Here is a 57,671-nt window from a genome sequence, read left to right as displayed (position 1 = left end):
TTCTGCGCGGCCAGGTATTCGGGGCGGTAGACCCGCGGCTCCCGGTACGGGAAGAAGGCCGCCGGCTGGTGCTCGATGGTGGCGCGGATCAGGCGCGAGAGCCCCTCCATCACCTTCTCGCTGGCGCGCCGCGGGTCGTCGCCAGCGAAATCCAGCGCGGTGAAGCACGCCACCGCCGGGGGCCAGGACAGCGTCTCGAAGAGCGTCTGCTTGTCGCGGAAGTAGTAGTAGACGAAGGGCTTGCTCACGCCCAACTCGCTGGCGATCTGCTCCAGCGTGGTGCTGGCGTAGCCCTGCGCGGCGAACAGCCGCGCCGCCGCGGCCAGGATGCGCTCGCGCTGCGCGCCGGTGTTGGCGGTGCGGGCGCGCTGGCGGCCGCCGTCGTGCGGCGGGTGCGCGCGATGCGCGGGTTTGTGCGGTGTCGCCGAAGTTCTACCCATTGGTAGGATTGTTGATGCAACATCGCCTGGCCGCAAGCGCCGGCGCCCCGTGACCGGCTATCGATAACCCTGAGAGAGAGACACCATGGAGACAAACGTCGCGCCCCGCCCCCTGCCCGCCCGCCCGCAACAGCCGCTGCACGAGTACCTGCGTGACCACGCGCGCGCGCGTCCCGACCACCCGGCCTGCATCTGGTACGGCCAGGCGATCACCTGGGCCGAGCTGGACCGCGCCAGCGACGCCTTCGGCGCCCGCCTGCAGGCGCTGGGCGTGAAGAAGGGCGACCCGGTGGTCATGTTCCTCAACAACTGCCCGCAGTACATCGTGGCGCACTACGGCATCCAGAAGATCGGCGCCATCGTCTGCCCCAGCGGCCCGCTCAACAAGGAGCACGAGCTGGGCTACCAGGTGGGCGACCTGAAGGCCCGCGTCATCGTCGCCGCCGCCAACCTGGTGCCGGTGGTCGAGAAGGTGCGCGCCCAGGGCACGCTGGAGCACGTGTTCGTCGTGCACTACGCCGACCTGCTGCCGCCCGAGCCCACGCTGGACCTGCCGGCCGAGCTGGTGGCCGCCCGCCAGGAGGCGCGCGCAATGCCGCCTGGCTGCGAGGACTTCCTGGCCGTGACGCGCTCGGGCGCCCAGCCCGCGCCGGTGCCGCTCTCGCTGGACGACGTGGCGCTGATGACCTACACCTCCGGCACCACCGGCCTGCCCAAGGGCGCCATGCTCAGCTACGGCAACGCGCTGTTCAAGACCACCGTCAGCGCCGACTGCAATGGTCTGCAGCCCGACGACGTGCTGCTGTCCATCGCGCCGCTGTACCACATCGCCGGCATGCTGATGGGCGTGAACGTGCCCGTGCTCACCGGCGCCACCGGCGTGCTGCTGCACCGCTTCGACCCGCGCGCCGTGCTGCGGGCCATCGACCGCTACAAGGTCACCTGGTGGTACAGCATCGCGCCGATGAACGTGGCCTGCATGCAGCAGCCCGACGTCGCCCGGTTCGACCTCTCCAGCCTCCGGGTGAACCCCGTCACCAGCTTCGGCATCACCTTCACCGAGGCGCTGGCCTTGCAGTGGCGCGGCGTCGCGCCCAACTGCAGCTCGCAGGAGGCGGCCTACGGCCTGTCGGAGTCCCACACCTGCGACACCTACATGCCCATGGACCGGGTGCGCTGGGGCACGCAGGGCGTGCCCGCGCCGGGCGTCACCATCCGCATCATCGACCCCGACACCGGCAAGGACATGCCGCCCGGCGAGCCGGGCGAAATCGTGCTGACCAGCCCCGGCACCTTCAAGGGCTACTGGAACAAGCCCGAGGCCACCGCCGCCACGCTCAAGGACGGCTGGGTCCACACCGGCGACATGGGCCAGATCGACGCCGACGGCTACCTGACCTTCATGGGCCGCTTCAAGGAGATGATCAAGGTCTCCGGCTACAGCGTGTTCCCGGAGGAGGTCGAGACCATCCTCATCAAGCACCCCGCCGTGGCGCAGGCCGCCGTCATCGCCGAGCCCGACCCCGACAAGGGCGAGGTGGTCAAGGCCTTCATCGTCCTGAAGCCCGGCGCCCAGGTGACGGCCGAGGAGATCACCGCCTGGTCGCGCCAGAACATGGCCACCTACAAGACGCCCAAGCACGTGCGCTTCATCGACACGCTGCCGGTCACCGGCGCGGGCAAGGTGCTGCGGCGCCTGCTCAAGGACATCGCCTGATTCCTGGTAAAAAATCCCTTCTGCCGGCGCCAGTCAAGCGTCGGAAGCTCTCAAAAATGTAGTGCCAGCCATGACATCACCGCTGTTCCACAAGGTCCTGATCGCCAACCGCGGCGAAATCGCCCTGCGTATCGCGCGCGCGCTGCAGGACCTGTCCATCGCCAGCGTCGCCGTGCATGCCGACGACGACGCCCAGGCGCCCCACGTGCACGCGGCCGACGCCGCCGTCGCCCTGGGCGCCACCGGTCCGGCGGCCTACCTGGACGGCGCGCGCCTCATCGCCATCGCGCGCGCGCACGGCTGCGACGCCGTGCACCCCGGCTATGGCTTCCTGAGCGAGCGCGCCGACTTCGCGCGCGCCTGCGGGGACGCGGGCATCCGCTTCATCGGCCCCACGCCCGAGCAGCTCGACCTGTTCGGCGACAAGGCCCAGGCCCGCGCGCTGGCGCAGCGGCAAGGCGTGCCGCTGATGCCCGGCAGCCTGGCCGCCGTGACGCTGGAGGAAGCGCAGGCCTTCCTGGCCGCGCAGAACGGCGCCGGCGTCATGCTCAAGGCCATCGGCGGCGGCGGCGGGCGCGGCATGCGCGCCGTGCGCACGGCCGACGAGCTGGCCGCCGCCTACGAGCGCTGCCGCAGCGAGGCGCGCGCCGCCTTCGGCGTCGATGGCGTGTACGTCGAGCGCCTGATGGACGGCGCCCGCCACATCGAGCTGCAGATCCTCGGCGACGGCCGCGACGCGCTGTCGCTGGGCGAGCGCGAATGCACGCTGCAGCGGCGCTTCCAGAAGCTGGTGGAGATCGCCCCCAGCCCCTCGCTGACCGACGCCCTGCGCGCGCGCCTGACCGAGGCCGCGCTGGGCATGGCGCGCGCCGTGCGCTACGAGGGCCTGGGCACGTTCGAATTCCTGGTCGATCTGGCCAGCGGCGACCTGCCCTTCGTCTTCATCGAAGCCAACCCGCGCCTGCAGGTCGAGCACACCATCACCGAGGAAGTCACCGGCGTCGATCTGGTGCAGGCGCAGATCGCGCTGGCCGCCGGCCGCACGCTGCAGCAGATCGGGCTCGACCCCGCCGCGCCGCCGCGCCCGCGCGGCTTCGCCATCCAGTGGCGCGTCAACGCCGAGACGCTGGACGCCCAGGGCCAGGCCACGCCCGGCAGCGGCACCCTGTCGCGCTTCGACCTGCCCGCCGGTCCCGGCATCCGCGTGGACACGCACGGTGCCGCCGGCGCCACGCCCTCGCCGCACTACGACACGCTGCTGGCCAAGCTCATCGTGCACGCGCGCGGCGGCTTCCAGGAGGCGCTGCGCCGCTCGCGCCGCGCGCTGGCCGAGTTCGGCATCCGCGGCGTGGCCACCAACCTGACGCTGCTGCGCGCCCTTGGCCGTAGGCCCGAGATGGCCAGCCAGCAAGTGCACACGCGCTGGCTCGAAGCGGTGCTGCCCGATCTGCTCACCGCTTCTGAATTGATAGCTGGCGGCGCAAATTCCACGCTGGCTGGGGGCCTGTTTGATTCAGAAACGGCAGCCCAGCCGCAGGCCGCCGCGCCCGAAGGCGCCGTGCTCGCCCCCATGCCCTCGCGCCTGGTGCAGCTCAGCGTCGCCGAGGGCGACGAGGTGCCCGCCGGCGCCGAGCTGGCCGTGCTCGAAGCCATGAAGATGGAGCACGTGCTCACCGCCCCGCACGCCGGCCGCGTGCGCGCGCTGCTGGCCGTGCCCGGCGGCTACCTGGCGCAGGGCCAGGCGCTGCTGGTGCTCGACCCGATCGCCGGCGAGGCCCACGCGCGCGCCGACGATGCCGCCGCGCACGACCCCGGCCACGTCCGCGCCGACCTGCAGCGCGTCATCGACCGCCACGCCTTCACCCTCGACGCCGCGCGCCCCGACGCCGTCGCCAGGCGCCACCAGCGCGGGCGCACCGCGCGCGAGAACATCGCCGACCTGTGCGACGAAGGCAGCTTCATCGAATACGGCCAGCTCGCCATCGCCGCGCAGACGCGCCGCCGCAGCCTGGAGGACCTGATCGCCAACACCCCGGCCGATGGCATGGTCACCGGCATCGGCGGCGTCAACGGGCTGATCTTCGGCGAGGAGAAGGCGCGCACCGCCGTCATGTCCTACGACGCCACCGTGCTGGCCGGCACCCAGGGCATGCGCAACCACGCCAAGACCGACCGCCTGCTCGACATCGCCCTGGCGCAGCAACTGCCCGTGGTGCTGTTCGCCGAAGGCGGCGGCGGGCGCCCGGGCGACACCGACTCGACCACCGTCGCCGGCCTGCACATCCACACCTTCGCGCGCTACGCCGCGCTGTCCGGCCAAGTGCCGGTGGTGGGCGTGGTGCACGGGCGCTGCTTCGCCGGCAACGCCGCGCTGGTGGGCTGCAGCGACGTCATCATCGCCACCCGCGCCAGCAACCTCGGCATGGGCGGCCCGGCCATGATCGAGGGCGGCGGCCTGGGCGTGTTCAAGCCCGAGGAGATCGGCCCCAGCGGGGTGCAGCACGGCAATGGCGTGATCGACGTGCTGGTGGACGACGAGGCCCAGGCCGTGGCCGCCGCGCGGCAGTACCTGGGCTACTTCCAGGGCCGCGTGCGCGACTGGATCACGCCCGACCAGCGCGCCCTGCGCGCCGTCGTGCCCGAGAACCGCCTGCGCGTGTACGACACCCGCGCCGCGATGAGCGGCCTGGTCGATGAAGGCAGCCTGCTCATGCTGCGCACCGGCTTCGGCGCCGGCATCCACACCGCGCTGGCGCGCATCGAGGGCCGCCCCGTCGGCCTGATCGCCAACAACCCGCTGCACCTGGGCGGCGCCATCGACGCGCCCGCCGCCGACAAGGGCGCGCGCTTCATGCAGTTGTGCAACGCGCACGGCCTGCCCATCGTCAGCCTGGTGGACACGCCCGGCTTCATGGTTGGCCCCGAGGTGGAGACCACCGCCCAGGTGCGCCACGTCAGCCGCCTGTTCGTCACCGCCGCCAGCCTGCGCGTGCCCTACTTCAGCGTGGTGCTGCGCAAGGGCTACGGCCTGGGGGCGATGGGCATGACGGCCGGGGGCTTTCACGCCCCCGTGTTCACCGTCGCCTGGCCCACCGGCGAGTTCGGCGGCATGGGGCTGGAGGGCTACGTGCGCCTGGGCTTCCGCAAGGAGCTGGAGGCCCTGCCCGCCGGCCCCGAGCGCGACGCGCTGTTCGCCGAACTGGTGGCGCGGCAGTACGCGCACGGCGAGGCCCTCAACATGGCCACCACGCTGGAGATCGACGCCGTCATCGACCCGGCCGAGACGCGCGCCTGGCTGTCGCGCGGCCTGGCCTCGGCGCGCGTGGCGCCGCTGGGGCACCGGTTCGTGGACACGTGGTAGGCGGCGCGGCCGGCGCCCGATTGCCCGAAAAACAGGCACTGCAACACAAGCCCTTGCAAATCAAGCACTTGCGCGTGCCATACAGCGCTTGAGCGGAGTTATCCCCATGCTTGTCCAGCACGGGCAGGGATAACCCGGGGGTACGGGCATCGTGCTGCAGGGCACTTGTGGGGGCTCGTGGCTCGGGGGGAAATTTGATCTGACCCCATATTCGCTCGTAAAAAAGGGGGCATCGCCCCCTTGAGTTTGCTGGGCCTGTGGTTGCTCAGCCCCGGCGGCGGCGCCAGAAACCCAGCAGCCCCAGCATGCCCGCCAAGCCCATCAGCGGCAGCGTGGACAAGCTGGGCACGGGTTTGATGCCGCTGGGCACGGGTGCATTGCTGCTCACCTGGCCCGCGGGCGTGCACACCTCCAGGCCGGGGTTGGCCCCGGTGGCGGCGATGGGTGTGACGCAGAAGAACAGGTACTGGTTCACATCGCCAGCCGTCGGGGTGTAGGCGGGGCTGGTGCCGTTGGTCGGGCCGCCGGCAACCACCGTGCCATCGCCCGAGTTGGTCAAGGTGCTGGTCGGACTGGTCACGAACGTGTACGTGGTCCCCGTGTCGGTGGTGTCTTCCGCGTTGTTGTCGGCGTCGGCATACACGTAAGAGCCCGTGACCGGACTGCCGGCCACGGGCGGGCCACTGATGGTGGGTACGGCGGTGGGCACCACATTCGGGGGCGTGCCCAGGAAGTAATTGATGCTACCGTTGGCTTGGGGGCGTGTGCCTTGAATATCGATGCGGCACACGTTGGACGCGTTGATGACAATGCCGTTGACGGTATTGGGGTCCTGGGCTACTGGCGCCGAAACGTGCCAATACTGTGTTGGCGCTGTACCCTGTAGGGCGTAATTGGGTGTATTGATGGTGGAAATCTTCAGAAAATCGAAATCACCCGCATCCACTTGACTGCCGGCGCAGTCATAAAAACGATAATCAGCGGCTTCACCGTTGTCCACATCTTGGAAAAAAAACGTCGTGCCTGTTTTGAATGGCACCGGAGAGGAAAAAGAAGCGCGGCCACGGCTGAGGAAGCCTTGATCAGGGCGAGGTGGGTTTCCTATATTTAAAGGGAGATGCAGGCCAAATGTATTGATGTTATTGATAAGGACGCCCGCTGAAATCAAATCGGCATTTTGCTCGGGCACAGTCCAAGTCAGGACATTGCCGTTCAGCGTTCCAACTGCTTGTCCGCCCCCTCCTGGCAAGGCGCCAGATCCTATACTCCCACCATCATTATAATAGGTTACCTCCCCCCCCCCAAATTACTGAAACTCCACCCCGAGAAGTAATTGGAGTTGGCCGCCACCGTGATTTCAGCCGCTTGGGCATGGCCGATGGGAAAAGTCGAAAAAGCCAAGGCAGTCAGAGCAGAAAAGACAGCGTCACGTTTCATGATTTCTCCATGGATTGATTGAAAAATTGCAAGGGCTTTCTAATAATAGAAAGTTGCTTTATTATTATAACGTTCATTCGCAATTTTTACACAATTGCTGGTATGAAAGTGGGCAAATGTGTGGAATTTTCCACAAAGAAATTGGGGTCGGATGAAAGTTCCCCTTGGTAGGGGGCACGCCCGACGCCCTCTTTGCCCGAAAACCAGGCACGGCAAGCTGATCAGCAACCGGGCACTGCGAGAGTTCTCCGAAGTCCACCCACAGGCTGAGGAGCCTGCTTCCAGCCTGGCGCCACATCATCGGGGGAAAATTGGGGGGAGAATGGGGGAGACTGGGGTCAGATCAAAATTTTCCCCCCTCCCGTGCCAACCTCGCGCGCCACCTCCTCCAGCGCCGAACTCTCCGGCGGCAGCAACCTCGCTACCGCTCGGCCCTTGAACCTAGAAACGGCAGTTGACCGCTTGCCACCCTCGGGAAAGCCGCGTGAGCATTGACCTCGACGGCTTCGATGACCTTCACCTGTTGGGTGAGCGCGCTACGCGCCCGCCAGCACCGCGCTCGCCGCGCCATGCGGCGTTGCTCCTCCTTGCGCACAACACTGCGCCGCGTCGTCTCCCTTGCAGGGCGCGGGCCGTCCAGAGGCCGGCCCCGTTCACGCCGTCCACAGGCGCGCAGGCGCCTGTGGAGCCGCGGCGTTCACCCTTGCCTGCCACGCCAATCACGGCACTGGCGGGCGCGTTCAACTGCCGTTTCTAGGGTGAATGCTTGTCCATATCGAGCCACTCTCATCCTTCATGCCGCCCCCGGGCTCTTGGGTCGATGGAGAGGCGACAACTATTCTGATGGAGGGCTGGGAGGCCTACTGATGAGGGGCGGTATTCGCGGACCGCGCGCGGTCCACCATATCCTTCACGGCTTTGCGCATGTTGATGGGCGTCAGCTCGATGTCCGGATGCTCGTTTGCATACACCCTGAAAATCTGGTCGGCGAAGGCCTGACCGACCGTCTCGACATCCTTGAAATCAAAGATCACCTTGGTGAAGAGGTTGACTCGTGCGAGCACGCGCTTCGCTGCCGACCTTGAGATCAATTCATCGGCGCCAAACTTAGCGAGATTCAGTGGTACGACCGTCTTGTTGAATGCGTAGTCGTCGCCCCCCGAGAACTGGTCGAAAACCTTCCGCGTCGTGCGCGCCGCGTGGTTGTTCAGGGTCATGAAGACATGGGTCCCAGGCCCCGGCTTTGTTCTTTCAAGCAGCCAATCGTTGGTTCGAGAGCGGTCGTGGTCAAAGAACAGACCTCCAGAAATGATGGAGAACTGGTCCATCATCCGTGAGGTGAAGAAGATGCCTTGCCCGGTGTGGTTGGCTGGGTCGGTGGTCAGCTTCCCTTTTGCCAGTTCGAAGATGGCCAGGCGCTCATCGACTAGATCCAACTCCTGCTGAATCTTGCGGAAGATCCCGACCCCGTTGTCGTGAAGGGCAATCTCGGTGGTCAGTGCGGTCTTGCTGACGCGGACGCCAATCTCCGTGGCCGTCGAATGGTCGATGGCGTTGTTGAACATCTCGGTAAAAGCGTAGTGCCAGATGCTGATGACGTTGTCTGGCAGGGGCTCAATGAACGGCTTGACGTCCTTGGTCCACACCACGTCCTCGGCCAGGCCCGGAGCCAGGGCGTAGGAAAAATCGCGTTTGGCGACTTCGCACAGTGCGTACACCGGGGACCGGGTAGAACCGGAAACGTTGATCGTTCCCAGGTCCCGCAGGCGGCCGATGTGCTTGTTGACCGCTTGGCGCGTGATGTCGAATTTCTTCATGGTGGAAGGAACCACATCGCCATCCTCGGCGAGGATGCCTTTCAGGATGAAATTCCTGACCTTCTCGCCCTGCTCACGTACTTTGCTGCTCATATGGATTGACAACCTTATCGTGGTTTATTGTCAACCTTATAAGCGGCGTTTGTCAACCTTGCCAAGGGTTGGCAGCAACGTTTTCGGGCCATCCCAGGAAGGGCTTGGCGAGAAATGGGGTCAGATGAAAATTCCCTCCGGTTCGTGGACACGCGCCAGCGCGGTCACTTCGCCCAGTCCGCGTAAAACGGCGGCAGGTCGGTCGAGCAGCGGGCCGTGAATTCCGGCGTGCGCCGTTCCAGGAAGGACTGCACGCCCTCCTTGCCGTCCTTCAGGCTGGCGTAGTAGATCGCCAGCGAATCCACCTTGTGCGCCTCCAGCGGGTGCGGCGCGGCGGCGTTGCGGTACATCATCTGCCGCGCCAGGGCGACGGCGACGGGCGAGCGGTTTTGAGTGAACTTGCGCGCCAGCCGGTAGGCCTCGGGCAACAACTGCTCGGGCGGCAGCACCGCCTTCACCAGCCCGCCGGCCAGCGCCTCCTCGGCGCTCAGGATGTCGGCGGCATACACCCACTCCAGCGCCTGCGACATGCCGACGATGCGCGGCAGGAACCACGTCGAGCAGGCTTCCGGCGTGATGCCGATCTTGCCGAAGACGAAGCCGATGCGCGCCTTCTCCGAGGCCAGGCGGATGTCCATCGCCAGCGTCATGGTGGCGCCGATGCCGACCGCCGCGCCGTTGATGGCGCAGATCACCGGCTTCTTGCAGTTGAAGATCGCCAGTGCCACGCGGCCGCCGGTGTCGCGCACGCCGCGCTGGATGGCCGGCGTGGCCAGGCGCTCGTTCATGTCCTCCAGCGTCGGGGCCAGGCTTTCGTCCAGCCCGAAGACGTTGCCCTCGCGTGTCAGGTCCATGCCGGCGCAGAACGCCTTGCCCGCGCCGGTGACGACGATGGCGCGCACCGCGTCGTCGTCGCTGGCGCGGTGGAAGGCGGCCTCCAGCTCGTCCGCCATCTCGACGGTGAAGGCGTTCATCTGCTCGGGCCGGTTGAGCGTGAGCGTGAGGATGCCGTCGTCGACGGCCCAGGCCAGCGTGTTGTAGGACATGGGGGAAGGGCTTCGTGAGGGGGAGCCGGAGTTTATGACGCGGGCGGGGGGAATTCGGGGGAATCATGCTGGCCTGAGCACATCAGCTCAGCCTGCGCGGCGCCCTGAAACGCGATCCTTCGCCGCGGGCGGTGGAACAAGCCCGGACGATGCTGAAGCTCGTCGAGCTCGAGGTCCGCGAATCGGGCACAGGCCATCATCCTGGCGCGGGCGCGGGCTTCGGCGCCGAAAGGCCGCACGCCGCGCACGCCGCTCAGGCCGTTTCAGCCGACCGCCGCGCGGACGGAATCGAAGCGCTTGCCGAACTCCTGGCGCAGCTGCTTGCGCCTCAGCGCGGCGGCATGGCGGCGGTGCTCCTCGGACGATGACGGTTGCAGCGGCGCGATGGTCGTGGGCTTGCGCTCGTCGTCCACGGCCACCATGGTGAAGAAGCAGCTGTTGGCATGCCGCGTCTTCTGGGTCCGGATGTTCTCCGCGAGCACCTTGATGCCCACCTCCATCGACGACGTGCCGGTGTAGTTGATCGAGGCCAGGAAGGTGACCAGCTCGCCCACGTAGATGGGCTCGCGGAACATCACCTGGTCCACCGACAGCGTGACCACGTAGCGGCCGGCATACCGGCTGGCGCAGGCATACGCCACCTGGTCCAGGAATTTCAGGATGGTTCCACCGTGGACATTGCCGGCGAAGTTGGCCATGTCGGGTGTCATCAGGACAGTCATCGTGAGCTGGTGGGTGGGCAAGTCCATGTCTCTTCTCTCCGTGGGTGGGGCACGGAATCATCGTTGATTCCTGGCTTGCGGGACCAGCATCCAGGCAAACCATGGCCACCGAGTTGCTTCATTAATAATAGCAACTATCGCAAACCTGACGCGGGCTGAAGGCCAGTTTTGCTTGAAAACCGGCGCCTCGACCCAGCGGTGGCGCCCGCCGCTCCTGCCCTCTTCCCGCACCGCGAGGGTGTGGTGACTTGGCCTGAATGCGGTGACACATGCGTCCGGCGGGCTGGAACAATGGCGCATCGTCCGGCCTTCCCGCTGCATTCGACCATGACCGCCGCCCCCTCCAACCCGCCGTCCTCGCCCTTCGCCGCCCTGCAGGCCGAGCTGGCGCCGCCGCCGACCGCGCCGCGCCGGGCCACCGCCGCCGCCTGCCGCCTGCCGGAGCCCGAGGCGCTGGCGCCGCTGCTGCCGCTGGCGCGCCTGCCCGAGGCCGAGGCGCGCGCCGCGCACGACCTGGCGCTGCGGCTGGCCGGCGCGCTGCGCCACGGCAGGCGCCAGGGCGGGCGCGCGGGCGTGGTGCAGGGGCTGCTGCAGGAGTTCGCCCTGTCGTCGCAGGAAGGCGTGGCGCTGATGTGCCTGGCCGAGGCGCTGCTGCGCATCCCCGACGCCGCCACGCGCGACGCGCTGATCCGCGACAAGGTCAGCCGGGGCGACTGGCAGCCGCACGTGGGGCGCAGCCCGTCGCTGTTCGTCAACGCCGCCGCCTGGGGCCTGCTGCTGACGGGCCGGCTGGTGGCCACGCACAGCGAGGCGGGCCTGGGCACGCTGCTGGCGCGCATCGTCGGCAAGAGCGGCGAGCCGCTGATCCGCAAGGGCGTGGACATGGCCATGCGCATGATGGGCGAGCAGTTCGTCACCGGCGAAACCATTGAGCAAGCGCTGAAGAACGCCCGCGAGCGCGAGGCGCAGGGCTTCCGCTATTCCTACGACATGCTGGGCGAGGCCGCGCTGACGGCCGATGACGCGGCGCGCTACCTGAAGAGCTACGAGGACGCCATCCACGCCATCGGCCAGGCGGCGGCCGGGCGCGGCGTCCACGAGGGGCCGGGCATCTCGGTCAAGCTGTCCGCGCTGCACCCGCGCTACGCCCGCGCGCAGCGCCAGCGCGTGCTCGATGAGCTGGTGCCGCGCCTGCTGGGCCTGCTGGCGCTGGCGCGGCGCCACGACATCGGCCTGAACATCGACGCCGAGGAGGCCGACCGGCTGGAGCTGTCGCTGGACGTGCTGGAACAGGTGTGCGCCGCGCCCGGGCTGGCCGGCTGGAACGGCATCGGCTTCGTCATCCAGGCCTACCAGAAGCGCTGCCCGGCGGTGATCGACTTTCTCGTCGATCTGGCGCGGCGCACGCGCAGGCGGCTGATGGTGCGGCTGGTCAAGGGCGCGTACTGGGACAGCGAGATCAAGCGCGCCCAGGTGGACGGCCAGGCCGACTACCCGGTCTACACGCGCAAGGTGCACACCGACGTGAGCTATCTCGCCTGCGCGCGCAAGTTGCTGGATGCGCCCGACGCGGTGTACCCGCAGTTCGCCACCCACAACGCGCAGTCGCTGGCCGCCATCGTGCGGATGGCCGGGCCGGGCTACCACGCGGGGCAGTACGAGTTCCAGTGCCTGCACGGCATGGGCGAGCCGCTGTACGAGGCCGTGGTCGGCGGTGGGCCGCGGCGTCCGTGCCGCATCTACGCGCCCGTCGGCACGCACGAGACCCTGCTGGCCTACCTGGTGCGCCGGCTGCTGGAGAACGGCGCCAACACCTCCTTCGTGCACCGCATCGCCGACCCCTCGGTGCCGCTGGAGGACCTGGTGCGCGACCCGGTGGCCGTGGTGGACGAGGCCGCGCGCGCCGAGGGCCGGGCCGGCCTGCCGCACCCGCGCATCCCGCTGCCGCGCGCGCTGTACGGCGCGGCGCGCGCCAACTCGCGCGGACTCGACCTGGGCGACGATCTCGTGCTGGATACGCTATCGAAATCATTGCAAACAGCACACTACACAAGCGGGCTGGAGGCCGATTTCATTCAAAACTCCCCGCCGCGGCCCGTGCGCAACCCCGCCGACCATGGCGACGTGGTCGGCCACGTGCGCGCCGCCGGCGTGGCCGACGCGCACGCCGCTCTCGGCGCCGCCACCGCCGCGGCCAGCGCTTGGGCCGCCACCCCGCCGGCCGAGCGCGCCGCCTGCCTGGAGCGCGCCGCCGACGCGCTGGAGCGCGACCTGGCCCCGCTCATGGGCCTGCTGGTGCGCGAGGCCGGCAAGACCTGGCCCAGCGCCGTGGCCGAGGTGCGCGAGGCGGTGGACTTCCTGCGCTTCTACGCCGCGCAGGCGCGCGATCAGTTCGACAACGCCACGCACCTGCCACTGGGGCCGGTCGTGTGCATCAGCCCGTGGAACTTCCCGCTCGCCATCTTCACCGGCCAAGTCGCCGCCGCGCTGGCCGCCGGCAACCCCGTGCTGGCCAAGCCGGCCGAGCAGACGCCGCTGATCGCCCTGGAGGCCGTGCGCCGCCTGCACGCCGCCGGCGTGCCGCGCGCGGCGCTGCAATGGCTGCCCGGCGACGGCGCCACCGTGGGTGCGGCCCTGGTCGCCGACCCGCGCACGCGCGGCGTGATGTTCACCGGCTCCACCGAGGTCGCGCGCCTGCTGCAGGCCCAGCTTGCCGAGCGCCTGAACCCCGACGGCCAGCCCGTGCCCCTGGTCGCCGAGACCGGTGGGCAGAACGCCATGGTGGTCGATTCCTCCGCCCTGCCCGAGCAGGTGGTGCAGGACGTGATGGTCTCGGCCTTCGACAGCGCCGGCCAGCGCTGCTCCGCCCTGCGCGTGCTGTGCCTGCAGGACGACGTGGCCGACCGCATCCTGGCCATGCTGAAAGGTGCCATGGCCGAGGCGCGCCTGGGCCACCCCGCCGCGCCGTCCACCGACGTCGGCCCCGTGATCGACGCCGAGGCGCAAGCCGCGCTCCAGCGCCACATCGACACCCTGCGCGCGCGCGGCCACGCCGTGCACCAGGCCGCGCGCCCGCAGGACGCCGGCGCCCTGGCGCGCGGCACCTTCGTGCCGCCCACGCTGATCGAGATCGCGCGCATCGACCAGCTCCAATGCGAGGTCTTCGGTCCCGTGCTGCACGTGCTGCGCTACCGGCAGGGCGAGCTGGATGCGCTCATCGCGCAGATCAACCGCGGCGGCTACGGCCTGACGGCCGGCGTGCACACCCGCATCGACGAGACCATCGCCCGCCTGGCGGGCCGGCGTGCGGGCCGGGAACGTGTACGTGAACCGCAACATGGTCGGCGCCGTGGTGGGGGTGCAGCCCTTCGGCGGCGAGGGCCTGTCCGGCACCGGGCCGAAGGCCGGCGGGCCGCTGGCCCTGCTGCGCCTGCTTTCGCGCTGCCCGCCGGACGCCGCGCTGCGCGCCGTCCAGGCGCTGGGGGCGCCGGAAGGACCGCCGCCCACCGCGCCGGGCGCCGGGTTGTCCGCGCTGCGCGACTGGGCGCAGGCCCAGGGCGATGCCGCGCTGGCCGCCGCCTGCGCGCGGCTGGGCGCCGCCAGCCCCGCCGGGCAGGCGCGCGTGCTGGCCGGCCCCACCGGCGAGCGCAACGTCTACGCCGTGCTGCCGCGCGAGCGCGTGCTGTGCCTGGCCGGACAGCCCGGCGACCGGCTGCTGCAACTGGCCGCCGTGCTGGCCGTCGGCGCCCGCGCCGTCTGGCCGGCGGCCGCGGCGGACGACCTGGCGCGCCTGCCCGCCCCGGTGCAGGCGTGCGTCGCGCTGGCGGCCGACTGGCGCAGCCCCGCCGTCGCCCTGGACGCCGTGCTGGTGCACGGCGGCGCCAAAGCGGCGGCCGAGGCCGCGCGCGCCATGGTCGCGCGCCCCGGGCCGATCGTCGGCGTGACGGCGCTGGCGCCGGGCGACGCGCAGGTGCCCCTGGCGCGGCTGGTGACCGAGCGCGCCGTCAGCACCAACACCGCCGCGGCCGGCGGCAATGCCAGCCTGATGACGCTGGATTGAGGGGTGGACAGCGGATTGCTATTTTTTAAGCAGGCGCTTGCCGAACGCCAGGACCAGGGCGGGGGCGAGAAGGGCATGACACGCTCTGGCCGCGCACCGCGTGCTAAGCTGATTCGCTGATGCCCGGCGCCGCGCCGGCCCCTGAAAGAAGACACACCCATGCCCGGACTCCTGCCCCACATCGACCCCGACGGCCTGCTCGAATTTTCGGTCGTCTACACCGACCGCGCGCTCAACCACATGTCGCAGCGCTTCCAGGGCGTGATGCGCGACATCGCCGCCATGCTCAAGGAGGTCTACCACGCCGACGCCGCCGTGCTGGTGCCCGGCAGCGGCACCTTCGGCATGGAGGCGGTGGCGCGCCAGTTCGCCAACGACCGGCCGGTGCTGATCCTGCGCAACGGCTTCTTCAGCTACCGCTGGAGCCAGATCCTGGAGGCCGGCCGCATCACCGCGCCGGAGCAGGTCACCGTGCTGAAGGCGCGCCGGGTGGGCGAGGGCAGCCAGGCGCCCTGGGCGCCCGCGCCCATCGGCGAGGTGGAAGCCGCCATCGCCCGCCAGCGCCCCGCCGTCGTCTTCGCCCCGCATGTGGAGACGGCCAGCGGCATCCTGCTGCCCGACGACTACCTGCGCCGCGTGGCCGAGGCCACGCACGCGGCGGGCGGCCTGTTCGTGCTGGACTGCATCGCCTCCGGCGCGATGTGGGTCGACATGCGGGCCGTCGGCGTGGACGTGCTGGTCAGCGCGCCGCAGAAAGGCTGGAGCAGCTCGCCCTGCTGCGCCATGGTGGGCCTGTCGGATCGCGCGCTGAAGGTGATGGAAGGCACCACCAGCACCAGCTTCGCGATGGACCTGAAGAAGTGGCACCAGATCATGCAGGCCTACGACACCGGCAGCCACGCTTACCACGCCACCATGCCGACCATGGCGCTGGTGAAGCTGCAGGGCACCATGCGCGAGACGCAGCAGCGCGGCTTCGCCCAGGTGCGCGAACAGCAGATCGCGCTGGGCCGCGAGGTGCGCACGCTGATGGCCGGGCGCGGCTTTCCCAGCGTCGCCGCGCCGGGCTTCGAGGCGCCGGGCGTGGTGGTCAGCTACACCACCGACCCCGACATCCAGAACGGCAAGAAATTCATCGCCCAGGGCCTGCAGACCGCCAGCGGCGTGCCGCTGATGTGCGACGAGCCGGCCGACTTCCGCACCTTCCGGGTGGGCCTGTTCGGCCTGGACAAGTGGGCCGACGTGGACCGCAGCGTCGGCCACCTGGCCGCGGCGCTGGACCGCCTGGGCTTCCCGGCGCGCGAGTCCGCCACCGCATGAACCCGCCCCCAGGCTCCACGCGCTGCGCGCTTGTGGCCCCTCCCCCCTCGTGGGGGAGGGGTTGGGGAGAGGGGGGCTGGCGGATCGGCGCGGCGCTGAACGCAGGCGTTGCCCCCTCTCCCCAACCCTCTCCCACGAGGGGAGAGGGGGCCATGCCTGCGCCGTTTCATGCGCTGCGGGTGGCGCGATGCGCGGAGGTGGTCTGAGATGGCCGGCCCGCCGCGTCCGCTGCTGGTGGTCACCACCATCGGCTCGCGCGAGGAGGCGCTGGCGCTGGCGCGCGCCATCGTCGATCTGCGGCTGGCCGCCTGCGCGCAGATCGAGCCCATCGACAGCATCTACCGCTGGCGCGAGCAGGTGTACGAGGACGCCGAGTTCCGCCTGCTGTTCAAGACCATCGCCGCGCACTACCCGGCGCTGGAGGCGGCGATCCGCGCGCGCCACCTCTACGACCTGCCCGCTATCCACGCCATCGCCACCGAGGCGGCCGACCCGGTGTACGCGGCCTGGGTGGCCGAGAATTCCGGCGGTGCTGATCGGCCCATGCCAGCTTGATTTGCTATTTATAATATAGCTGTCAGCGCAATATTGGTGCTGGCTATAGGCCAAAAAAGCTCAAAAACGTTCCAGTTCCGCATGCGGTAGCCGGCCGCCGCGCACCAGCATCCGGCCGTACTCGGCGCAGCGCTGCAGCGTCGGGATCACCTTGCCGGGGTTGAGCAGGCCCCGCGGATCGAACGCGTGCTTGACGGCCATCATCTGCGCGTTCTCGGCGGCCGAGAACTGCACGCACATGCTGTTGAGCTTCTCCACGCCCACGCCGTGCTCGCCGGTCACCGTGCCGCCCATGGCCACGCTGGTCTCCAGGATGTCGGCACCGAACAGCTCGGCCCGGTGCAGCTGGTCCGGGTCGTTGGCGTCGAACAGGATCAGCGGGTGCAGGTTGCCGTCGCCGGCGTGAAAGACGTTGCAGCAGCGCAGGCCGTATTGGCGCTCCATCTCCTGGATCGCCAGCAGGATGTCGGCCAGCCGCTTGCGCGGGATGGTCGAGTCCATGCACATGTAGTCGGGGCTGATGCGCCCGCTGGCCGGGAAGGCGTTCTTGCGCCCGCTCCAGAAGCGCAGGCGCTCTTCCTCGGACCCGCTCACCGCGATCTGCGTCGCGCCCGCCGCGCGCAGCACCTCGGACATGCGCGCGATCTCCTCGCCCACCTCCTCCGGCGTGCCGTCGCTCTCGCACAGCAAGATGGCGGCGGCGTCGAGGTCGTAGCCGGCGTGCACGAAGTCCTCCACCGCCGCCGTCATCGGCTTGTCCATCATCTCCAGCCCGGCCGGGATGATGCCCGCGCCGATCACCGCCGCCACCGCCGCGCCCGCCTGCCGCACGTCGGCGAAGCTGGCCATGATGCAGCGCGCCAGGCGCGGGCGCGGCAGCAGGCGCACGGTGACCTCGGTGGTCACGGCCAGCATGCCCTCGCTGCCGGTGACGAGTGCCAGCAGGTCGTAGCCCGGCGCGTCCAGCGCGTCGGCACCGAACTCGATCGGCTCGCCCTCGATGGTGAAGCCCTTGACCTTCAGCACGTTGTGCAGCGTCAGGCCGTATTTCAGGCAGTGCACGCCGCCCGAGTTCTCGGCCACGTTGCCGCCGATGGTGCAGGCGATCTGGCTCGACGGGTCGGGCGCGTAGTACAGGCCGTGCGGCGCCGCCGCCTCGCTGATGGCCAGGTTGCGCACCCCGCACTGCACGACGGCGGTGCGCGCCAGCGGGTCGATGCCCAGGATGCGGTTGAACCTGGCCAGCGACAGCGTCACCCCGCGCGCGTGCGGCATCGCGCCGCCCGACAGCCCCGTGCCCGCGCCGCGCGCCACCACCGGCACGCCCAGGGCGCGGCAGGCGCGCAGCACCGCCTGGACCTGCTCGTAGCTCTCGGGCAGCGCCACGGCCAGCGGGCGCTGGCGGTACGCGGTCAGGCCGTCGCATTCGTAGGGCGTGGTCTCCTCGCTGGACCACAGCACCGATTCAGTGGGCAAAATGGCCTGCAGCCCGCGCACGATCTGCGATTGCAGCTCTTGAGTTGATAGCGATTCGGCAGGGGTGCCGGGTGATTCAGCGGTGGCGGCGGTCATGGCGGACTCGGCTGGTCGAGGGAGCACTCTAAAGAAAAAGCCCGCGCGAGGCGGGCTTCGTCGGACACGGTCGGCGGCGCTTCAGGCGGCGCTCAGCCAGTATCCCGCGTTGAAGGGGCTGCTCATGCGCAGCGCCAGCGGCGAGATGTCGACCAGCTTGTCGGTCGGCATCTTCTCGCCGGATTCGATGCCGGCGGCGTCCGCCTGTGCATCGCCCTGGGCCTCGTTCGCCCGTTCTGCTTGGCCGGTGGGTGCAGAACGGGCTACCGAAAAGAATAGAAGCACCTGAACGGTATCTTCCGGTCGTTCCAGTAGTCGGCCGCGTCGCGGAAGATGTCCAGCAGCTGCTCGCGCGCTTCCTTGTCGAACTTGGCCGTGGCCGGGATCTGTTCCAGCACCACGATGAAGCCCGGCTGCGGGCCCGACTTGTGCAGCGGGTCGGTCATGCAGTCGTACAGCGCGTCGAAGTTCTTGCCGAAGTGCGCCGGGAAGGTGAACTGCTGCGCGATCAGGTCCAGCACGTCCTGCTTGGTCTGCGCCGCCGCCAGATTGGCGTAGAGGAAGTGCTGGCCGAGCTGCGCCGCCGTCTCCTGCAGGTCATGCACGCGGAAGGCGCGGATGGACTGCACGATGTTGCTGCGCACGCCCTTGAGGGGCGTGTCCTGGGGTTGACGAAGTGGCTGATCCATCTCCGCTGCTCTCTCTGAAGTCAATAACCTGTCCGGCGCAGGCGACTGCACCGGCTGAAACTGTTCGCGCGCTTTCATCGTTCGACAATCCTCTTGAAGCTCGAATAATGGTCGCTGGTGTAATAGCAGGCCTCGGGCTGCGTGCGCTCATACCCTCCGCACACGATGCGCCGGGCGCCACGGTGGCTCACCCTTCGGGTCTCGACGGTGTATTCTCGGTAGTAGCCCCGCCGCTTGGCCGGCAACAGCCGTTCGCGATTGCCGAACACCGCGCCATCCTTGTCGTAGGGAAACGGACCGCCCAGGTGGATCAGACGGTATGTCTGCTGCCCCTGCCTGGGCAGGTCGACCACCGAGACGGTGGGCTCCGAGCTCCAGGACCCTTCGCGCGCCTGAGCCGTGCCCGTGCCGGCCATCAGGCCTGCACACAGCGACACCGCCAGAAGCGACCGGGCAACATGCGATGCCGCTGTTCGCAACATGAAAAACACCCTTCGAAAACCTCCGGGTTAACCCGAAAATCCCAAGGCGCTAGTGTGACGCAGCAGCCACGAAAAAGCAAGCGCCTGCTTAAATCACAGGCACTGCGCAGGACTATCCCGGCGCGCGATTAGTGTGCGCTCACTAAAGTGGCGGGGCTCTACTAATCGGCGTTCGCGTCGGCCACGGTAAGCGCCGTCAGGTTGACGATGCGGCGCACGGTGGCGCTGGCCGTGACAATGTGCACGGGTTTGGCCGCGCCGAGCAGCACCGGGCCGATGGCAATGTTGCCGCCAGCGACGGTCCTGAGCAGGTTGTAGGCGATGTTGGCGGCGTCGATGTTGGGAAACACCAGCAGGTTGGCATCGCCGTGCAGAGGGCTGCTCGGCATCACGGTGGCGCGTTGCTGGCCGTCCAGCGCCACGTCGCCGTGCATCTCGCCGTCCACTTCCAGCCAGGGGGTCTGCTCGCGCAGCAGCTCCAGCGTGCGGCGCATCTTGACCGCCGTGGGCTGGTTGCTGGTGCCGAAGTTGGAGTGCGACAACAGCGCCGCCTTGGGCTGGATGCCGAAGCGCACCATCTCCTCGGCCGCCAGGGCGGTGATCTCGCACAGCTCCTCGGGCGTGGGGTCGTAGTTGACGTGGGTGTCCACCAGGAACACCTGCCGGTCTGGCAGCAGCAGCCCGTTCATGCAGGCGTACACCGGCACGTCCTGCGCGGTGCTGATGGCGCCGCCGGGGCGCTTGCCGATGACCTGGTCGATGTAGGTGAGGTGCTGCAGCGTGGTGCCCCAGGTGCCGCAGATCAGCCCGTCCACCTCGTCCTTGTGCAGCATCATGCAGGCGATCAGCGTCAGGCGCCGGCGCATCTCGATCTTGGCCACCTGGGCGGTGATGCCCTTGCGCTCGGTCATGCGGTGGTAGGTCTGCCAGAAGTCGCGGTAGCGGGGGTCGAACTCGGTGCTGGCGACTTCGTAGTCGCGCCCTTCCTGCAGGCGCAGGCCGAATTTCTCGATGCGCTGGGCGATGATGGCCGGCCGGCCGATCAGCGTCGGGCGCGCCAGGCCCTCGTCCACCACGATCTGGCAGGCGCGCAGAATGCGCTCCTCCTCGCCCTCGGCATAGGCCACGCGCTTCTTGGTGGCCCGCCGGGCGGCGTCGAAGATGGGCTTCATCGTCGTGCCCGAGGCGTAGACGAAGTTCTGCAGCTTTTCGCGGTAGGCGTCCATGTCGGTGATGGGGCGCAGCGCCACGCCGCTGTCCGCGGCGGCCTGGGCCACCGCGGGCGCGATCTTGGTCATCAGCCGCGGGTCGAACGGCTTGGGGATCAGGTATTCAGGGCCGAAGCTGAGCTTCTCGCCCACGTAGGCGGCGGCCACCTTCTCGCTCTGCTCGGCCTGCGCCAGCTCGGCGATGGCGTGGACAGCGGCCAGTTCCATCTCGTCGGTGATGGTGGTGGCGCCCGAGTCGAGCGCGCCGCGGAAGATGTACGGGAAGCACAGGACGTTGTTGACCTGGTTCGGGTAGTCGGTGCGGCCGGTGGCCATGATGATGTCGTCGCGCACGGCGTGCGCGTCCTCGGGCGCGATCTCGGGGTTGGGGTTGGCCAGCGCGAAGATCACGGGGCGCGGCGCCATCCGGGCCACCATCTCGGGCTTGAGCACGCCGCCGGCCGACAGGCCCAGGAACACGTCGGCGCCGTCGATCACCTCGGCCAGCGTGCGCGCGTCGGTCTTCTGCATGTACTGGCGCTTGTCGTCGTCCATCAGCTCCTCGCGGCCCTCGTAGACCACGCCGGCCAGGTCGGTGACGAACACGTTCTGGCGCCGCACGCCCACCTTCAGCAGCAGGTTCAGGCAGGCCAGCGCGGCCGCGCCGGCGCCGGAGGTGACTACCTTGACCTGGGCGATGTCCTTGCCCGCCACCTTCAGTCCGTTGACCATGGCCGCCGCCACCGTGATGGCCGTGCCGTGCTGGTCGTCGTGGAAGACCGGGATCTTCATGCGCTTGCGCAACTCGCGCTCGACGTAGAAGCAGTCCGGCGCCTTGATGTCCTCGAGGTTGATGGCGCCGAAGGTGGGCTCCAGCGCGGCGATCACATCCACCAGCTTCTGGGGGTCCTTCTCGTCGATCTCGATGTCGAACACGTCCACGCCGGCGAACTTCTTGAACAGCACGCCCTTGCCTTCCATCACCGGCTTGGAGGCCAGCGGGCCGATGTCGCCCAGGCCCAGCACCGCGGTGCCGTTGGTGATGACGGCCACCAGGTTGCCGCGCGCGGTGTACTTGAAGGCGTTGACCGGGTCCTTGACGATCTCCTCGCACGGCGCGGCCACGCCGGGCGAATAGGCCAGCGACAGGTCGCGCTGGTTGATCATCTGCTTGGTCGCCGAGATGGCAACCTTGCCGGGCACCGGAAACTCGTGGTAGTCGAGCGCGGCGCGGCGCAGTTCGGCGCGCTTGTCGTCGGTGGAGGCGGGCGGGGGGGTGGTCATGGGCGGTGCTCCTCGCGCGGGCGCCGGCCGCGCTTGTGGTTTTGGAAGGTGGCGCCAGAAGGTGCGGGCCATTGTAGAGAAGCGCGCGCGGTGGTCCGCGCCGGCAGGGGGCCCCGCGTATCATCCGCCGACGTTTTCCCCTACCGGAAGGGCAGGCCATGGCACTGATGGATTTCATCAAGAAGCAATTTATCGATGTCATCCAGTGGACGGAGGCCGGCGAGGGTACCCTGGCCTGGCGCTTCCCCATGGCCGACATGGAGATCCAGAACGGCGCCGTGCTGGTGGTGCGCGAGACGCAGATGGCGATGTTCGTCAACGAAGGCCAGGTGGCCGACGTGTTCGGCCCCGGCACCCACCAGCTCACCACGCAGACGCTGCCGCTGCTGACCAACCTCAAGAACTGGGACAAGCTGTTCCAGTCGCCCTTCAAGAGCGACGTGTACTTCTTCAGCACGCGCCAGCAGATCGACCAGAAGTGGGGCACGCCGCAGCCCATCGCCGTGCGCGACGCCGAGTTCGGCGCCGTGCGCCTGCGCGCCTTCGGCAACTACGCCTGGCGCGTGGCCGATCCGAAGACCTTCCACACCGAGATCAGCGGCACGCGCGATGTCTACACCGTGGCCGAGCTCGACGGCCAGTTGCGCGGCCTGATCGTGCAGAACATCGCCACCGGCATCGCGCGGAGCCAGGTGTCCTTCCTCGACCTGGCGGCCAACCAGCAGGCGTTCGCGCAGGCGCTGGCCAGCGCGCTGGCGCCGGCCATGGCGGCCTACGGCCTCCAGCTCGAAGCCATGACGGTGCAGAGCATCTCGCTGCCCGAAGAGCTGCAGAAAGTGCTGGACCAGAAGATCGGCACGGGCATGGTCGGCAACGACATGGGCCGCTTCATGCAGTACCAGACCGCGCAGGCCATCCCCAAGATGGCCGAGGGCGTGGGCGCCGGCGGCGACGCGGGCGGCTTGGCCGGCGCCGGGCTGGGCATGGGCGCCGGCGTGGCCATGGGGCAGATCCTGGCGCAGAACATGCAGTCGGCGCTGCAGGGCGGCGCCCCCGCGCCCGCCGCGCCGGTTGGCGTCAGGCCCGAGGACGTGATGGCCACGCTGGAGAAGCTGGGCGAACTCAAGGCCAAGGGCATCCTGACCGACGAGGAATTCAACGCCAAGAAGGCCGAGCTGCTGAAGAAGCTGGTCTGAACGGCATCAAGCACAGCCCAGTTTACTACAAAAATAATAGCTGCTTGCTCAATATTCATGCGGGCTAGAGGCCGATTTGGCTTGAAATCGTCTGTCCGCCGCCGGGAGCTGCCGGCGTGAGCGAGCCCGGCAGCGGCGGCCCCCGCCAGCGCAGCTACCGCGCGCCCTGCCCCGGCTGCGGCGCGCCCGTCGAGTTCCGCGGCGCGCAGTCCACCCATGCCGTCTGCCCCTACTGCCAGAGCACCGTGGTGCGCAGCGGCGAGGTGCTGCGGCGCCTGGGCCGGATGGCCGAGATCTTCGACGACCACAGCCCGCTGCGGCTCATGGCCAGCGGCCGCATCGCGCTGGACGGCCAGGACCTGCCTTTCACCCTGATCGGCCGCCTGCAGTACCAGGGCGACGAAGGCACCTGGACCGAGTGGAACGCCCTCCTGGACGACGGCCGCACCGCCACGCTGGGCGAGGACAACGGCGCCTACGTCTTCACCCGGCCGTTCGACGCCCCCCGCGACCTGCCGCCGGCCGAGAGCTTCCGCGTCGGCGCGGCCACCGCCATCGGCGGCCAGCCGTTCAGCGTGGCGGCCAACGTGCAGGCGCGCCTCGTCTCCGCCCAGGGCGAGCTGCCCAGGCTGCCGCCCCTGGGCCAGCCCTTCCGCGTGGTCGAGCTGCGCGCCGAGGACGGCGAGGTGCTGTCCATCGACCATGGCCACACGCCGCCCCGGCTGGAGCGCGGCCGCGCCGTGCTGCTGGACGACCTGCGCCTGCAAGGCCTGAAGGACGAATCGGCCAAGGACGAGCAAGGCCGCCAGTTCAACTGCCCGCGGTGCGGCGCGCCGGTGCATGTCAAGCTGGACACCACCCAGGCCATCGCCTGCGCCGCGTGCCACAGCCTGATCGACCTGGCCGGCGGCCTGGGCGGCGAGCTGCGCCACGCCGGGCAGGACGAGCCCGTGCGCCCGCTCATCCCGCTGGGCGGCACCGGGCAGCTCGAAGGCGTGCACTGGCAGGTGGTCGGCTTCCAGCGCCGCGTGGGCCAGGAGCCGGGCGATGACGAACAGTTCGGCTGGGACGAATACCTGCTCTACAACCGAAAGCGCGGCTTCGCGTTTTTGGTCGATGCGTCCGACGGCTGGAGCCTGGTGCGCCCCGCCACGGGCGCCCCCCGGCTGGCGCAGGGCGGGCGCGGCGCCACCTACCTGGGCGCCACCTACCAGCTGCAGTCCGCCTACGACGCCGAGACCACCTACGTGGCCGGCGAGTTCTACTGGCCCGTCGAGCGCGGCCAGAAAACCCGCAACCGCGACTTCGCCAACGCCGGCAAGGGCCTGCTGTCGATGGAGCAGACGCCGCGCGAGGTCACCTGGTCGGCGGGCAGCCGGATCAACGCCGACACCGTGGCCAAGGCCTTCAGGCTCGACGGCCGGCAAGACCTCTTCAAGCGCGCCGACGCCGCCCCGGTGGCCGCGCTGCGCGGCATCGGTTGCGGTACGCTGATCCTCATCTGCGTCGCCCTCATCGTCATCCTGGTGGTGATGGACCGTTGCTCGGGCAGCCCGGGCGGCGGCTACCGCAGCTCGGGCGGCTCGTACGGCGGCTGGTCCTCGGGCGGGGGCCACAAATGACACACTGGCAAAAGGAGCACAGGCAATGATGGGAATCGAATGGCTCAGGCCCGCGGCGTTCGTCGGGTCCATCCTCTACGCGCTGATCGGCGTGGTCATCTTCTGGCTGTGCTTCGCCATCATCGACAAGATCACGCCGCACGACCTCTGGCTCGAAATCGTCGAGAAGCAGAACAAGGCCCTGGCCCTGGTGGTCGCCGCCATGTGCCTGGGCATCAGCATCATCGTGGCGGCGGCGATCCACTGAGCCGGCCCCGCCCCGCGCCAACGCACACCGGCGGCCCCGGCGCTCCGGGGCGGCCCGCTTCCTTTTCACACATGAACGCCGACATCCAAAAAACCCTCTGGGCCACCGCCGACAAACTGCGCGCCAACATGGACGCGGCCGAATACAAGCACCTCGTGCTCGGCCTCATCTTCCTCAAGTACATCAGCGACACCTTCGCCGCCCGCCGCGCCGAAGTGTCCGCCCGCCTGCAAGACCCCGAAGACGAGTTCTGTTACGGTGAAGCCAGCCCCGAAGACCTGGCCGCCGAGCTGGACGACCGCGACTACTACACGTCAGCCAACGCCTTCTGGGTGCCCGAAGGCGCCCGCTGGGAAACCCTGCGCAACCTCGCCAAGCGCCCCGACATCGGCAAACACATCGACGACGCACTGGCCCTCATCGAAAGCGAGAACCCCAAGCTCAAGGGCATCCTCGACAAGCGCTACGCCCGCGCCCAACTGCCCGACGGCAAGCTGGGCGAGCTGGTGGACCTGGTCTCCACCATCGGCTTTGGCGAAAACCCCAGCACCGCCCGCGACGTGCTGGGCCAGGTGTATGAATACTTCCTGGGCATGTTCGCCAGCGCCGAAGGCAAGCGCGGCGGCCAGTTCTACACCCCCGCCAGCATCGTCAAGACCCTGGTCGCCGTGCTCAACCCGCACCATGGGCAGGTCTATGACCCGTGCTGCGGCTCGGGCGGCATGTTCGTGCAGAGCGAGCAATTCATCGAGGCCCACGGCGGCAAGCGCGGCGACGTCTCCATCTACGGACAGGAGAGCAACCCCACAACCTGGCGCCTGGCCGCCATGAACCTGGCCATTCGCGGCATCGACTTCAACCTGGGCCGCGAACCCGCCGACACCTTTTTGCGCGACCAGCACCCCAGCCTGCGCGCCGACTTCGTGCTGGCCAACCCGCCCTTCAACGTGAGCGACTGGTGGCACGGCAGCCTGGAGGGCGACCCGCGCTGGGTCTATGGCACGCCGCCCCAGGGCAACGCCAACACCGCGTGGCTGCAGCACATGCTGCACCACCTCAAACCCACCGGGCGCGCGGGCATCGTGCTGGCCAACGGCAGCATGAGCAGCAGCCAGAACAACGAGGGCGCCATCCGCGCCGCCATGGTCGAGGCCGACGTGGTGGAAGTGATGATCGCCCTGCCAGGCCAGCTCTTCTTCAACACCCAGATCCCCGCCTGCCTGTGGTTCCTGGCCAAACAGAAAAAGCGCAAGGGCGAGGTGCTGTTCATTGACGCGCGCAAGCTGGGCACCATGATCAGCCGCGTGCAGGCCGAGCTGGACGACGACGCCATCGCGCGCATTGCGGAAACGGTGGCCGCATGGCGCGGCGAGGTGGAGGTGGGCGCCACCGTCACCGCATACGCGGACCAGCCGGGCTTTTGCCGCAGCGTGCCGCTGGCCGAGATCGCTCAGCATGGCCATGTGCTGACGCCGGGGCGGTATGTGGGGGCGGAAGAGGTGGAGGACGACGACGAGGCGTTCGACGAGAAGATGCGCAAGCTGACGGAGAAGCTGGGGGAGCAGATGGCGCGGGGGGCGGAGTTGGATATGGTGATTCGGCGGAAGCTGGGGGGGCTGGGGTATGAGTTCTGAGTGGAGAACGTACCGCCTTCAAGAAGTCGGTCGCTTAGTTACGGGAAAGACACCCAAGAGTGGCGTGCCCGCTTTCGGCGGCGACGACGTGCCGTTTGTGTCTCCTCCTGATTTCTCGGGGAACAAGTGGATCACCAAGACCGTTCGCAGCATCTCAGAGGCCGGAGCCCAGTCTGTCAAAGGCAGCCTCATACCACCACGCAGCGTTTTGGTGACATGCATCGGCTCAGACATGGGTAAGGCTGCGATTGCTGCCTCTCGATGCGTTACCAATCAGCAGATCAATGCGATCTTGGTTGACGAGTCGAAGTTCTGCCCTGAGTTCGTTTACTACAACCTGAACACGCGAAAGGATGAAATTCGCAGCCTTGCCGGGGGCTCCGGGCCTGTCTGAATTTTTGTGTTCGAGGCGGTTGGTTGATCTGCTCTCGATTGATTTCTCTTCTGTCTTCAGGCCCCTGCCAGGCCGCCGGAGGCGCCCCGGTTGAGCCATGTATTCATGGTTCAACCTCCTTGCTGCTGGCGCCATGGGTCGGCTGCGTGAAGCGATCTTCGTGGAGTATCGCGAACTGGTTCATCGCCTCCTTCCAATCCTTGGCTGCCCGTCCCCAGTCGGCCGTTATGTTGCGCAGCGCCAGCCAGATCAGCTTGGAGGCCGCATCGTCACTGGGGGAAGTGTCCCCGTGTCTTGATGATCTTGCGCAGTCGCGCGTTGATGCTCTCGATGGCGTTGGTCGTGTAGATCACCCGGCGGATGGACGGTGGAAATGCAAAGAACGGAATCACCCGGTCCCACGCCCGACGCCAGGCCGCCACCACGGTGGGGAACTTGACGCCCCACGGGCCTTGAGCGAAGGCGTCGAGTTCGGCCTCGGCCGCCTCTGCGCTGGCGGCCGTGTAGATCGGCCTGATGGCCGCCGCCAGCAGCTTGCGATCCTTCCAACTGGCGTAGTCCAGGGAGTTGCGAATCAGGTGCACGATGCACGTCTGCAGCGTGGTGGCCGGACACCGCCGCCAGCGCTTCGGGCATGCCCTTCAAGCCGTCGGTGACGGCAATGAGGATGTCATTGACGCCGCGGGTCTTCAAGTCGTTGAACACCTTCATCCAGAACTTGGCGCCTTCGGTGCCCTCGATCCACAAGCCCAGGATGTCGCGCGTGCCATCGGGCAGCACGCCCAGGGCCAGGTAGATGGCCTTGTTGCGCACCACCGCGTCTTCCTTGATCTTCACGCGCAAGGCGTCGAAGAAGACCACCGGGTACCTCGGCTCCAGCGGGCGCGCCTGCCAGGCGGTGACCTCGGCCATGACGGCGTCGGTGACCGAACTGATGAACTCGGGCGACACCTCCACGCCGTAGCTCTCCAGCAGGAAGCCCTGGATCTCGCGCATGGTCAGGCCGCGCGCGTACATGGCCACGATCTTGTCGTCGAAGCCGGTGAAGCGGCGTTCGTGCTTGGGGATGAGCACCGGCTCGAAGGAGCCGGCGCGGTCGCGCGGGACTTCGATGCGCAGCGGCCCATCGTCGGTCAGCACGGTCTTGGCGCTGCGGCCGTTGCGCTGGTTGGCAGTGCCGGCCTCGGGCTTGCTCGCGCCATTCGGGTAGCCCAAATGGTGCGACATCTCGGCACCCAGGGCGCGCTCGATCAACGCCTTCTTGAATGCCACCGTCGCCGCGTTCACGGCATCGCCGGTCATGGGCCCCGAGACGAACTGGTCAATCAGCTCCTTCGGGATCGACGGCAGCGCCGCCATCTTGGCGGCGATCGCCGCGTTCTTCATCTTCGTCTTGCTCGTCGGCATACATGTTCCTGGTCGTCATGCTATGCCTCGAACACAAAATTCAGGACAGGCTCGGGGCTCCGCGCAACCAATTCTGAACAAGTCAGCGTTTGGTCAGATTTTCTTTGAAGCGCCCCGCCTTGAAGTGCAGCGCGAGGTTTCCGCGGCATTACGTCCGCTTGACGACCGCATCACCCTCCTACGCGAAGCCAACGCCACGCTCGAAGCCATCGCCCAGGCGCTCTTCAAGTCGTGGTTCGTCGATTTCGACCCCGTGAGTGCCAAGATGCAAGGCCGCGCCCCCGAAGGCATGGACGAGGCCACGGCGGCGCTGTTTCCGGATGGGTTCGAGGCGTCGGAGTTAGGGGAGGTACCAAGAGGGTGGGCCTATTGCAGGGCGGTTTCAAGACCGAAGCGCAACACGTGGTTATTGAGCGAGAACTGGAGCCTGCTGAGCCATGGCCAGCAGGTGGAAGACGGCCAGCGGGGTGTTGAAGCCATGGGTTGCGCGAGGTCTGCTGTTCAAGCTGTCGGCGATGGCGTCCAGTTCGTCCTGGCTGTGCACGCTCAGGTCAGTGCCCTGGGCAGGTACTGGCGCAGCAGCCCGTTGGTGTTCTCGCAGGTGCCGCGCTGCCAGGGGCGTGGGGGTCGCAAAGTAGACCTGCGCCTGGCGGCGGCCAGTGCCGGTGGTAGCTCATCTCCTTGCCCTGGTCGTAGGTGAAGCTCTTGCGCATCGGATCGGCAATCGCGTTGAGCTTGGCCGTGAAACCGGCCAGCGCCGAGCTGGCCGTGGCATCGTCCATCTTGGCCAGCAGCACCAGGCGGCTGGAGCGCTCCACCAGCACGCCCACGGAGGACTTGTTGCCCGCCCCTTGATGAAGTCGCCTTCCCAGTGGCCGGGCATCCGCGATCCTCGATCTCGGGTGGGCGCAGTGGATGCTGACCATCTCGGGGATCTGGCCACGCCGGTCGGTGCCACGGCTGCGCGGCAACCGTGTGCCACGGCCCTGGCGCAGGCAGGCGATGAGCTGGCGGCGCAGTTCGCCCCGAGGCTGGGCGTAGATGGCGGTGTAGATGGTTTCGTGGGACACGTGGCGCGCGGCCTCGTTGGGAAAGGTGCGCTTGAGGGTAGCGGCAATCTGCTGGGGCGACCACTTCCAGTCCAACAGGGTCATCACCAGGCTCCAGGACAGGCTGTCAGAAGACAGTTTGGCAAGAGGGCGGGCAGCACGCCGGCGCCTGGCAGGACGCTGTGCGCGGTGCGAGCCGTAGGCCGCGTCAGCGCCCGTGTTGCGCGCCAGCTCGCGGCTGATCGTCGATGGCGATCGCCCCAGCGCCATCGCGCGCTTTGCCCTTGCTGGCGCATGCTCGCGATCGTCATGCGGTCTTCGGGTTGGAGTTGTTCGTATCGGGAGGCGGATGGCATGTGAACACCTTACCGCAGGGGGTGTTGCACTTCGGATTTGAGGCCGCCCAGTCTAAAAGAGGTATGCGCGATTTCTGATTCCAAGCGTGTTCCTCTATCAAGTGCTGAACGCGCCAAGCGTCGTGGCATATATCCATACTACGGTGCGGCGGCCCTGATGGATTACGTTGATGGCTATCTTTTCGATGGCATCTTTCTTTTGGCAGGAGAGGACGGATCGGTTGCGGATGAGCAGGGCTTTCCAATCATGCAATATGTTTGGGGAAAGTTCTGGGTAAATAACCATGCACACATTATTCAAGGGAAGGCGGGAGTATCTACAGAGCATTTGATGCTTGCATTGCAGCGCACGAATATTCAGCCTTACATCACGGGCGCAGTCCAAGCGAAGCTGAGTCAATCCAATATGTGGCGGATCAAATTTCTGAACCCAGGAAATGATGTGTCCGAAGCCTTCGCAGCACACATTTCGCCACTTTATGAAACCGTGCGTGCCAATGAAGAACAAGTCCAAACTCTCACTATCCTCCGCGATACTCTGCTCCCCCGTCTGATCTCCGGCCAGCTTCGCGTACCCGAGGCGTTGACCGAAGCGGGCGTCAACACCCTGCAAGAGGAGGGGTGTCGCATCCCAGACTCTCATGGCCAATGAATCCAGTGCCATATGTCCAGTCAATGCGGCAATCGGTTTCATCCAATTGCACTGTTATCTCCGGCAGGAATCGACCCATTGTAGCCATCTGGCATTTGGGCCTCATAGCAGCCTTTCTAGTTGCGGGAATCGGCAGATACTATGGAGCCAAATACGAAAGAACATCGTGCATCATCCGGCCTGGGCTTACAGTGGCTGCCTATGCGGGCCGAATTGCGCCTTCCGTGCAAAAAATTTAGGCATCGAAAAGTATGAACCGTACAGTCGAATTTGAGATCGCTCTTTCATTCGCCGGAGAAGACAGAGTTTACGTCGATCAAGTCGCAAATTTGCTGCGAGACTCAGGCGTCAAGGTCTTCTACGATCTATTTGAAGAATCAAACCTCTGGGGGAAGAACCTCTACGAATACTTATCTGACGTCTATCAAAATAAGGCGCTGTACACGATCATGTTCATTTCAGAGCACTACGCGCGCAAGCTGTGGACAAATCACGAACGTCAGGCCATGCAAGCGCGCGCGTTTCAGGAACATCAGGAGTACATACTTCCAACAAGGTTCGACGACACGCCGATTCCCGGTGTTCTATCAACCGTGGGATACATCTCCCTAACTGGACGATCTCCTCAAGAGTTCGTCAAGGTAGTTCAGACGAAGCTGGTGAACAGCGGACGCACTATTCCTTCGGAGTCGATACGACGCGCCATGTTTTCAGTGGAAAATGCACCTCGTATTGACCCGGTTCATGCGAGAGTTTCCGTCATCTCTTCAAGTGGCTCACCCGTAGCAGGAGCATCGGTTACTGCCATCGCCGACAACGGCACCACGAAGAATGCGGTCACCCCCGCAGACGGCGTGGCCGCTGTGTCCATACCGACGCGCCGTCTCTATCAACTGCTTGTTGCTCATCCTAAATATCCAGGTGCGGTCATTAAATCGTGGGATCCTGGCACTGATATAACCGTTACAGTTTTCGATTCAGAGAACACAGGTTCGATCATCTGCCATAGCACCGGGCATATTCCTGGGCTGGAGGGGCGTCTAAATCCGATACTAGATACTCATAATCGCATGTACCTCTACGCCGACAATATCGCAATTAACGGCGGCGTCCAACAGCCGTCGACTTTTGAAGTCGATGTACCGTTTGAACTGGAAGACGCAAATGGTGTTTTTATGCAGATCCGGGTCCTGCACATTCAAGGCAGAACCTCACTACTCCAGTATGCCTTTGCACGTCACGTTGACGGCGAGCACAGAAGTTGAGCGACTCCTCTCGACAACTGTCCGCTCTTGGCCGATGCCAGTCGCGGATCAGGAGACCGAGCTGTGCGGATGTATGAGTTGACTTTCCAGCGGCTCATGCAAAAACTCTTTCAACACTCAGGCTTTTGTTGCTATTTAAAGAATAGCTGCTTGCGCTTGATGGGTAGGCGCTAGAGCCAGATTTCATTGGTAACTTGGCGCGATACACCGGCCATCCGTCCCCTATGCTTGAAAAGGCGCTTTGCATGTATGCCGCACCGTACATGTATAAAAAATGGCGTTTCCTATACACATGCTGGCTACCATGTATAGAAAACCGGCTTTTCTATACGCATCCCAGCCCGCCGTAGGCCCGCCATGCCCCTGCTCACCCGCTCGAACAGATGGACGCCGCCCGCTTTGACACGCCCGCCATCCTCAAGAAGTTGGCCAGCAGCAGCCGCAGGCTGGCGGAACTCAAGGGCATTGCGGCGTCCATTCCCAACCAGGGCATCCTGATCAGCACCCTGGGCCTGCAGGAGGCCAAGGACAGCTCGGAGATCGAGAACATCGTCACCACGCACGATGAGCGGTTCAAGGACGATGTGCTGCCGGAGGTGTTTGCCAACCCCGCCGCCAAGGAGGTGCTGCGCTACCGCCAGGCGCTGCGGGTGGGGTTTGGGCAGGTGCGTGCCTGCGGGCTGCTGACAGCCATGAAAGCAGTTTTTCATCCACGGTCATCATTAAAGAATGCTTTAATCGCCCTGCACTCGGTTTAAAGCATCTTTCATCCCATGCGCAGCACCGGCACCACCATCACCTCCACCACGCTGGGCGAGCCGGTGCGGGCGTTCGTGCCGCACCCGCTGCCGCCCGCTGATCCGCCGCTGGCGCCCGAATCCTTCGCCGCTGCTAACCATGCCGCCGAGATGGCGCTGGCGCGGCTGGCTGGCGTGGCGGGGCTGGTGCCGTCAGTGGATTGGCTCTTGTACAGCGCCATTCGCAAAGAGGCGTTGCTCACCTCGCAGATCGAGGGCACGCAGGCCACGCTGGTGGATCTGTTCGACGAGGAGGCCGGTTTCACGGTCAGCAACACCGACGACGTGGAGGAGGTGACCAACTACCTGCGCGCCTTCCGGCTGGTGCAGGACAGCCTGCGCGAGCCGGCGGGCCTGCCCATCAGCGTGCGCCTGCTGTGCGACGCGCACCGCCTGCTGCTCGATGGCGTGCGGGGCCAGGGCAAGCAGCCGGGCGAGCTGCGCCGTTCGCAGAACTGGATTGGCGGCACGCGGCCCGGCAACGCGGTGTTCGTGCCGCCGCCGCCCGAGCGGGTGCCTGATTTGCTGGCCGGCCTGGAGCGCTTCATCCATGACGGCGAGGCCCAGCCCCTGCCGCCGTTGGTGAAGACGGCGCTGATCCACGTGCAGTTCGAGACGATCCACCCGTTTCTGGACGGCAATGGCCGCATGGGCCGCCTGCTGATCGCCGCACTGCTGGAGCACTGGGGCTTGCTGCCCGAGCCGCTGATGTATGTGAGCGGCTATTTGAAGCAGCACCAGAAGGAGTATTACCGCCGCCTGTCCAACGTCCGCACCGAGGGCGATTGGGAGGGCTGGGTGGCGTTCTTCCTGGAGGGCGTGGCGCTGGCCGCGCAAGAGGCCGAGCGCAACATCGTGGCCGTGGCCGCCCTGCTGGCGCAAGACCGCCGCCGCCTGCTGGCGTCGCCCAGGGGAGGCATGGCCAGCTATCGCCTGCTGGAGTTGCTGCCGATGATGCCGCGCTTCACCATCGAGCAGGTACGCCAGAAGCTTGACTCCAGTTTTCCGACCGCTAGTGCGGCGGTGAAGGTGCTGGCGGACTTGGGCATCGTCTCTGAGCTGACCGGCCAGAAGACCCACCGCAGTTACAGCTATGTGGCGTATATCGCGTTGCTGGCAGGATGAGCCCATGACTGAAGACCAACTCGAACAAGAAACCCTGGCCTGGCTGGCCGATGTGGGCTATGCGGTGCACCCGGGCCTTGCCATCGCCCCCGATGGCGCCAACCCCCAGCGCACCGACTACCGCCAGGTGGTGCTGGCCCCGTGCCTGCGCGAGGCCATCGGGCGCCTGAACCCCGGCGTTCCCACCGCCGCCCGCGAAGACGCCTTGCAGCAGGTGCTGAGCCTGGGCATCCCGGCCCAGCTCTCGGCCAACCGCGCCTTCCACAAGCTGCTGGTGGGCGGCGTGCCGGTGCAGTACCAGCGCGATGGCGAGACGGTGGGCGACTTCGTGCGCCTGATCGACTGGCAGGATGCGGCGCGCAATGAGTTCTGGGTCGTCAACCAATCCACCGTCAAGGGGCCGCACCACACGCGGCGGCCCGACGTGGTGCTGTTCGTCAACGGCCTGCCGCTGGTGCTGCTGGAGCTGAAGAACCCCGCCGACGAGCACGCCGACATCTGGCGCGCCTACGACCAGATCCAGACGTACAAGGCGCAGATTCCCGACCTGTTCCAGTACAACGAGCTGCTGGTGGTCTCGGACGGCTCCGAGGCGCGCATGGGGTCGCTCTCGGCCAACACCGAACGGTACCTGCAGTGGCGCACCATCGATGGCGCCACCCTCGACCCGCTGGGCCAGTTCAACGAGCTGGAAACCCTGGTGCGCGGCGCGCTGGCGCCGCGCTACCTGCTGGACTACCTGCGCTGCTTCGTGCTGTTCGAGGACGATGGCCAACTGGTCAAGAAGGTGGCGGGCTACCACCAGTTCCACGCGGTGCGCGCGGCCATCGGGCACGTGGTGGCGGCCTCGCGCCCCGGCAGCCCGGCCGGCATCCAGGGCAAGGGCGGCGTGGTGTGGCACACGCAGGGCAGCGGCAAGAGCATCACCATGACCTGCTTCGCGGCGCGCGTGATGCAGGAGCCCGCGATGGAGAACCCCACCATCGTGGTCATCACCGACCGCAACGACCTCGATGGGCAGTTGTTCGGCGTGTTCAGCCTGGCGCAGGACTTGTTGCGCGAGCAGCCCGTGCAGGCCGCCACGCGGCAGGCGCTGCGGCAGTTGCTGGCCAACCGGCCCTCGGGCGGCATCATCTTTGCCACCATCCAGAAGTTCATGCCGGGCGAGGACGAGGACATGTTCCCCGTGCTGTCCGAGCGCCGCAACATCGTGGTGATCGCCGACGAGGCGCACCGCACGCAGTACGGCTTCGAGGCCAGGCTCAAGACGCGCAAGGTGGGTTGTTTGAAGCCAAATCAGCCTCCAGCCCTTGCTGATAAAGCGCAGGAAGCTAGCAAAAGCATAGTGATCGGCGACGCAGGCAGCAGCGCGGTGCTTGCCGAGTTCGAACCGCCCGAATACAAGACCACCTACCAGGTCGGCTACGCCCAGCATCTGCGCGATGCCTTGCCTCACGCCACCTTCGTGGCCTTCACCGGCACGCCGGTCAGCAGCACCGACCGCGACACCCGCGCCGTGTTCGGCGACTACATCCATGTCTATGACATGCGGCAGGCCAAGGAAGACGGCGCCACGGTGGCCATCTACTACGAGAGTCGCCTCGCCAAGCTCAAACTGAAAGAGGCCGACCTTTCCCTGCTGGACGAGGAGGTGGACGAACTGGCCGAGGACGAGGAAGAGGGCGCCCAGGCTCGGCTCAAGTCCCGCTGGGCCGCGCTGGAAAAGATCGTGGGTGCCGAACCCCGCGTGGCCAGCGTGGCGGCCGACCTGGTGGCGCACTTCGAGCAGCGCAACCAGGCCAACATGTCGGATGGTTTCGGCGGCAAGGCCATGGTGGTGACCATGAGCCGCGACATCTGCGTGCACCTCTACGACGAGATCACCCGGCTGCGCCCCGGCTGGCACAGCGACGACCCGGAGCAGGGCGCCATCAAGGTCATCATGACCGGCGCTGCCTCCGACAAGGCCCTGCTGCGCCCGCACATCCACGGCGCCCAGGTGAAGAAGCGCCTGGAAAAGCGCTTCAAGGATCCCGCCGACCCGCTCAAGCTGGTCATCGTGCGCGACATGTGGCTCACCGGCTTCGACGCCCCCTGCGCCCACACCATGTATGTCGACAAGCCCATGAAGGGCCACAACCTGATGCAGGCCATCGCCCGCGTGAACCGCGTGTTCCGCGACAAGCAGGGCGGCCTGGTGGTGGACTACATCGGCATCGGCAACGAGCTGAAGGCCGCGATGAAGGAATACACGGCCAGCCAGGGCCGTGGAAGGCCCACGGTGGACGCGCACGAAGCGCTGGCCGTGCTGCTGGAAAAGCGCGACGTGCTGCACGCCATGCTGCATGGCTTCGACTGGTCGGGCTTCAAGGCGGGCGGCCACAAGACGCTGGCGGGCGCCGCCAACCACGTGCTGGGCCTGTCCAGCGGCGCCAGGGACAAGGACGGCCATGTGCTGCGCGATGGCAAGAAGCGCTTTGCCGACGCCGCCCTGGCGATGGGCCAGGCCTTCACCCTGTGCTGCACGCTGGACGAGGCCCAGGCGGTGCGCGACGAGGTGGCCTTTCTGCAAGCCATGAAGGTCATCCTGACCAAGCGCGACACCAGCCAGCGGAAGAAGACCGACGAGGCGCGCGATGCCGCCATCCGCCAGATCATCAACCAGGCCGTGGTCAGCGAATCGGTGGTGGACATCTTCGACGCCGTGGGCCTGGACAAGCCCAACATCGGCCTGCTGGACGACGAGTTCCTGGCCCAGGTGCGAAGCCTGCCCGAACGCAACCTGGCGGTGGAACTGCTGGACCGCCTGCTCGAAGGCGAGATCAAGGCCCGGTTCGCCACCAACATCGTGCAGCAGCGCAAGTTCTCCGACATGCTCACCGGCGTCATCACCCGCTACCAGAACCGCAGCATCGAGACGGCGCAGGTGATGGAAGAACTGGTCGAGATGGCCCGCAAGTTCCGCGACGCGGCCCGCCGGGGCGAGCAACTGGGCCTGACGGAGGACGAGGTGCGCTTCTACGACGCGCTGGCGGCCAACGAATCGGCCGTGCGCGAACTCACCGACGAGACGCTGAAGAAGATCGCCCACGAACTGACCGAGAACCTGCGCCAGAACATCACCGTCGATTGGAGCCGCCGCGAGAGCGTGCGCGCCAGCCTGCGGCTGATGGTCAAGCGCATCCTGCGCAAGTACAAGTACCCGCCGGACATGGCGGACAGCGCGGTGGAACTGGTGCTGCAGCAGGCCGAGGCGCTGGGTGCGGAGTGGGCATCGCCAGCGCAATGAAGGGGAGACGCCTGACCCGCAGTGGACACAAGATTATCAAATAAGAATGATTCGCGTTTCCATTACAATCCCTCGCATCTCACTTCTTCAGGATGCGGACGATGGACAACAACGACGAGAGGGAGGGCCCGGCCCGCGCGCACAGGCGCTCGGCGGTGGCGCTGGCGGCCGTGCTGGCGTGCCAGGCGTGGAGCCTGCCCGCAGGCGCCCAGACGACGGAGGAAGTCGCCACCATGCCCACCGTGGAGGTGACCAGCACGCAGCACGACCCCGACGACGTGCGCCCCGAAGGGGTGACCACCGCCACCAAGACCTACATGGCGCCCAAGGACATCCCGCAGACCATCGACACGCTGGAAGTCAACAAGTACAAGAGCTACGGCATCAATGACCTGTCGGTCATGCTCGACGGCGTGCCGGGCGTGAACACCAACTACGACATGCGCGGCGAGGGCGTCCTGATCCGGGGCTTCGGCTCCGACTCGAACGACATCTACCGCGACGGCGTGCGCGAATCCGGCCAGGTGCGCCGCAGCACGGCCAACGTGGAGCGCATCGAGATCCTGAAGGGACCCGCCTCGGTGCTGTACGGCCGCGGCGCCGGCGGCGGCGTGATCAACCTGGTCAGCAAGCAGGCGCGCTTCGACGCCAAGAGCAGCGTCACCTTGCGCGGCGGCTCGTGGGACAACTACGGCGGCACGCTGGACATCAACCAGGTCATCAACCCCAACGTGGTCGTGCGCCTGACGGCCGACCGCGAGCAGGCGCACAGCTTCCGCCGCGGCATCCGCAACAAGAACGAGATGATCTCGCCCAGCATCCTGGTGGACACGCGCACGGGCCTGCGCTGGACCGCGCAGTACACCTGGGACAACGTGTGGCGCGTGCCCGACCGCGGCCCGGCCTACGACCAGTTGCCCGCCGGCATCTCCATCCGCGAGAGCTTCTCGCACCCCGACAACACCGTCGAGGACCGCCTGCGCGTGCTGCGCTCGGACCTGTCGTACGACTTCAATGCCGCCTGGAGCCTGCGCTGGGTGGCCAGCCAGCGCGAGGCCAGCCAGGACTTCGACCATTTCTTCGGCGGCACCTACAGCGCCGCCACCGGCCTGATCAAGCCCGGCTACGCCTGGCAGCAGACCAGCAACAAGACCCTGAGCAACACGCTGGACCTGACCGGCAAGTTCAAGACCGGCGATGTCCAGCACGACCTGCTCGTGGGGCTGGAGATCAGCCAGGAAAAGCGCCACCCCCGCATCGGCACGCCGGCCACCACCTTCACCTACGACCCGCGGCTGCCTATCGCCTGGCCGCCCCTGCCGGTGCAAGGCACGCCCAACCAGCACAACCTGCACAAGGGCAGCGCGCAGGCGCTGTACGTGCAGGACCTGATCAGCCTCACGCCGCAGTGGAAGGTGCTGGCCGGGCTGCGCTACGACAGCTACGACTTCCGCAGCACCAACCTGCTCACCAGCGCCACCCGCGACACCAGCGGCAACGCCGTGAGCCCGCGCATCGGCGTCGTCTGGCAGCCCGTGCGCGAGCACAGCTTCTACGCCTCGTGGAACAAGAGCTTCTCGCCCTACGGTGGGCGCGGCTTCCTCGGCGTGGACACCGGCGCCGGCGCCGTGCTGGACGAGGAGCCGCAGTATTCACGCCAGTTCGAGGTCGGCGTCAAGAGCGACTGGTTCGACGGCGCGCTGTCCACCCAGCTCTCGGTCTACCAGTTGGAGCACTTCAACATCCGCTACCGGCCCGACCCCGACAACGACCCGTCACCTGGGCCGTGCGCGGCAAGGAGCGCTCGCGCGGCATCGAGTTCAGCGCGTCGGGGCGCCTGGCGCCGTCGTGGTATGTGCGCGGCGGCGTGGGCCTGATGAGCGCCAAGGCGGTCGAGGACAGGGGAACGCCCGCCAACCAGGGCAACTACCTGCCGAACTCAGCCAAGCGCAACGGCAGCCTGTTCGTGCGTTACGCGCCGTCCGGCCCGTGGTACGCCGAGATCGGCGTGACCCACACCAGCGCGCGCTGGACCAACGCCGCCAACACCGCGCGCCTGCCGGGCTACACGCGCTGGGACGCGCTGGTCGGCTGGCGCGCCGCGCCGTGGACGGTCACCCTGGCGGTGTCGAACCTGCTGGACAAGGAATACTGGCGCTCCAGCGCCATGCCGGGCGCGCCGCGCAGCTTTCTGCTGAGCGCCAACTACCAGTTCTGAGTTCCGGCGCGGCGCCCTGGGCGCGGGCGCCGCCGCCCGGAAGGGGCGCACCGCTCCCGCACAATAGCGCCGTGACCGCGGCCTCCCCTCCCGCCCCTCCCCGCGCCGGCCCCCGCCCCATCGACATCGCGCTGCTCGCCAGCGTCTTCGTCGTGGCCGCGTGCGGGCTGCTGTACGAGCTGGCGGCCGGCGCGCTGGCGTCGTACGTGCTGGGCGACTCGGTGCTGCAGTTCTCCACCGTCATCGGCACCTACCTGTTCGCCATGGGCGTGGGCTCGTGGCTGTCGCGCTACATCGACCGCCAGTTGCCCGCGCATTTTCTGCGCATAGAACTGCTCGTGGCCCTTGTGGGTGGGGCGCTGCCAGCTACGCTTTTCGTGGCTAACGCCTACGTGCCCGGCGCCTTCCGCGTGCTGCTGTACGGCCTGGTGCTGCTGGTGGGCACGCTGGTGGGGCTGGAGATCCCGCTGGTCATGCGCATCCTCAAGCGCAACGTGGCGCTGAAGGACCTGGTGAGCCAGGTGCTCACCTTCGACTACCTGGGCGCGCTGGCGGTGTCGCTGGCCTTTCCGCTGCTGTTGGTGCCGCACCTGGGGCTGATCCGCACCGGGCTGGTGTTCGGGCTGATGAACGCCGCCGTGGCGGTGTGGGCGCTGTGGCTGTTCCGCGGCGAGCTGCGGCGCTTCGGCGCGCATGCGCTGGCCTGCGCGCTGGTGCTGGCGGCGCTGGTCGCGGGGCTGTTCGGGGCCGAGCAGCTCACGCGCTTCGCCGAGGACAAGTTCTACCAGGACCGCATCGTGCTCGGCAGCGCCTCGCCCTACCAGCGCATCGTGGTCACCCACGGCCGCGCCGGGCACCGGCTGTACCTCAACGGCAACCTGCAGTTCGCCGAGCGCGACGAATACCGCTACCACGAGGCCCTGGTGCACCCCGCGATGGCCGCGCACGGCCACCCGCGCCGCGTGGCCGTGCTGGGCGGCGGCGACGGCATGGCGGTGCGCGAGGTGCTCAGGCACCCCAGCGTCGAATCCATCACCCTGGTCGAGCTGGACCCGGAGATGACGCGCCTGTTCGGCACGCACCCCACGCTGCGCGCGCTCAACGCCGACGCGCTGGCCTCGCCCCGGCTCACCATCGTGAACACCGACGCCTTCCAGTGGCTGCAGCAGGGCGACGAGCGGGGCGACGACCCCTTCGACGTGATCGTGGTCGATTTCCCCGACCCCACCAACTTCGCCATCGGCAAGCTCTACACCCACAGCTTCTACGCCCTGCTCGGCCGGCGCCTGGCCGCCAGCGGCTACGCCGTGGTGCAGACCACCTCGCCGCTGGTGGCGCGCCAGAGCTTCTGGAGCGTCGTCACCAGCATCGAGGCCGCCGGCCTGCGCACCGCGCCCTACCACGCCCACGTGCCCAGCTTCGGCGAATGGGGCTTCGTCATCGCCAGCCGCCGCCCCTGGCGCCTGCCGGACGCGCTGCCGCCGGGGCTGCGCTACCTGACGCCGGCCACGCTGCCGCTGCTGTTCGACTTCCCGGCCGACATGGCGCGCGTGCCGGCCCAGGTCAACCGGCTGTCCAACCAGGTGCTGGTGCACACCTACGAGACCGAATGGGGGCAGGTGCAGCCATGAGCACGCCGAGCGCCGGCCCGCGGCGCCGCGCCTGGCTGGCCGCCGGTGCCGGCGCGCTGCTGGCGGCGGGCTGCTCGCGCGAGGCCATGCAGGCCATCGAGGGCGGCTACACGGGCATCGCCCACGAGCGCGGCCACCTGCTGCGCCAGCCCTGGCCCGATCGGGCACCCGACGCCACGCGCCGCGTGCACACCGTGATCGCCGGCGGCGGCATCGCCGGGCTGGCGGCGGCGCGGGCGCTGCGGCTGGCCGGGCACGAGGACTTCGCCGTGCTGGAGCTGGAGGACACCGCCGGCGGCAATAGCCGGGGGACGCAGGTCGGCGGCATCGACTGCCCGATGGGCGCGCACTACCTGCCCGTGCCCGGCGACGACGCGCGCGCGGTGCAGGACCTGCTGGAGGAGCTGGGCCTGCGCCGGCGCGTGGCCGGCCGCTGGCAGATCGATGAGCGCCACCTGTGCCACAGCCCGCAGGAGCGCCTGTTTTTCGACGGCCACTGGCAGGACGGCCTGCTGCCCGTGCAGGGCGTGGGCGCGGGCACGCTGGCGCAGTACCGGCGCTTCGCCCGGGCCGTGGCGCGCGCGCAAGCGCGGGCGCTACGCCGTTCCAATACAAAAATCGTCGTTTGCCGGCGTGCAGCTTGCGCAGGACGCTATTACTTTCAAAGCGTGGCTGCGGGCCGAGGGCCTGGATGACGCGCACCTGCTCTGGTACCTGGACTACTGCTGCCGCGACGACTACGGCGCCGGCATCGCCACCGTGTCGGCCTGGGCCGGCCTGCACTACTTCGCCAGCCGGCACGGCTTTCACGCCCCCGGCGACGCGCCCGGCATGGGCGGCGAGGCGTCCGCCGTATTCACCTGGCCGCAGGGCAACGGCTGGATCGGCGCGCGGCTGGCGGCGCCGCTGGGCGATCGGCTGCGCACCGGGCGCGTCGTCGGGCGCATCGCGCACGGGCGCCACGGCGTCGCCGTCGATGCGATCGACGTCGCCAACGGCCGGCTGGAGCGCTGGCAGGCCCCGCAGGCCATCGTCGCCTTGCCCGCGCTGGCCGCCGCGCGCGTGGTGCAGCCCGCGCCCGAGGCGCTGCGCCAGCGCGCCGCCACGATCCGCACCGCGCCTGGCTGGTGGCCAACCTGCGCCTGCGCGTGCCGCTGGACGACCGGCCCGGCGCCGCGCCGAGCTGGGACAACGTGCTGTACGGCGGCGCCGGCCTGGGCTACGTCGATGCACGGCACCAGAGCCTGCGCCCCGTGCCCGGCCCCACGGTGCTGACCTACTACCGCGCGCTGGGCGACGAGCCGGGCGGGCGCGAGCGCTTGCTGCAGGCGCCGTGGACGGCGTGGCGCGACGCCATCGTGGCCGAGCTGGCCGCCGCCCACCCCGACCTGGCCGGCAAGACCCAGCGCATCGAGCTGGTGCGCTACGGCCATGCCATGGCCGTGCCCGTGCCCGGAAATTTGAGCCAAATCAGCCTCTGGCCCGCATCAGTATTGTGCCGACTGCTATTAAACAAGGAGCATCCGGCGCTCGTCTTCGAGGCCGCGCCGCGCCTGGCCTTCGCCCACGCGGACTGGTCGGGCTACTCGGTGTTCGAGGAGGCCTTCACCCTCGGCCACGCCGCCGGGATGGCCTTCGCGTGAGCGCTGGTCCAGAGGGTCGCCCTGATCGGCGACAAGAACCCGGCATAGCGCCGCATGCTGGAGGAAAGCCTCGACGACGAGCCGAGGAGCCGAAGACCTGGCTGACGCCTTCTCAGGCCGTGGCCGGCTGCGCGCCGCCGGACGTGCGCACCGACAACTCCTTGCGGTAGCGGTTGAGGTCCTGCGCGGTCTTGAAGCCGCGCTCCAGCAGCAGGCTGAGGTTGTGCAGGATGCGCTCGACCACCTTGGTCTCCCAGCCGGCGTCGAACTTGATCTGCTTGTCCAGCCATTCCTCCAGCCACTCGGGGTCGGGCAGGCGGCTCTGCACCGTGTCGCGCGGGAACTGCGCCTTGCTCACGTGCAGGTTGGTCGGGTGCAGCGCTTGCGCCGTGCGGCGCGCGCTGGCCATCAGCACGCCCACCTTGGCGAAGGCCGTGCGCGCGTCGTCGCCGAAGTTGGCGATGGCCCGCTTCATGTAGCGCAGATAGGCGCCGCCATGGCGCGCCTCGTCGTGGCTGAGCGTGGTGTAGATGTGGCGGATCACCGGCTCGGTGTGCCATTCGGCCGCGCAGCGGTACCAGTGGTTGAGGCGGATCTCGCCGCAGAAGTGCAGCATCAGCGTCTCCAGCGCCGGCGCGGGGTCGAACTGGAAGCGCACCGCGTGCAGCTCCTCCTCGGTCGGCACCAGGTCGGGGCGAAAGCGCCGCAGGTACTCCATCAGCACCAGCGAGTGCTTCTGCTCCTCGAAGAACCAGATCGACATGAAGGCGGAGAAGTCCGAGTCCTCCTGGTTGTCGCGCAGGAACATCTCGGTGGCCGGCAGCGCCGACCACTCGGTGATGGCGTTCATCTTGATGGTTTGCGCCTGCTCGTCGCTGAGCTGGCTGGCGTCGAAACTGTCCCAAGGAATGTCCTTGCCCATGTTCCAGCGCACGGCTTCGAGCTGCTTGAAAAGTTCGGGGTAGAGCATGGTCATGGGGGAAGTTCCTCTCGGACGCGAAGTGGTTGTGCTGGTGCCCGGCATTCTAGGCGCTGGGTGGTGTGCAATCCGTCACGCGGGCTTCACAGTACTTTACGCATCGTGGCGACGCGAACCGGAACTTTGGACGAAGATGCGCCCTCTCAATGCACGTGATGAGTGGGACCCAAGCCCATTGACTCCTTGACGCTGCCAAGCCTGCCGGCTTCGCGCCGATTGAAAACCTGAAGCGTACTTCCTCCTCCCTCCCTCCTCCTCCTTCGCTTCAGGCCGCTTCGGCAGCTTTTTTATTCAGACCGCGCCGCCCGGGCCTCGTGCCCCGGCGGCGCGGTCGCTTTGAGGCAGGAAGAGAGCGTCCGGCTCAGGCGACGGGCACGGTGTCCGCGAAGCTCGGGCGCTGCGTCAGCCGCGCGTCCAGCAGTTGCGCCAGGTTGGCGTGGCGCGCGCGCCAGTCCAAATCGGGGAAGCGGAAGTCCAGGTAGCCCAGCGCGCAGCCGACGGCGATGTCGGCCAGGGTCAGGTGGATGCCGGCCGAGCACCAGGCCTTGTCGCCCAGGCCGCTGCTCATCGCGGCCAGCGCATCGTCCACCTTGCGCATCTGGCGCTCGATCCAGGCGGCGCTGCGCTCGCCCTCGGCGCGGCCGGGCCAGGTGCGCTCCAGGCGCGCCAGGATGGCGGCGTCCAGCAGGCCGTCGGCCAGCGCCTCCCAGGTCTTGACTTCCACCCGGTGGCGGCCGGCCGGCGGGATCAGCTTGCCCACGGGCGAGAGCGTGTCCAGGTGCTCGACGATCACGCGCGAGTCGAACACCGCGTCCTGCCCGTCCACGATCAGGCAGGGCACCTTGCCCAGCGGGTTGGCGCTGCCGATGGTGGTGCCTTCGGCCCAGACGTTCTCGGTGACGAACTGGCAGTCCAGCTTCTTCTCGGCCAGGACGACGCGCACCTTGCGCACGTAGGGGCTGGCCGGGGAGCCGATCAATTTCATGGACATGGAAACTACCGCTGGCTGGTGGACGGGTGGCCGATGGGCACCGTCATTTTAGTGCGCCGCCTCACGAGTGCCGACGAATCCGCGCGCGAACCGGCCGATGCGCGGGGGAGCCGGCTTCTACAATCCAGCGATGGATCTGAGCCCCCTTTCCGCCCTTTCGCCCCTGGACGGCCGCTACGCCGCCAAGCTCGCCGCCCTGCGCCCGCACCTCAGCGAGCTGGGCTACATGCGCTACCGCGTGCAGGTGGAGCTGACCTGGTTCACCGCCTTGTCGGACGCGGGTTTCGCCGAATTCAAGCCCCTGTCCGGCGAAGCGCGCGCTTACCTCGCCGGGCTGTTGAGCGACTTCTCCGAGGCTGACGGCCAGGCCATCAAGGACATCGAGAAGACCACCAACCATGACGTGAAGGCGGTCGAGTACTGGATCAAGTCCAGGTTCGAGGGCCGCCCCGAGCTGCAGGCCGCCGGCGAGTTCGTGCACTTCGCCTGCACCAGCGAGGACATCAACAACACCAGCCACGCGCTGCAGCTCAAGGCCGGGCGCGACCAGGTGCTGCTGCCCGCGCTGGACGCGGTGCTGACCCGGCTGCGCGCGCTGGCGCACCAGCACGCCGACGTGCCCATGCTCAGTCGCACCCACGGCCAGACCGCCAGCCCCACCACCGTGGGCAAGGAGATCGCCAACGTCGCCGTGCGCCTGGCCGGCGCGCGCGGGCGCATCGCCAGCGTGCCGCTGATGGCCAAGATGAACGGTGCCGTGGGCAACTACAACGCCCACCTGTCGGCGTGGCCGGCTTTCGACTGGGAGGCTTTCAGCCGCCGGGTGATCGAGTCGCCCGAGCCTGAACCCGGTCACGGGTTCTCCGAACCCTTTGGCCTGGGCCTCGTCTTCCAGCCCTACAGCATCCAGATCGAGCCGCACGACTACATGGCCGAGTTGTTCGACGCCGTGGCGCGCGCCAACACCATCTGCATCGACCTGGCGCGCGACGTGTGGGGCTACATCTCCCTGGGCTACTTCAAGCAGAAGACCCGGGCGGGCGAGATCGGCTCCTCCACCATGCCGCACAAGGTCAACCCCATCGACTTCGAGAACGCCGAGGGCAACCTGGGCCTGGCCAACGCCGTGCTGCGCCACCTGAGCGAGAAGCTGCCCGTCAGCCGCTGGCAGCGCGACCTGACCGATTCCACCGTGCTGCGCAACATGGGCGTGGCCCTGGGTCATGCGGTGCTGGCCTACCAGTCGCTGCTCGCCGGCCTGAACAAGCTGGAGCTGAACGAGGCCGCCCTGACCGCCGACCTGGATGCGGCGTGGGAAGTGCTGGCCGAGCCGATCCAGACCGTGATGCGCCGCCACGGCGTGCCCGGTGCCTACGAGAAGCTCAAGGACGCCACGCGCGGGCAGGCCGTCACGCCCGAGGCGCTGCACGCCCTGATCCGCTCGCTGGACATCCCGCCGGCCGAGAAGGAGCGCCTGCTGGCTCTCACGCCCGCCGCCTACACCGGCATGGCGGCCGCCCTGGCGCGGCGGATCTGACCGCGCGGATTTCAAAAAAAATTGGCCAAGGGCCGGCGCGGATACTGCGCCGACAGCTATCAATAAAATAGTATCAACACCGCCCCATGGCCCTCAAATCCACCATCTTCAAGGCCGACCTGGCACTGGCCGACATCGACCACGCCTGCTACACCGACCTGCAGCTCACCCTGGCGCGCCACCCCAGCGAGACCGACGAACGCATGATGGTGCGCCTGGCCGCGCTGGCGCTCAACGCCCACCAGGTGCAGGCGATGTGCGGCGGCGACGGCCGCATCGGCTTCGGCGCCGGCCTGTCCAGCCCCGACGAGCCCGATGTGCTGCTGAGCGACTTCACCGGCCGTGCGCGCCTGTGGGTCGAAGTCGGCCAGCCCGACGACAAGCCCCTGGCCAAGGCTTGCTCCAAGGCCGACCAGGTCATCGTCTACGCCCACGGCCCGGCGGCCGAGGTGTGGTGGCGCGGCATCGCCGGCAAACTGGCTCGGCTGGACCGGCTGCAGGTGTGGCGCCTGCCCGCCGCCGACGTGCAGGCGCTGGCGCAGCTTGCCGAGCGCAGCATGCAGCTGCAGGCCACCGTGCAGGAAGGCGTGCTGACCCTGTCGGGCACGCGCGGCAGCGTGCCGACCGAGCCGCTGCGCTGGAAGTGAAGGGCGGCATGCCACCGCAAGCCGGAACCTCGGGCGGCATCGCCGTCCGCCCCATCGGCATCGTTCGCGGCCCGTTCCCCACGACGCAGGGCATGCCCATCCAAACCGTGGCCGCGGCGGACGTGGAAGGCGAGTTGGAGGTTTTCGAGGAGTTTGCCGCCGGATTGCGCGACATCGAGGGGTTCGACTACCTGATCGTGCTCACGCATCTGCATCTGGCGTCTGAAAAGCTGGAGGTCGTGCCCTTCATGGACACCCGAAGCCACGGCGTCTTTGCCACGCGCTCACCCGCCCGGCCCAACCGCCTGGGCCTGTCCATCGTGCGGCTGGCCAGCGTGCAAGGCCGCGTGCTGCGGTTCCTGGGCAACGACATGCTCGACGGCACGCCGGTGCTCGACATCAAGCCCTATGTGCCCGCCCTGGACGTGCGAGCCACCGAACGCATCGGCTGGTTCGCGCAGGGCTTGCAGCGCCTGCCCTCCACCCGCTCCGACGACCGGATGAAGTAGGCGCCCCCGGTCAGTCGTCCACGCCGATCATCACGGACGATGCCTTGATCACGCCGTACGCCCTGGCGCCTTCCTTCAAGCCCAGCGCCTCGGCGGAGTTGCTGGTGATGGTCGAGGTGATCTGCACGCCGGGCGAGATTTCCAGCGTCACCTCGGTGGACACGGGGCCGCGGACGATGGAAACGACCTTGCCAGGCAACACGTTGCGGGCACTGATTTTCATGATGAACTCCGATGGAAGCCGCGGCCAGGATGGCGGGATGGCGCGATCTTAAAGCGGCGGGTTGCCGCCCTCCCGCCAGGCGTCCGGCATCAGCGCGCCGCAGGCCCAGCATTGCTCGAAGCCGCCTTCGACCAGCTCGCCGCAGCCGCCGCAGACCCAGCGCCGCTGGGGCACGCGCGCCAGGTCCTGAAGCAGCGCGCGCGCCGCGCCCAGGTGCTCGTCATGGCGCAGCCAGATCTCGGGCAGGCACTGGTCGGGCGGCAGCTCGCCCGCCACGCTGGAGAGAAAGCGCCGCTCCACCGTGGCCGGGTAGCCGGCCTCGCACAGCAGGTCGGCCCAGAGCTGGGCGATGGCGGCGTTGGGAGCGTGCGTCAGGCGGCGCATCGGCGGATTTCAAGCCTTTTCGGGCTCTGGCCAGCGTGGATATTGAGCTAAAAGCTATTAATCAGATAGCAATTCTCAGCGTCCGATGCGGCCCACGCCGGCATCGGCCGTGCCGTACACGGTGACGCCCGGCGTGGCGGCCTCGACCTCGGGGTTGCGCGGCGTGCCGGCGCAGCCGGCCAGCGCGGCCAGGGCCGCGCCGGCGAGCGCGGCGCGGGCGAGCAGGGTGCGAACGTGGGACATGGCAAGGCTCTCCTGTGGCATCCGGCCAGTATGACGCCGTGGGCGCCCGCCCGGTAACCAGGCGTGCCCTTACCCGCCCGCCGGCGTCGCGCGCGGCAGGCACCAGAAGGCCAGCGCCCCGGCCAGCAGCAGCGCCGACATGGTCAGCAGCGCGGCGGTGAACGGCTCCACCCCCACGCTGGGCGCCAGGCTGGCGGCCAGCCCGCTGGCCCACTGCATCAGCGAGATGCCCAGGAACATCGCCATCGTGAACAGCGACAGCGCCCGCCCGCGCACCGCCTCGGGGTAGGCGTCGCGCACGTAGCCGTACTGCAGCACGCCGCTGCCCGACAGCATGCCGTAGGTGACGGCCAGCGCCACGTCGGCCCAGGCCAAGCGCACCAGGCCGATGGTGCCCACCATCATGGCGGCCACCAGCGTCAGCGTCAGCATCCAGCGCACGCGCCGCGCGCCGCCGGGGTCCAGCCGGCCGAAGACCGCCGGGCTGGCCATGCTGGCCAGCGTCATCGCCAGCGCCACGTTGCCGCTCTGCACCAGCGAGAAGCCGTGGCGCTCCACCAGCAGCGGCCCCAGCCACAGCCCGCGCAGCGAGATGAAGCCGGCGTAACCCACCGCGGCGTAGGCCACCAGCCCGGCCGTCTGCGGCAGGGCGAACAGGCGCAGCAGCTCGCGCAGCGACGCCAGGGCCGAGGGACGCCGGCCGCCGCCGGCCGCCGTGCCGGCGCGCGCCGGCTCGCGCACCAGCCACCAGATCGCCACCCAGGACAGCACGCTGGCCGCGGCCAGCACGCCGAAACCCCAGCGCCAGGAGCGCAGCTCGATCAGCCAGGCCAGCGGCGTGGCCGTGGCCAGCACGCCCAGGTTGCTGAGGCTCATCACCAGCCCCGAGGTGGCGGTGAAGCGCGCGGCCGAGAAGTGGCGGCTGATGAACAGCGTGCAGACCAGGAAGGCCGGCGCGCAGCCGGTGCCGATCAGCAACTGGCCCAGCATCAGCACCGGGTAGCTGTCCGCCTGCGCCGACAGCGCCGCGCCGGCCATCGCCATCGGAAACGCCAGCAGAATCGTGCGCCGCACGCCCCACAGGTCCAGCGACACGCCCATCGCCAGTTGCATGAAGCCGAACGCGAAGTGGTAGGACGCCGCCCACAGCCCCAGCTGCTGCGGCGACAGGTGCAGCTGCCCGGCCAGCGGCGGCCCCATGATGGACGCCACCGTGCGGAAGGCCTGGCTCAGCGCGAACGCGCTGGTCAGTGCCAGCAGCATGGCCCAGGCCTGGTGCTGACGTAGGGGCGGGGCGGCGGAAGGCTCGGGGAGGGACATGGGAAAAGGGCGCGCGGACACGCGGCGCTGGAGCGGCGCCGAGGGGCTGATTCCAGGTTAAATCAGCCGCCAGACCGCATGGATATTGCGCAGAAAGCTATCAATACAGGAGTCCTGGACCTCAGTGGTGATGCCCGTGCGCCCCGTGCACGTGGCCATGGGCGATCTCCTCGGCCGTGGCGGCGCGCACGGCCGTCACCTTGGCGGCGAAGCGCAGCGCCTGCCCGGCCAGCGCGTGGTTGCCGTCCAGGTGCACCTCGGGCCCCTTGATCCTGATCACGTTGAACACCTGCGGCTGCCCCGACGGCCCCGCGCCCTGCAACTGGCCGCCGACCTTCACGCCGGGCGGGAACTCGCTCCTGGGGATGGTGCGCACCAGCGCCTCGTCGCGCTCGCCGAAGGCGTCGGCCGGCGCCAGCTCGATGCTGACCGAATGGCCCACGCCCTGGCCCTCCAGCGCGGCCTCGACCTTGGCGAAGAGGTTGCCGTAGCCGCCGTGCAGGTAGGCCGTGGTGCCGGCGTCCAGCGGCTTGCCCTGCGGCGTGGTCAGCTTGTAGGCGAGGGTGACGGCGGTGTCTTTGGTGATGTTCATGGATGATCCAATGTTCAAGGGGTGCTCAGCTCAAATGCCCGCCCACGATGCCCGCCAGCTTGAACATGCCCACGCGGTCGGCGCCGAGGATGGGGCGCAGCTTGGCGTCGGCGACGATGGTGCGCTTGTCCTGCGGGTCCTGCAGGCCGTGGGCCTTGATGTAGTCCCACAGCAGCTTCATCACCTCGCCGCGGCCGAAGGGGCCGGCGCCGATGACGGCGGCGAGCTGCGGGTCGGGCTTGAGGGTGCCGGCGCGCGGGGTTTTCTCGGCCTGCGGGGCGGCGGCTTTCCGGGCGGGCGCCTTTTTGGCGGCTTTCGGGGCTTTGGCCGGCGTCCCTGTTACGCCGGTAGCTCCTGATTTCGTAGCGGGCGCGGCCTTGCGCGGCGGGTACTTGGCGCCGGGCTTGCCTTCGCGCGGCTCGAATTCGAAGATCACCTTGCCTTCCTCGGCGCTCCAGGCCAGGCGCGCCTTGAAGGCGCGGCGCGTGCGCATGCTGACGAACTTGTCGAGCAGGTCGGTCTTGCCGTCCTCCAGCAGCTTCTTCATCTGCGCGGGCTCCACGGGCTGCTGCAGGATGATCTGGCCGCTCTTGAAGTCGCACGACGGCGTGGGCTGCGCGGCGGTGGGCACGGACTTCTCGCAGACGTAGCTCTTGCCGAAGGCGAAGACCTGCGCGCCGCACTTGGGGCAGGGGCCCAGGCCGGCCTGGCCGGACAGGTCGACGATCTCGCCCGACTGCTCGGCCTTGGCGTCGTCGCCGAAGTCGAACTCCAGCTTGAAGTGGCTGCCGCCTTCCTCGTCGGGCACCAGCGCCAGCTCGGCCACGAAGGGCCAGCCGGCCTTGGAGCGGAAACCCTCCAGCGGGCCGATGCGGCGGTCGCGCAGGAACGCTTCGGCCTCCTCGGCGGAGAAGGTGCGCCCGCCGGGCGTCTTGGTGAAGGAGAAGCCGCAGCCCTCGCCCTGGCCGTCGGCGCCGGTGCAGCCGTAGCGGCGGTAGTTCTCCCTGACCACGCCGCCGCAGTGCGGGCAGGGCGCCTGCAGGGTGGCGTAGTCGCCGGGCACGGTGTCGCGGCTGAATTCCTTGGCCTTGCGCACGATGCGCTCGGTCATGGCGGCGATCTCGCGCATGAACTGCTCGCGCGAGAGCTGGCCGTGCTCCATCTGCGCCAGCTTGTATTCCCACTCGCCGGTCAACTCGGGCCGGCTGAGTTCCTCCACCTCCAGGCCGCGCAGCAGCGTCATGAGCTGGAAGGCCTTGGCCGTGGGGATCATCTCGCGCCCCTCGCGCAGCATGTACTTCTCGTTCAGCAGGCCCTCGATGATGGCCGCTCGCGTGGCGGGGGTGCCCAGGCCCTTTTCCTGCATGGCCTCGCGCAGCTCGTCGTCCTCGACCCACTTGCCCGCGCCTTCCATGGCGCCCAGCAGCGTGGCCTCGGAGTAGCGGGCGGGCGGGCGGGTCCGCAGGGCCTTGGCCTCGGCCGACTCGTTGCGCACCATCTCGCCGGGCCGGACGGGCACCAGCGACTTGCCGTCCTTGTCGTCGCCCTGCTCGTCGGCGGCTTCCTTGCCGTAGATGGCCAGCCAGCCGGGCTTGGTGAGCACCTTGCCGTGGCTCTGAAAGTCGTAGCTCTTTCCTTCGTGGCTGGCGGTGGTAACGCGGGTCGTCACCTGGTATTCGGCGCTGGGGAAGAACACCGCCATGAAGCGGCGCACCACCAGGTCGTACAGCTTGCGCTCGGCCTCCGACAGCGCGCCGGGCTCTTGCAGCGTGGGGATGATGGCGAAGTGGTCCGATACCTTGGCGTTGTCGAAGATGCGCTTGGATGGCTTGACGTAGCCCTGCTCCAGCGCCGTGCGGGCGTGCGGCGCCAGGTGGCGCTGCTGGCCGGCGGCCAGCATCTCGAAGGTCTGGCGCGCCACGCCCACGTAGTCCTCGGGCAGGTGGCGCGAGTCGGTCCGCGGGTAGGTCAGCGCCTTGTGGCGCTCGTACAGCGACTGCGCCAGCGCCAGCGTGGTCTTGGCCGAGTAGCCGAACTTGCCGTTGGCCTCGCGCTGCAGGCTGGTCAGGTCGAACAGGGCGGGCGACGCCTGGGAGGTGGGCTTGCTTTCCTCGCGCACCGTGCAGGACTGGCCGCGCGCGGCCGCGGCGATGGCCAGTGCCGTGCGCTCGTCCCACACGCGGTCGGCGCGCGCGTCGGGGTCGTCGCCCTTCTTCCAGGCCGGGTCGAACCACTTGCCCGGGTACAGGCCGGCCTCGGCCAGGAAGGTGGCGTGCACTTCCCAGTAGGGGCGCGATACGTGCCGGCGGATCTGCTCCTCGCGCTCGACCACCACCGCCAGCGTCGGCGTCTGCACGCGGCCCACGGTGGTCAGGAAGAAGCCGCCGCCCTGCGAATTGAAGGCCGTCATCGCCCGCGTGCCGTTGATGCCCACCAGCCAGTCGGCCTCGCTGCGGCTGCGCGCGGCGTCGGCCAGGCCCTGCATCTGCTGGTCGCTGCGCAGCCGCTCGAAGCCGTCGCGGATGGCCTGCGGCGTCATGCTCTGCAGCCACAGGCGCTGCACGGGCTTGCCCAGCGGCACGAACTGCTCGCCCTTCTGGCCGCCGGCGTACTGCTCGATCAGGCGGAAGATCAGCTCGCCCTCGCGTCCCGCGTCGCAGGCGTTGACCAGCGCGCCCACGTCCTTGCGGCGGGCCTGCTTGACGACGGCGTTCAGGCGCGTCCGGGTCTTGTCCACGGGCTTGAGGTCGAAGCGCGGCGGGATCACCGGCAAGTGAGCGAAGCTCCACTTGCCGCGCTTGACGTCGTACTGCTCGGGCGCCTGGATTTCCACCAGGTGGCCCACGGCGCTGGTGACCACGTAGCGCTCGTTCTCGAAGTGATCGTCGTGCTTGTCGAACTTGCCCGCGACGGGCGTGAGGGCGCGCACGATGTCTTGCGCCACCGAGGGCTTCTCGGCAATGACCAGGGTTTTCATGTGGCTAGAATCCGGTTCCTTCGCGCGCGTGCGCTCACGCGCCCACGCAGGCGCGCCCATGCGCACCCATGGGTTCAACATAGCAAATTCCGGCCGTGCCCTCCAAATCCACCGCTTCCGCCACGGCCGCCCTGCCGGCCGGCCGCCGCATCCAGACCCGCCGCTCGGGCGTGCACGGCAAGGGCGTGTTCGCGCTGGTGGACATCCCCCGGGGCACGCGCATCATCGAGTACGTGGGCGAAATCATCACCTGGGACGAGGCGCAGCGCCGCCACCCGCACGATCCCGACGACCCCAACCACACCTTCTACTTCCACATCGACGAGGACCGCGTCATCGACGCGCTTCACGGCGGCAACGCCTCGCGCTGGATCAACCACAGTTGCGCTCCCAACTGCATCGCCGATGAGCAGGACGGCCGCATCTTCATCAAGGCGCGGCGCGCCATCCGGGCCGGCGAGGAGCTGAACTACGACTACGGCCTGGTGATCGACGAGCCGCTCACCTCCGAGCTGAAGGCCGACTACCCCTGCTGGTGCGGCAGCCGCAAGTGCCGCGGCACCCTGCTGTCGTCCGGCCTGGACGGCGCCGAGGACCTGGGCGGCAAGCCCAAAAAGGGCGCTCGCCCCCGGCGCTGACGCATGAACCGGCCCGCCCTGCCCTGGCCCACGGCTGCCCTCGGCGAGGCGCTGGCGCCGCTGCTGCCGGGCATCTCGGTCGAGGCCGTGGCCGAGATCGACTCCACCAACACCGAGCTGATGCGCCGTGCCCGCGCCGGCGAGACGGCGCCGGTGCTGCTGGCGGCCGAGGTGCAGACCGCCGGACGCGGCCGCCTGGGGCGCGGCTGGCAGCGCCGGCCGCCGGGCGCGGCGCTGGCCTTCTCGCTTGGGCTGCCGCTGGCGCCGCGCGACTGGTCGGGTCTGTCGCTGGCCGTCGGGCTGGCCGTGGCCGAGAGCCTGCACCCCGGCATCGGCCTGAAATGGCCCAACGACCTGTGGTGGCAGGACCGCAAGCTGGCCGGCATCCTGGTCGAGACGGCGGGCGCCGGCGCGGCGGATGCGGCGCGCTACGCCGTGATCGGCGTCGGCATCAACATCGCCCCGATGGAGGACGCCGGCTTCTCCACGCCGCCGGCCTGGCTGCAGGCGCTGCGACCAGGCATCGACCCGCCCGCCGCGTTGGCGCGCATCGCGGCGCCGCTGGCGCGGACGGTCAAGGTGTTCGAGCACGCCGGATTCGCGCCCCTGGCCGAACGCTTCAACGCCCGCGACGTCTTCGCCGGCCGGGCGGTGCGCCTGTCCGACGGCACCGAGGGCCTGGCCTGCGGCGTCGGCCCCACCGGCGCGCTGCGCGTGCAGACGGCCGGTGGCCTGCGCGAGATCCACACCGCCGAAGTCAGCGTGCGCCCGCTGGCACCCAGGGACGCGTAGGCCGCCCATGCCGCGCGCGCTGGTGGTGGCGCTGCTGCTGGCCTGGTCACAAGGCGCGCTGCGTGGCCTGGGCCTGGGCCCCGAGACGCCCGCCGAGTCCGAGCCCCTGGCGCGGCAGGTGCGGCCCGAGGCGCTGAGCGTGCGGCCCCTGGCGGCGGCGTCGGCCGCCCCCGTGGCGGCGCCCGCGTCCATGGCCAGGACGGCCGCTTCGGCCACGGTGGCGGCGGCCCCCGCGCTGGACGATGGCACCGCCTGCCTGCAGGCCGGCACCTTCGACGAGGACCAGGCCGCCGCTTTGCGCGCCGCCGCCGCGCTGCCGTCCGGCAGTTGGCGCCTCGACCCGGTGCAGTTGCCTGACCGCTGGATGGTCTACGTCGGCCGGCTGGCCGACGCCGAGGCGGTGCGCGCCAAGCGCGCCGAGCTGCGCGAACTTGGCGTGGACGTGGACCGCCCCGGCGCCGCGCTGCGCCCGCAACTGGCGGCGCTGCGCCCGGCCCTGGCCGGCAAGGATTGGCGCGCCTGCGACTGACGCAGGGAGGTCAGCTCTCCACTTCGAGCCCGCGCGCCGAATCGCGGTTGCGCAGCACCACGGTGATCTGGCCGTTGGTCTCGATGGTGGCGCGCTCGACCTCGTGCGTGTGCAGGCAGCCGGCGGCGCGCAGGGCGGCGTGCACGTCGTCGGCGGTCAGGCGCTCGGCGCGCAGGGTGCCGGCGTCGAGCTGGCCGGCGTGGATCAGCACGCGCGGCTTGCCGTCGATCAGCCGCGCCAGCCGTGGGCTGCGCCAGGCCAGTTGCGACATGAGCACGTGGCAGCCGATCAGCGTCAGCGCCGAGATCAGTCCACCCAGCAGCGAGTTGTCGCCCGCGTTCATCGAGTTCTGCACCGCGTTGGACAGGATGAGCAGCAGGATCAGGTCGAACGGGTCGTACTGTCCGATCTGGCGCCGCCCGGTGAGGCGCAGGAACAGCAGCAGGAACAGGTACACGACGACGCCGCGGAGGACGAATTCCCACCAGGGGACGCTGAGATGGAACATGACGCTGGCTTGCCTCGCGTTGGGATGCGGGCATCTTGCCCGAATCCACGGCCCGCCGCAGCCGGCGTCCGGTGGTCAGCGCGGGGCCGGCAGGCTGCCTACCCAGTCCACCACCTGCCGCACCACCTCGTCGGTGGCCGCGCGCAGCGCGCCGACGCCGCCTGCGGCGTCGGGCGTGGGGGCGGCGTGGCGCGCGGCGAAGGTGCGCTGGCCCAGCAAGCGGTCCTGCCGCGCGCCGGGCGCGGTGACGGTGACACGCAGGCGCACCACGCCTTCGCTGGCGCCGGGCGAGGAGAAGACGTGGCTGAAGTCGTCCAGCTCGGCGCGCAGTTCCAGCGTGGCCAGGCCGGTGCCGGTGTCGAGCACCGGGCGCGTGGCCGCCAGCGCCTCGCGCAGGCGCTGGGTGACGAGCTGCGGCGGCGACATGGTCCAGCGCGCGTGGGCGTAGGGGCGCGGCTGCTGACCACTGCCGGCGTACAGCAGCCGGTAGATGACCGAGGTGCTGTCGATGGCGGCGGCCGATTCGACGCCGTCGAGCGCCAGCGGCGCGCCAGCGGGCGTGGCGGCGGGCGCGGCCAGGGCCGGGCCGAGGTCGTAGGGCTCGGGGCGCACGGGCTTGTCGGGCAGCGGCAGGGCGCAGCCGGTCAGGATCACGGGAATCAAGAGAAACAGGGTTCTAGCCCGCATGGGTATTGCGCCAACAGCTATTATTTTCATATCAATCCTGGCGGAGCGAAGTGGCCGCGGGCGCCGCGAAACCTGGCTCGCCGGGGCCGGCCGGGATGGCGCCGCTGCCGTACAGCAGCGCCTGCGGGTTCTCGCCCAGCGCGTCGGCGATGCGGTCCAGCCGGCGGATGGTGCGGCTGGCGTCGTCGGTCAGGTGCTGGATGCGCGGCAGCGTGGTGCTTGTGACGGTGTTGGCGCTCTCGCCCATGCGGTCGATCACGCCGCCGGAGCCGGTCACGCGCGCCAGCCCCTGCTGGGCGTCGGCGGCCACCTCGCCCAACGCGGCGATGGCGCGGCGCGCCTCGGCGGCGGCGTCCTGGGTGGTCTTGAGGGTGGCGCCGGCCTGCTGGACCAGCGCCGGCAGGTTGGTCCGGGCCGGGTCGAACTGGGTGCGCAGGGTCTTGTCGGTGGTCAGCGCGAGCTGGTTCATGCTGCCGGCGGCGGCGCCGACCTGGGCCAGCGCCTGGGTCAGCGCGGCCTGGTTGCCGGGGCCGAGCGCCTGGTTGATGCTCTCGACGGCCTTGTCCACCTTGTCGATCAGCGCGCTGGCCTGGTCGGTGAGCTGGCCCAGCGCGTTGGGCTTGAGGGGGATGCGCGGCGGCCCGTTGGGGCCGGCGGGCGGCGGCGCGCTGGAGGCGCCGTCGTCGTCGAGCTGGATGAAGGACAGGCCGGTGACGCCCTGGAACGCCAGCGTGGCGAAGGTGGATTGGGTGATGGGCGCGGCGGGGCTGACGGCCACGGTGACCAGCACGTTGCCGCGCGCGGCGGGGTCGAAGGCGATGTCGGTCACCTTGCCCACGGCCACGCCCTTGAAGCGCACCGGCGCCTGCACCTGCAGGCCGGTGACGGCGTCGCTGCTGGTCATCTCGTAGGTGGTGGTGTTGGCGATGTCGCGCGTCAGCCACAGGGCCAGCACGGCCAGCAGCGCGGTCACCGCCACCACGAACAGGCCGGCGGCCAGGGCATGGGACTTGTTTTCCATGGCGCTCTATTGTCCTTTCATGCGGTCTGCTTGCGCTGGTGCAGCAGCTCCATGGCGCGCTGGCCGCGCTCGCCCAGGAAGAAGTGACGGATGAACGGGTGGTCGAAGGCCAGTACCTCCCGAACCGGCGCGGCGATGATGACGCGCTGCTCGGCCAGCACGGCCACCCGGCTGGACAGCTCGAACAGCGTGTCCAGATCGTGCGTGACCATCACCACGGTCAGGCCCAGCTCCTGGTGCAGCGAGCGCAGCAGGGTCACGAAGGCGTCGGAGCTGTCGGGGTCGAGGCCGGCGGTGGGCTCGTCGAGCATCAGCAGCGGCGGGTCCATGACCAGCGCGCGCGCCAGCGCCACGCGCTTGATCATGCCGCCGGACAGCTCGGCCGGCATCTTGTGCGCGTCGCCGGGCTTCAGGCCCACCATCCGCAGCTTGAGCATGGCTGCCTCGCGCGCCAGCGCGTCGGGCACGGCGCCCGCCTCGCGCAGCGGGAAGGCGATGTTGTCGAGCACGCTGAAGGCCGAGAACAGCGCCCCCTGCTGGAACAGCATGCCCACGCGCGCGGCGGCGCCGTCGCGCGACAGCTCGGCCACCGGCCGGCCCAGCACGGTGACGCTGCCCTTGGCCGGCGTGTTCAGCCCCAGCATCTGGCGCAGCAGCACCGTCTTGCCGGTGCCCGAGCCGCCCACCAGGGTCAGCACCTCGCCGCGCAGCACGGTGAGGTCGAGGTCCTTGTGCACCACCACCTCGCCGCCGCCGGGCACGGGGA

The 57,671-nt window shown here is 68.6% G+C and carries 46 protein-coding genes and 4 pseudogenes (2 of these 50 running past the window's edge); 26 read left to right on the top strand and 24 right to left on the bottom strand.

The window, feature by feature from the left end; all coding sequences use genetic code 11:
* Positions 1-440, bottom strand: partial view of a TetR/AcrR family transcriptional regulator gene (locus tag IPG65_RS05545; RefSeq protein ID WP_293188257.1) — the 5' portion only. Its footprint begins 223 nt before the window's first position; the window shows 440 of its 663 coding nt (coding positions 1-440); it begins with the start codon at positions 438-440; its stop codon lies off the left edge, out of view.
* An 85-nt stretch (positions 441-525) separates the two neighbouring features.
* On the opposite strand from IPG65_RS05545, the gene IPG65_RS05540 reads away from it, so the two are divergent.
* Both IPG65_RS05540 and IPG65_RS05535 read left to right on the top strand, forming a co-directional pair.
* On the top strand, positions 526-2,157 hold the full coding sequence (locus tag IPG65_RS05540) for an AMP-binding protein (RefSeq protein WP_293188256.1): 1,632 nt from the start codon (positions 526-528) through the stop codon (positions 2,155-2,157).
* 82 nt (positions 2,158-2,239) lie between these two features.
* Entirely contained in the window at positions 2,240-5,518 is a 3,279-nt protein-coding gene (locus IPG65_RS05535) for a carboxyl transferase domain-containing protein (protein ID WP_293189959.1), read from the top strand.
* A 265-nt stretch (positions 5,519-5,783) separates the two neighbouring features.
* Here IPG65_RS05535 and IPG65_RS05530 read toward each other — a convergent pair whose 3' ends face one another.
* The 4 genes from IPG65_RS05530 to IPG65_RS05515 form a co-directional block, all read right to left on the bottom strand.
* On the bottom strand, positions 5,784-6,707 hold the full coding sequence (locus tag IPG65_RS05530; RefSeq protein ID WP_293188255.1) for a hypothetical protein: 924 nt from the start codon (positions 6,705-6,707) through the stop codon (positions 5,784-5,786).
* A 1,108-nt stretch (positions 6,708-7,815) separates the two neighbouring features.
* Positions 7,816-8,865: a DUF4325 domain-containing protein gene (locus tag IPG65_RS05525; protein ID WP_293188254.1), complete on the bottom strand. Its 1,050-nt coding sequence runs from the start codon at positions 8,863-8,865 to the stop codon at positions 7,816-7,818.
* A 164-nt stretch (positions 8,866-9,029) separates the two neighbouring features.
* Complete coding sequence (locus tag IPG65_RS05520) at positions 9,030-9,911, bottom strand: crotonase/enoyl-CoA hydratase family protein (protein WP_293188253.1); 882 nt, start codon at positions 9,909-9,911, stop codon at positions 9,030-9,032.
* 263 nt (positions 9,912-10,174) lie between these two features.
* A complete protein-coding gene (locus IPG65_RS05515; RefSeq protein WP_293188252.1) occupies positions 10,175-10,660 on the bottom strand; it encodes an acyl-CoA thioesterase in 486 nt (161 codons plus the stop codon).
* Positions 10,661-10,960: 300 nt separating this feature from the next.
* On the opposite strand from IPG65_RS05515, the pseudogene putA reads away from it, so the two are divergent.
* The 3 genes and pseudogenes from putA to cutA all read left to right on the top strand — a co-directional run bounded on the left by putA (position 10,961) and on the right by cutA (position 16,568).
* Positions 10,961-14,693, top strand: a pseudogene (gene putA, locus IPG65_RS05510) (trifunctional transcriptional regulator/proline dehydrogenase/L-glutamate gamma-semialdehyde dehydrogenase).
* 159 nt (positions 14,694-14,852) lie between these two features.
* On the top strand, positions 14,853-16,013 hold the full coding sequence (locus IPG65_RS05505; protein WP_293188251.1) for an aminotransferase class V-fold PLP-dependent enzyme: 1,161 nt from the start codon (positions 14,853-14,855) through the stop codon (positions 16,011-16,013).
* Positions 16,014-16,220: 207 nt separating this feature from the next.
* Positions 16,221-16,568 carry a divalent-cation tolerance protein CutA gene (cutA, locus tag IPG65_RS05500; RefSeq protein ID WP_293188250.1) on the top strand — a complete coding sequence of 116 codons (348 nt, stop codon included), beginning with the start codon at positions 16,221-16,223 and terminating at the stop codon, positions 16,566-16,568.
* 60 nt (positions 16,569-16,628) lie between these two features.
* Here the strand turns inward: cutA and IPG65_RS05495 are convergent, their stop codons facing one another.
* From IPG65_RS05495 to IPG65_RS05480, 4 genes are all read right to left on the bottom strand, one after another.
* Positions 16,629-18,140: an FAD-linked oxidase C-terminal domain-containing protein gene (locus tag IPG65_RS05495; protein WP_293188249.1), complete on the bottom strand. Its 1,512-nt coding sequence runs from the start codon at positions 18,138-18,140 to the stop codon at positions 16,629-16,631.
* A 263-nt stretch (positions 18,141-18,403) separates the two neighbouring features.
* Positions 18,404-18,829: a barstar family protein gene (locus IPG65_RS05490; RefSeq protein WP_293188248.1), complete on the bottom strand. Its 426-nt coding sequence runs from the start codon at positions 18,827-18,829 to the stop codon at positions 18,404-18,406.
* A 74-nt stretch (positions 18,830-18,903) separates the two neighbouring features.
* On the bottom strand, positions 18,904-19,245 hold the full coding sequence (locus tag IPG65_RS05485; protein ID WP_293189958.1) for a ribonuclease domain-containing protein: 342 nt from the start codon (positions 19,243-19,245) through the stop codon (positions 18,904-18,906).
* A 227-nt stretch (positions 19,246-19,472) separates the two neighbouring features.
* On the bottom strand, positions 19,473-21,803 hold the full coding sequence (locus tag IPG65_RS05480) for an NADP-dependent malic enzyme (RefSeq protein WP_293188247.1): 2,331 nt from the start codon (positions 21,801-21,803) through the stop codon (positions 19,473-19,475).
* A 158-nt stretch (positions 21,804-21,961) separates the two neighbouring features.
* Here IPG65_RS05480 and IPG65_RS05475 point away from each other — a divergent pair, with 158 nt between their 5' ends.
* The 5 genes from IPG65_RS05475 to IPG65_RS05455 all read left to right on the top strand — a co-directional run bounded on the left by IPG65_RS05475 (position 21,962) and on the right by IPG65_RS05455 (position 26,896).
* Positions 21,962-22,999 (top strand): SPFH domain-containing protein, encoded by a 1,038-nt coding sequence (locus tag IPG65_RS05475; protein ID WP_293188246.1) that lies wholly within the window; start codon positions 21,962-21,964, stop codon positions 22,997-22,999.
* 116 nt (positions 23,000-23,115) lie between these two features.
* Complete coding sequence (locus tag IPG65_RS05470) at positions 23,116-24,621, top strand: DUF4178 domain-containing protein (RefSeq protein WP_293188245.1); 1,506 nt, start codon at positions 23,116-23,118, stop codon at positions 24,619-24,621.
* 25 nt (positions 24,622-24,646) lie between these two features.
* The gene (locus IPG65_RS05465; protein WP_293188244.1) at positions 24,647-24,868 is read left to right on the top strand and encodes a DUF350 domain-containing protein; all 222 of its coding nucleotides are present in this window, start codon (positions 24,647-24,649) and stop codon (positions 24,866-24,868) included.
* Positions 24,869-24,939: 71 nt separating this feature from the next.
* Positions 24,940-26,502, top strand: coding sequence for a class I SAM-dependent DNA methyltransferase (locus tag IPG65_RS05460; protein WP_293188243.1), 1,563 nt, complete (start codon positions 24,940-24,942; stop codon positions 26,500-26,502).
* On the top strand, positions 26,492-26,896 hold the full coding sequence (locus tag IPG65_RS05455; protein ID WP_293188242.1) for a restriction endonuclease subunit S: 405 nt from the start codon (positions 26,492-26,494) through the stop codon (positions 26,894-26,896). Before IPG65_RS05460 ends, IPG65_RS05455 begins: the two co-directional genes overlap by 11 nt.
* Positions 26,897-26,999: 103 nt before the next feature.
* On the opposite strand, the pseudogene IPG65_RS05450 reads toward IPG65_RS05455, so the two are convergent.
* Positions 27,000-28,282: pseudogene (locus IPG65_RS05450) on the bottom strand (IS256 family transposase).
* A 148-nt stretch (positions 28,283-28,430) separates the two neighbouring features.
* Between IPG65_RS05450 and IPG65_RS05445 the strand changes: the two are divergent.
* Positions 28,431-28,667: pseudogene (locus IPG65_RS05445) on the top strand (restriction endonuclease subunit S); the annotation flags it as partial.
* Between the two features lie 42 nt (positions 28,668-28,709).
* Here IPG65_RS05445 and IPG65_RS05440 read toward each other — a convergent pair.
* Positions 28,710-28,847, bottom strand: a complete 138-nt coding sequence (locus tag IPG65_RS05440; protein ID WP_293190101.1) for a hypothetical protein — start codon at positions 28,845-28,847, stop codon at positions 28,710-28,712.
* Between the two features lie 7 nt (positions 28,848-28,854).
* Positions 28,855-29,622: an IS30 family transposase gene (locus tag IPG65_RS05435; RefSeq protein WP_293188241.1), complete on the bottom strand. Its 768-nt coding sequence runs from the start codon at positions 29,620-29,622 to the stop codon at positions 28,855-28,857.
* Between the two features lie 123 nt (positions 29,623-29,745).
* Between IPG65_RS05435 and IPG65_RS05430 the strand changes: the two genes are divergently transcribed.
* From IPG65_RS05430 to IPG65_RS05395, 9 genes and pseudogenes are all read left to right on the top strand, one after another.
* Positions 29,746-30,360, top strand: coding sequence for a restriction endonuclease subunit S (locus tag IPG65_RS05430; protein WP_293188240.1), 615 nt, complete (start codon positions 29,746-29,748; stop codon positions 30,358-30,360).
* Positions 30,361-30,611: 251 nt separating this feature from the next.
* On the top strand, positions 30,612-31,625 hold the full coding sequence (locus IPG65_RS05425; RefSeq protein WP_293188239.1) for a TIR domain-containing protein: 1,014 nt from the start codon (positions 30,612-30,614) through the stop codon (positions 31,623-31,625).
* 383 nt (positions 31,626-32,008) lie between these two features.
* Positions 32,009-32,383 carry a Fic/DOC family N-terminal domain-containing protein gene (locus IPG65_RS05420; protein ID WP_293188238.1) on the top strand — a complete coding sequence of 125 codons (375 nt, stop codon included), beginning with the start codon at positions 32,009-32,011 and terminating at the stop codon, positions 32,381-32,383.
* A gap of 15 nt (positions 32,384-32,398) precedes the next feature.
* Entirely contained in the window at positions 32,399-33,547 is a 1,149-nt protein-coding gene (locus IPG65_RS05415; RefSeq protein ID WP_293188237.1) for a Fic family protein, read from the top strand.
* A gap of 4 nt (positions 33,548-33,551) precedes the next feature.
* Positions 33,552-36,836, top strand: a complete 3,285-nt coding sequence (locus IPG65_RS05410; protein ID WP_293188236.1) for a type I restriction endonuclease subunit R — start codon at positions 33,552-33,554, stop codon at positions 36,834-36,836.
* A 101-nt stretch (positions 36,837-36,937) separates the two neighbouring features.
* Positions 36,938-38,713 carry a TonB-dependent receptor gene (locus IPG65_RS05405; protein ID WP_366932123.1) on the top strand — a complete coding sequence of 592 codons (1,776 nt, stop codon included), beginning with the start codon at positions 36,938-36,940 and terminating at the stop codon, positions 38,711-38,713.
* A complete protein-coding gene (locus tag IPG65_RS19310) occupies positions 38,623-39,054 on the top strand; it encodes a TonB-dependent receptor (RefSeq protein WP_366932122.1) in 432 nt (143 codons plus the stop codon). The genes IPG65_RS05405 and IPG65_RS19310 overlap by 91 nt, the downstream gene beginning before the upstream one ends.
* 71 nt (positions 39,055-39,125) lie before the next feature.
* A complete protein-coding gene (locus tag IPG65_RS05400) occupies positions 39,126-40,685 on the top strand; it encodes a polyamine aminopropyltransferase (protein ID WP_293188235.1) in 1,560 nt (519 codons plus the stop codon).
* Positions 40,664-42,328, top strand: a pseudogene (locus IPG65_RS05395) (FAD-dependent oxidoreductase). The gene IPG65_RS05400 and the pseudogene IPG65_RS05395 overlap by 22 nt, the downstream one beginning before the upstream one ends.
* Before the next feature lie 112 nt (positions 42,329-42,440).
* On the opposite strand, the gene IPG65_RS05390 reads toward IPG65_RS05395, so the two are convergent.
* Positions 42,441-43,298 carry a ferritin-like domain-containing protein gene (locus IPG65_RS05390; RefSeq protein WP_293189956.1) on the bottom strand — a complete coding sequence of 286 codons (858 nt, stop codon included), beginning with the start codon at positions 43,296-43,298 and terminating at the stop codon, positions 42,441-42,443.
* 370 nt (positions 43,299-43,668) lie between these two features.
* The gene (locus tag IPG65_RS05385; protein WP_293188234.1) at positions 43,669-44,292 is read right to left on the bottom strand and encodes a glutathione S-transferase N-terminal domain-containing protein; all 624 of its coding nucleotides are present in this window, start codon (positions 44,290-44,292) and stop codon (positions 43,669-43,671) included.
* 136 nt (positions 44,293-44,428) lie between these two features.
* Between IPG65_RS05385 and purB the strand changes: the two genes are divergently transcribed.
* The 3 genes from purB (at position 44,429) to tsaA (ending at position 46,991) form a co-directional block, all read left to right on the top strand.
* Positions 44,429-45,835 (top strand): adenylosuccinate lyase, encoded by a 1,407-nt coding sequence (gene purB / locus IPG65_RS05380; protein ID WP_293188233.1) that lies wholly within the window; start codon positions 44,429-44,431, stop codon positions 45,833-45,835.
* 86 nt (positions 45,836-45,921) lie between these two features.
* Positions 45,922-46,482 (top strand): YaeQ family protein, encoded by a 561-nt coding sequence (locus IPG65_RS05375; protein ID WP_293188232.1) that lies wholly within the window; start codon positions 45,922-45,924, stop codon positions 46,480-46,482.
* Between the two features lie 8 nt (positions 46,483-46,490).
* Positions 46,491-46,991, top strand: coding sequence for a tRNA (N6-threonylcarbamoyladenosine(37)-N6)-methyltransferase TrmO (gene tsaA, locus IPG65_RS05370; protein ID WP_293188231.1), 501 nt, complete (start codon positions 46,491-46,493; stop codon positions 46,989-46,991).
* Positions 46,992-47,001: 10 nt separating this feature from the next.
* Here the strand turns inward: tsaA and IPG65_RS05365 are convergent, their stop codons facing one another.
* The 6 genes from IPG65_RS05365 to IPG65_RS05340 form a co-directional block, all read right to left on the bottom strand.
* Positions 47,002-47,214 (bottom strand): molybdopterin-binding protein, encoded by a 213-nt coding sequence (locus IPG65_RS05365; protein ID WP_293188230.1) that lies wholly within the window; start codon positions 47,212-47,214, stop codon positions 47,002-47,004.
* 48 nt (positions 47,215-47,262) lie between these two features.
* Positions 47,263-47,598, bottom strand: a complete 336-nt coding sequence (locus IPG65_RS05360; protein WP_293188229.1) for a DUF2007 domain-containing protein — start codon at positions 47,596-47,598, stop codon at positions 47,263-47,265.
* A gap of 75 nt (positions 47,599-47,673) precedes the next feature.
* Positions 47,674-47,841, bottom strand: a complete 168-nt coding sequence (locus IPG65_RS05355; protein ID WP_293188228.1) for a hypothetical protein — start codon at positions 47,839-47,841, stop codon at positions 47,674-47,676.
* A gap of 69 nt (positions 47,842-47,910) precedes the next feature.
* Positions 47,911-49,161, bottom strand: coding sequence for an MFS transporter (locus IPG65_RS05350; RefSeq protein WP_293188227.1), 1,251 nt, complete (start codon positions 49,159-49,161; stop codon positions 47,911-47,913).
* A 121-nt stretch (positions 49,162-49,282) separates the two neighbouring features.
* Positions 49,283-49,753: a peptidylprolyl isomerase gene (locus IPG65_RS05345; protein WP_293188226.1), complete on the bottom strand. Its 471-nt coding sequence runs from the start codon at positions 49,751-49,753 to the stop codon at positions 49,283-49,285.
* A 25-nt stretch (positions 49,754-49,778) separates the two neighbouring features.
* Entirely contained in the window at positions 49,779-52,730 is a 2,952-nt protein-coding gene (locus tag IPG65_RS05340; protein WP_293188225.1) for a DNA topoisomerase III, read from the bottom strand.
* Positions 52,731-52,825: 95 nt separating this feature from the next.
* Between IPG65_RS05340 and IPG65_RS05335 the strand changes: the two genes are divergently transcribed.
* The 3 genes from IPG65_RS05335 to IPG65_RS05325 are packed head-to-tail and all read left to right on the top strand — an operon-like array spanning position 52,826 to position 54,689.
* The gene (locus IPG65_RS05335; protein WP_293188224.1) at positions 52,826-53,368 is read left to right on the top strand and encodes an SET domain-containing protein-lysine N-methyltransferase; all 543 of its coding nucleotides are present in this window, start codon (positions 52,826-52,828) and stop codon (positions 53,366-53,368) included.
* Between the two features lie 3 nt (positions 53,369-53,371).
* Positions 53,372-54,160 (top strand): biotin--[acetyl-CoA-carboxylase] ligase, encoded by a 789-nt coding sequence (locus IPG65_RS05330; RefSeq protein WP_293188223.1) that lies wholly within the window; start codon positions 53,372-53,374, stop codon positions 54,158-54,160.
* Positions 54,161-54,167: 7 nt separating this feature from the next.
* A complete protein-coding gene (locus IPG65_RS05325; protein WP_293188222.1) occupies positions 54,168-54,689 on the top strand; it encodes a hypothetical protein in 522 nt (173 codons plus the stop codon).
* Between the two features lie 10 nt (positions 54,690-54,699).
* Here the strand turns inward: IPG65_RS05325 and IPG65_RS05320 are convergent, their stop codons facing one another.
* From IPG65_RS05320 to IPG65_RS05305, 4 genes are all read right to left on the bottom strand, one after another.
* Positions 54,700-55,197, bottom strand: a complete 498-nt coding sequence (locus tag IPG65_RS05320; protein WP_293188221.1) for a DUF421 domain-containing protein — start codon at positions 55,195-55,197, stop codon at positions 54,700-54,702.
* A 75-nt stretch (positions 55,198-55,272) separates the two neighbouring features.
* Positions 55,273-55,884, bottom strand: coding sequence for an ABC-type transport auxiliary lipoprotein family protein (locus IPG65_RS05315; protein ID WP_293188220.1), 612 nt, complete (start codon positions 55,882-55,884; stop codon positions 55,273-55,275).
* Positions 55,885-55,915: 31 nt separating this feature from the next.
* Positions 55,916-56,905, bottom strand: a complete 990-nt coding sequence (locus IPG65_RS05310; protein WP_293188219.1) for an MlaD family protein — start codon at positions 56,903-56,905, stop codon at positions 55,916-55,918.
* Between the two features lie 17 nt (positions 56,906-56,922).
* Positions 56,923-57,671, bottom strand: the 3' portion of a protein-coding gene (locus IPG65_RS05305; RefSeq protein WP_293188218.1) for an ATP-binding cassette domain-containing protein. 91 nt of this gene lie beyond the right edge of the window; the window shows 749 of its 840 coding nt (coding positions 92-840); the start codon falls outside the window, past its right edge; its stop codon occupies positions 56,923-56,925.

Origin of the sequence: Ottowia sp. (genome assembly GCF_016703145.1) — a bacterium.
Taxonomy (GTDB): Bacteria; Pseudomonadota; Gammaproteobacteria; order Burkholderiales; family Burkholderiaceae_C; genus Ottowia.
The sequence above is the reverse complement of the archived record's forward strand: the minus strand, read 5'-3'. Positions and strand labels throughout refer to the sequence as shown.

Coding starts and splice junctions, on each gene's coding strand:
- IPG65_RS05515 (WP_293188252.1), bottom strand. CDS start 10,660: ATGGACTTGCCCACCCACCAGCTCACGATGACTGTCCTGATGACACCC.
- IPG65_RS05435 (WP_293188241.1), bottom strand. CDS start 29,622: ATGGCGCTGGGGCGATCGCCATCGACGATCAGCCGCGAGCTGGCGCGC.
- IPG65_RS05480 (WP_293188247.1), bottom strand. CDS start 21,803: ATGACCACCCCCCCGCCCGCCTCCACCGACGACAAGCGCGCCGAACTG.
- IPG65_RS05385 (WP_293188234.1), bottom strand. CDS start 44,292: ATGAAATTGATCGGCTCCCCGGCCAGCCCCTACGTGCGCAAGGTGCGC.
- IPG65_RS05520 (WP_293188253.1), bottom strand. CDS start 9,911: ATGTCCTACAACACGCTGGCCTGGGCCGTCGACGACGGCATCCTCACG.
- IPG65_RS05525 (WP_293188254.1), bottom strand. CDS start 8,865: ATGAGCAGCAAAGTACGTGAGCAGGGCGAGAAGGTCAGGAATTTCATC.
- purB (WP_293188233.1), top strand. CDS start 44,429: ATGGATCTGAGCCCCCTTTCCGCCCTTTCGCCCCTGGACGGCCGCTAC.
- IPG65_RS05420 (WP_293188238.1), top strand. CDS start 32,009: ATGGACGCCGCCCGCTTTGACACGCCCGCCATCCTCAAGAAGTTGGCC.
- IPG65_RS05390 (WP_293189956.1), bottom strand. CDS start 43,298: ATGCTCTACCCCGAACTTTTCAAGCAGCTCGAAGCCGTGCGCTGGAAC.
- IPG65_RS05340 (WP_293188225.1), bottom strand. CDS start 52,730: ATGAAAACCCTGGTCATTGCCGAGAAGCCCTCGGTGGCGCAAGACATC.
- cutA (WP_293188250.1), top strand. CDS start 16,221: ATGGCCGGCCCGCCGCGTCCGCTGCTGGTGGTCACCACCATCGGCTCG.
- IPG65_RS05345 (WP_293188226.1), bottom strand. CDS start 49,753: ATGAACATCACCAAAGACACCGCCGTCACCCTCGCCTACAAGCTGACC.
- IPG65_RS05505 (WP_293188251.1), top strand. CDS start 14,853: ATGCCCGGACTCCTGCCCCACATCGACCCCGACGGCCTGCTCGAATTT.
- IPG65_RS05375 (WP_293188232.1), top strand. CDS start 45,922: ATGGCCCTCAAATCCACCATCTTCAAGGCCGACCTGGCACTGGCCGAC.
- IPG65_RS05330 (WP_293188223.1), top strand. CDS start 53,372: ATGAACCGGCCCGCCCTGCCCTGGCCCACGGCTGCCCTCGGCGAGGCG.
- IPG65_RS05455 (WP_293188242.1), top strand. CDS start 26,492: ATGAGTTCTGAGTGGAGAACGTACCGCCTTCAAGAAGTCGGTCGCTTA.
- IPG65_RS05355 (WP_293188228.1), bottom strand. CDS start 47,841: ATGTCCCACGTTCGCACCCTGCTCGCCCGCGCCGCGCTCGCCGGCGCG.
- IPG65_RS05405 (WP_366932123.1), top strand. CDS start 36,938: ATGGACAACAACGACGAGAGGGAGGGCCCGGCCCGCGCGCACAGGCGC.
- IPG65_RS05350 (WP_293188227.1), bottom strand. CDS start 49,161: ATGTCCCTCCCCGAGCCTTCCGCCGCCCCGCCCCTACGTCAGCACCAG.
- IPG65_RS05425 (WP_293188239.1), top strand. CDS start 30,612: ATGAACCGTACAGTCGAATTTGAGATCGCTCTTTCATTCGCCGGAGAA.
- IPG65_RS05310 (WP_293188219.1), bottom strand. CDS start 56,905: ATGGAAAACAAGTCCCATGCCCTGGCCGCCGGCCTGTTCGTGGTGGCG.
- IPG65_RS05490 (WP_293188248.1), bottom strand. CDS start 18,829: ATGGATCAGCCACTTCGTCAACCCCAGGACACGCCCCTCAAGGGCGTG.
- IPG65_RS05325 (WP_293188222.1), top strand. CDS start 54,168: ATGCCGCGCGCGCTGGTGGTGGCGCTGCTGCTGGCCTGGTCACAAGGC.
- IPG65_RS05475 (WP_293188246.1), top strand. CDS start 21,962: ATGGCACTGATGGATTTCATCAAGAAGCAATTTATCGATGTCATCCAG.
- IPG65_RS05415 (WP_293188237.1), top strand. CDS start 32,399: ATGCGCAGCACCGGCACCACCATCACCTCCACCACGCTGGGCGAGCCG.
- IPG65_RS05315 (WP_293188220.1), bottom strand. CDS start 55,884: ATGCGGGCTAGAACCCTGTTTCTCTTGATTCCCGTGATCCTGACCGGC.
- IPG65_RS05460 (WP_293188243.1), top strand. CDS start 24,940: ATGAACGCCGACATCCAAAAAACCCTCTGGGCCACCGCCGACAAACTG.
- IPG65_RS05360 (WP_293188229.1), bottom strand. CDS start 47,598: ATGCGCCGCCTGACGCACGCTCCCAACGCCGCCATCGCCCAGCTCTGG.
- IPG65_RS05365 (WP_293188230.1), bottom strand. CDS start 47,214: ATGAAAATCAGTGCCCGCAACGTGTTGCCTGGCAAGGTCGTTTCCATC.
- IPG65_RS05540 (WP_293188256.1), top strand. CDS start 526: ATGGAGACAAACGTCGCGCCCCGCCCCCTGCCCGCCCGCCCGCAACAG.
- IPG65_RS05320 (WP_293188221.1), bottom strand. CDS start 55,197: ATGTTCCATCTCAGCGTCCCCTGGTGGGAATTCGTCCTCCGCGGCGTC.
- IPG65_RS05495 (WP_293188249.1), bottom strand. CDS start 18,140: ATGACCGCCGCCACCGCTGAATCACCCGGCACCCCTGCCGAATCGCTA.
- IPG65_RS05465 (WP_293188244.1), top strand. CDS start 24,647: ATGATGGGAATCGAATGGCTCAGGCCCGCGGCGTTCGTCGGGTCCATC.
- IPG65_RS05410 (WP_293188236.1), top strand. CDS start 33,552: ATGACTGAAGACCAACTCGAACAAGAAACCCTGGCCTGGCTGGCCGAT.
- tsaA (WP_293188231.1), top strand. CDS start 46,491: ATGCCACCGCAAGCCGGAACCTCGGGCGGCATCGCCGTCCGCCCCATC.
- IPG65_RS05485 (WP_293189958.1), bottom strand. CDS start 19,245: ATGGCCGGCACGGGCACGGCTCAGGCGCGCGAAGGGTCCTGGAGCTCG.